Source organism: Blautia segnis (genome assembly GCF_014287535.1).
Lineage (GTDB): Bacteria > Bacillota > Clostridia > Lachnospirales > Lachnospiraceae > Blautia_A > Blautia_A acetigignens.
This window is the reverse complement of record NZ_JACOOT010000014.1, coordinates 115344-173014: the sequence shown is the minus strand read 5'-3', so window position 1 is coordinate 173014 and position 57671 is coordinate 115344. Positions and strand designations below refer to the sequence as shown.

53 protein-coding genes and 2 pseudogenes (2 of these 55 cut by a window edge) are annotated in these 57671 nt (G+C 47.4%); 5 read left to right on the top strand and 50 right to left on the bottom strand.

Translation table 11 applies throughout. From position 1 onward, the window contains the following. From H8S54_RS06690 to ruvB, 5 genes are all read right to left on the bottom strand, one after another. A protein-coding gene (locus H8S54_RS06690) for a peptidoglycan D,D-transpeptidase FtsI family protein (protein ID WP_173766598.1) crosses the window boundary here: on the bottom strand, positions 1–427 show its 5' end (the start). The gene continues 1058 nt to the left of window position 1, outside the view; 427 of the gene's 1485 nt are visible here — the first part of the coding sequence; the start codon lies at positions 425–427; its stop codon lies off the left edge, out of view. After that, positions 351–1724 carry an FtsW/RodA/SpoVE family cell cycle protein gene (locus H8S54_RS06685; RefSeq protein ID WP_117851841.1) on the bottom strand — a complete coding sequence of 458 codons (1374 nt, stop codon included), beginning with the start codon at positions 1722–1724 and terminating at the stop codon, positions 351–353. The genes H8S54_RS06690 and H8S54_RS06685 overlap by 77 nt, the downstream gene beginning before the upstream one ends. Positions 1725–1730: 6 nt before the next feature. Beyond that, positions 1731–3938 carry a peptidase U32 family protein gene (locus H8S54_RS06680; protein WP_021925517.1) on the bottom strand — a complete coding sequence of 736 codons (2208 nt, stop codon included), beginning with the start codon at positions 3936–3938 and terminating at the stop codon, positions 1731–1733. 73 nt (positions 3939–4011) lie between these two features. Continuing rightward, a complete protein-coding gene (gene zapA, locus H8S54_RS06675) occupies positions 4012–4419 on the bottom strand; it encodes a cell division protein ZapA (RefSeq protein WP_021925518.1) in 408 nt (135 codons plus the stop codon). Between the two features lie 147 nt (positions 4420–4566). After that, on the bottom strand, positions 4567–5568 hold the full coding sequence (gene ruvB / locus H8S54_RS06670; protein WP_021925519.1) for a Holliday junction branch migration DNA helicase RuvB: 1002 nt from the start codon (positions 5566–5568) through the stop codon (positions 4567–4569). A 92-nt stretch (positions 5569–5660) separates the two neighbouring features. On the opposite strand from ruvB, the pseudogene H8S54_RS19325 reads away from it, so the two are divergent. Next, a pseudogene (locus H8S54_RS19325) lies at positions 5661–5714 on the top strand (DUF6783 domain-containing protein); the annotation flags it as partial. Positions 5715–5722: 8 nt separating this feature from the next. Here H8S54_RS19325 and ruvA read toward each other — a convergent pair. The 12 genes from ruvA to H8S54_RS06615 form a co-directional block, all read right to left on the bottom strand. Then, positions 5723–6337 (bottom strand): Holliday junction branch migration protein RuvA, encoded by a 615-nt coding sequence (gene ruvA, locus H8S54_RS06665; protein WP_021925520.1) that lies wholly within the window; start codon positions 6335–6337, stop codon positions 5723–5725. A gap of 200 nt (positions 6338–6537) precedes the next feature. Continuing rightward, positions 6538–7707 (bottom strand): YibE/F family protein, encoded by a 1170-nt coding sequence (locus tag H8S54_RS06660; protein WP_243176676.1) that lies wholly within the window; start codon positions 7705–7707, stop codon positions 6538–6540. 116 nt (positions 7708–7823) lie between these two features. Beyond that, complete coding sequence (locus H8S54_RS06655) at positions 7824–8918, bottom strand: metallophosphoesterase family protein (RefSeq protein ID WP_243176674.1); 1095 nt, start codon at positions 8916–8918, stop codon at positions 7824–7826. A gap of 201 nt (positions 8919–9119) precedes the next feature. Beyond that, entirely contained in the window at positions 9120–9386 is a 267-nt protein-coding gene (locus H8S54_RS18155; protein ID WP_243176672.1) for a hypothetical protein, read from the bottom strand. 208 nt (positions 9387–9594) lie between these two features. Next, positions 9595–10881: a putative ABC transporter permease gene (locus H8S54_RS06650; RefSeq protein ID WP_186901142.1), complete on the bottom strand. Its 1287-nt coding sequence runs from the start codon at positions 10879–10881 to the stop codon at positions 9595–9597. A 266-nt stretch (positions 10882–11147) separates the two neighbouring features. Next, positions 11148–11945: an RnfABCDGE type electron transport complex subunit B gene (locus tag H8S54_RS06645; protein WP_117851856.1), complete on the bottom strand. Its 798-nt coding sequence runs from the start codon at positions 11943–11945 to the stop codon at positions 11148–11150. 12 nt (positions 11946–11957) lie between these two features. Continuing rightward, complete coding sequence (rsxA, locus tag H8S54_RS06640) at positions 11958–12533, bottom strand: electron transport complex subunit RsxA (protein WP_021925525.1); 576 nt, start codon at positions 12531–12533, stop codon at positions 11958–11960. 6 nt (positions 12534–12539) lie between these two features. Next, on the bottom strand, positions 12540–13250 hold the full coding sequence (gene rsxE, locus H8S54_RS06635; RefSeq protein WP_021925526.1) for an electron transport complex subunit RsxE: 711 nt from the start codon (positions 13248–13250) through the stop codon (positions 12540–12542). Further along, positions 13247–13861 (bottom strand): RnfABCDGE type electron transport complex subunit G, encoded by a 615-nt coding sequence (locus H8S54_RS06630; protein ID WP_021925527.1) that lies wholly within the window; start codon positions 13859–13861, stop codon positions 13247–13249. Before H8S54_RS06630 ends, rsxE begins: the two co-directional genes overlap by 4 nt. Further along, a complete protein-coding gene (locus H8S54_RS06625) occupies positions 13858–14838 on the bottom strand; it encodes an RnfABCDGE type electron transport complex subunit D (protein ID WP_186901141.1) in 981 nt (326 codons plus the stop codon). Before H8S54_RS06625 ends, H8S54_RS06630 begins: the two co-directional genes overlap by 4 nt. Positions 14839–14855: 17 nt before the next feature. Continuing rightward, complete coding sequence (gene rsxC, locus H8S54_RS06620; protein WP_021925529.1) at positions 14856–16175, bottom strand: electron transport complex subunit RsxC; 1320 nt, start codon at positions 16173–16175, stop codon at positions 14856–14858. Between the two features lie 220 nt (positions 16176–16395). Beyond that, on the bottom strand, positions 16396–17292 hold the full coding sequence (locus H8S54_RS06615) for a putative ABC transporter permease (protein ID WP_021925530.1): 897 nt from the start codon (positions 17290–17292) through the stop codon (positions 16396–16398). A 192-nt stretch (positions 17293–17484) separates the two neighbouring features. Between H8S54_RS06615 and H8S54_RS06610 the strand changes: the two genes are divergently transcribed. Continuing rightward, positions 17485–18507, top strand: coding sequence for a ribonuclease H-like domain-containing protein (locus tag H8S54_RS06610; RefSeq protein WP_117851868.1), 1023 nt, complete (start codon positions 17485–17487; stop codon positions 18505–18507). A 138-nt stretch (positions 18508–18645) separates the two neighbouring features. Here H8S54_RS06610 and rpsA read toward each other — a convergent pair whose 3' ends face one another. The 18 genes from rpsA to H8S54_RS06520 all read right to left on the bottom strand — a co-directional run bounded on the left by rpsA (position 18646) and on the right by H8S54_RS06520 (position 37504). Beyond that, positions 18646–19725 (bottom strand): 30S ribosomal protein S1, encoded by a 1080-nt coding sequence (gene rpsA, locus H8S54_RS06605; protein WP_117851872.1) that lies wholly within the window; start codon positions 19723–19725, stop codon positions 18646–18648. Beyond that, positions 19706–20575 (bottom strand): 4-hydroxy-3-methylbut-2-enyl diphosphate reductase, encoded by an 870-nt coding sequence (gene ispH, locus H8S54_RS06600; protein ID WP_117851875.1) that lies wholly within the window; start codon positions 20573–20575, stop codon positions 19706–19708. The genes rpsA and ispH overlap by 20 nt, the downstream gene beginning before the upstream one ends. A 3-nt stretch (positions 20576–20578) precedes the next feature. Beyond that, positions 20579–21247 (bottom strand): (d)CMP kinase, encoded by a 669-nt coding sequence (gene cmk / locus H8S54_RS06595; protein WP_021924436.1) that lies wholly within the window; start codon positions 21245–21247, stop codon positions 20579–20581. A gap of 197 nt (positions 21248–21444) precedes the next feature. After that, complete coding sequence (locus H8S54_RS06590; protein ID WP_186901140.1) at positions 21445–22722, bottom strand: BaiN/RdsA family NAD(P)/FAD-dependent oxidoreductase; 1278 nt, start codon at positions 22720–22722, stop codon at positions 21445–21447. 124 nt (positions 22723–22846) lie between these two features. Then, positions 22847–24259: an oxaloacetate decarboxylase subunit alpha gene (locus H8S54_RS06585; RefSeq protein ID WP_117851882.1), complete on the bottom strand. Its 1413-nt coding sequence runs from the start codon at positions 24257–24259 to the stop codon at positions 22847–22849. A gap of 111 nt (positions 24260–24370) precedes the next feature. Then, the gene (locus H8S54_RS06580) at positions 24371–25519 is read right to left on the bottom strand and encodes a sodium ion-translocating decarboxylase subunit beta (protein ID WP_173717749.1); all 1149 of its coding nucleotides are present in this window, start codon (positions 25517–25519) and stop codon (positions 24371–24373) included. 16 nt (positions 25520–25535) lie between these two features. Beyond that, positions 25536–25904 carry a biotin/lipoyl-binding carrier protein gene (locus H8S54_RS06575; RefSeq protein WP_117851891.1) on the bottom strand — a complete coding sequence of 123 codons (369 nt, stop codon included), beginning with the start codon at positions 25902–25904 and terminating at the stop codon, positions 25536–25538. 18 nt (positions 25905–25922) lie between these two features. Further along, the gene (locus H8S54_RS06570) at positions 25923–26654 is read right to left on the bottom strand and encodes an OadG family transporter subunit (RefSeq protein WP_117851896.1); all 732 of its coding nucleotides are present in this window, start codon (positions 26652–26654) and stop codon (positions 25923–25925) included. A 14-nt stretch (positions 26655–26668) separates the two neighbouring features. Beyond that, positions 26669–28105, bottom strand: coding sequence for an acyl-CoA carboxylase subunit beta (locus H8S54_RS06565; RefSeq protein ID WP_117851900.1), 1437 nt, complete (start codon positions 28103–28105; stop codon positions 26669–26671). 172 nt (positions 28106–28277) lie between these two features. Continuing rightward, positions 28278–29597, bottom strand: a complete 1320-nt coding sequence (locus H8S54_RS06560; RefSeq protein ID WP_243176669.1) for a D-alanyl-D-alanine carboxypeptidase family protein — start codon at positions 29595–29597, stop codon at positions 28278–28280. Between the two features lie 124 nt (positions 29598–29721). Further along, on the bottom strand, positions 29722–30519 hold the full coding sequence (locus H8S54_RS06555) for a zinc dependent phospholipase C family protein (protein WP_117851904.1): 798 nt from the start codon (positions 30517–30519) through the stop codon (positions 29722–29724). Positions 30520–30604: 85 nt separating this feature from the next. After that, positions 30605–31174, bottom strand: a complete 570-nt coding sequence (gene scpB / locus H8S54_RS06550; protein WP_021926263.1) for an SMC-Scp complex subunit ScpB — start codon at positions 31172–31174, stop codon at positions 30605–30607. A gap of 3 nt (positions 31175–31177) precedes the next feature. After that, positions 31178–31966, bottom strand: coding sequence for a segregation and condensation protein A (locus H8S54_RS06545; RefSeq protein ID WP_021926264.1), 789 nt, complete (start codon positions 31964–31966; stop codon positions 31178–31180). Between the two features lie 18 nt (positions 31967–31984). Then, positions 31985–32779, bottom strand: a complete 795-nt coding sequence (locus H8S54_RS06540) for a metallophosphoesterase (RefSeq protein ID WP_021926265.1) — start codon at positions 32777–32779, stop codon at positions 31985–31987. A gap of 21 nt (positions 32780–32800) precedes the next feature. After that, positions 32801–33829 (bottom strand): molybdopterin-binding protein, encoded by a 1029-nt coding sequence (locus tag H8S54_RS06535; RefSeq protein ID WP_117851908.1) that lies wholly within the window; start codon positions 33827–33829, stop codon positions 32801–32803. A gap of 24 nt (positions 33830–33853) precedes the next feature. Further along, positions 33854–35602, bottom strand: coding sequence for an ABC transporter ATP-binding protein (locus H8S54_RS06530; protein ID WP_186901139.1), 1749 nt, complete (start codon positions 35600–35602; stop codon positions 33854–33856). Positions 35603–35729: 127 nt separating this feature from the next. Next, positions 35730–37064, bottom strand: a complete 1335-nt coding sequence (locus H8S54_RS06525; protein ID WP_186901138.1) for a D-alanyl-D-alanine carboxypeptidase family protein — start codon at positions 37062–37064, stop codon at positions 35730–35732. Between the two features lie 266 nt (positions 37065–37330). Next, on the bottom strand, positions 37331–37504 hold the full coding sequence (locus H8S54_RS06520; protein ID WP_186901137.1) for a hypothetical protein: 174 nt from the start codon (positions 37502–37504) through the stop codon (positions 37331–37333). A 192-nt stretch (positions 37505–37696) separates the two neighbouring features. Between H8S54_RS06520 and H8S54_RS06515 the strand changes: the two genes are divergently transcribed. After that, positions 37697–37969, top strand: a complete 273-nt coding sequence (locus H8S54_RS06515) for a type II toxin-antitoxin system RelB/DinJ family antitoxin (protein WP_021926272.1) — start codon at positions 37697–37699, stop codon at positions 37967–37969. Beyond that, positions 37966–38247, top strand: a complete 282-nt coding sequence (locus H8S54_RS06510) for a type II toxin-antitoxin system YafQ family toxin (RefSeq protein ID WP_021926273.1) — start codon at positions 37966–37968, stop codon at positions 38245–38247. Before H8S54_RS06515 ends, H8S54_RS06510 begins: the two co-directional genes overlap by 4 nt. Before the next feature lie 108 nt (positions 38248–38355). Here the strand turns inward: H8S54_RS06510 and H8S54_RS06505 are convergent, their stop codons facing one another. The 6 genes from H8S54_RS06505 to H8S54_RS18880 form a co-directional block, all read right to left on the bottom strand. Then, a complete protein-coding gene (locus H8S54_RS06505; RefSeq protein WP_186901136.1) occupies positions 38356–39006 on the bottom strand; it encodes a hypothetical protein in 651 nt (216 codons plus the stop codon). A 225-nt stretch (positions 39007–39231) separates the two neighbouring features. Next, entirely contained in the window at positions 39232–40584 is a 1353-nt protein-coding gene (locus H8S54_RS06500) for an MATE family efflux transporter (RefSeq protein WP_186901135.1), read from the bottom strand. Positions 40585–40742: 158 nt separating this feature from the next. After that, the gene (locus H8S54_RS06495) at positions 40743–42392 is read right to left on the bottom strand and encodes a sensor histidine kinase (protein WP_186901134.1); all 1650 of its coding nucleotides are present in this window, start codon (positions 42390–42392) and stop codon (positions 40743–40745) included. Further along, positions 42364–43059 carry a response regulator transcription factor gene (locus H8S54_RS06490; RefSeq protein ID WP_021926277.1) on the bottom strand — a complete coding sequence of 232 codons (696 nt, stop codon included), beginning with the start codon at positions 43057–43059 and terminating at the stop codon, positions 42364–42366. Before H8S54_RS06490 ends, H8S54_RS06495 begins: the two co-directional genes overlap by 29 nt. 141 nt (positions 43060–43200) lie before the next feature. Further along, positions 43201–43893 (bottom strand): P-II family nitrogen regulator, encoded by a 693-nt coding sequence (locus H8S54_RS06485; RefSeq protein WP_021926278.1) that lies wholly within the window; start codon positions 43891–43893, stop codon positions 43201–43203. A 46-nt stretch (positions 43894–43939) separates the two neighbouring features. Continuing rightward, positions 43940–44062 (bottom strand): DUF6783 domain-containing protein, encoded by a 123-nt coding sequence (locus H8S54_RS18880; protein ID WP_334298043.1) that lies wholly within the window; start codon positions 44060–44062, stop codon positions 43940–43942. Between H8S54_RS18880 and H8S54_RS18875 the strand changes: the two are divergent. Next, positions 44021–44125, top strand: a pseudogene (locus tag H8S54_RS18875) (DUF6783 domain-containing protein); the annotation flags it as partial. The gene H8S54_RS18880 and the pseudogene H8S54_RS18875 sit on opposite strands and share 42 nt — an antisense overlap. Here the strand turns inward: H8S54_RS18875 and H8S54_RS06480 are convergent. The 9 genes from H8S54_RS06480 to H8S54_RS06440 all read right to left on the bottom strand — a co-directional run. Beyond that, positions 44112–45707 carry a DUF1538 domain-containing protein gene (locus H8S54_RS06480; protein ID WP_186901163.1) on the bottom strand — a complete coding sequence of 532 codons (1596 nt, stop codon included), beginning with the start codon at positions 45705–45707 and terminating at the stop codon, positions 44112–44114. The pseudogene H8S54_RS18875 and the gene H8S54_RS06480 sit on opposite strands and share 14 nt — an antisense overlap. A gap of 236 nt (positions 45708–45943) precedes the next feature. Continuing rightward, complete coding sequence (gene mnmA, locus H8S54_RS06475; RefSeq protein WP_021924682.1) at positions 45944–47029, bottom strand: tRNA 2-thiouridine(34) synthase MnmA; 1086 nt, start codon at positions 47027–47029, stop codon at positions 45944–45946. 159 nt (positions 47030–47188) lie between these two features. Next, positions 47189–48379, bottom strand: a complete 1191-nt coding sequence (locus H8S54_RS06470) for a cysteine desulfurase family protein (protein WP_117851966.1) — start codon at positions 48377–48379, stop codon at positions 47189–47191. Positions 48380–48466: 87 nt separating this feature from the next. Next, positions 48467–50017, bottom strand: a complete 1551-nt coding sequence (gene cls, locus H8S54_RS06465; protein ID WP_243176667.1) for a cardiolipin synthase — start codon at positions 50015–50017, stop codon at positions 48467–48469. A 63-nt stretch (positions 50018–50080) separates the two neighbouring features. Next, positions 50081–50257, bottom strand: a complete 177-nt coding sequence (gene rpsU / locus H8S54_RS06460; protein ID WP_004222305.1) for a 30S ribosomal protein S21 — start codon at positions 50255–50257, stop codon at positions 50081–50083. 182 nt (positions 50258–50439) lie between these two features. Further along, the gene (gene alaS, locus H8S54_RS06455; protein ID WP_117851973.1) at positions 50440–53079 is read right to left on the bottom strand and encodes an alanine--tRNA ligase; all 2640 of its coding nucleotides are present in this window, start codon (positions 53077–53079) and stop codon (positions 50440–50442) included. 122 nt (positions 53080–53201) lie between these two features. After that, positions 53202–54431, bottom strand: a complete 1230-nt coding sequence (gene tyrS / locus H8S54_RS06450; protein ID WP_117851978.1) for a tyrosine--tRNA ligase — start codon at positions 54429–54431, stop codon at positions 53202–53204. 436 nt (positions 54432–54867) lie between these two features. Next, entirely contained in the window at positions 54868–56673 is a 1806-nt protein-coding gene (locus H8S54_RS18150) for a MutS-related protein (RefSeq protein WP_021924687.1), read from the bottom strand. Between the two features lie 13 nt (positions 56674–56686). Then, a protein-coding gene (locus H8S54_RS06440; protein ID WP_186901133.1) for a cell wall hydrolase crosses the window boundary here: on the bottom strand, positions 56687–57671 show its 3' portion. Its footprint extends 377 nt past the window's final position; only the last 985 of its 1362 coding nucleotides appear in the window; its start codon lies beyond the right edge, outside the window — the gene reads right to left on this strand; the stop codon is at positions 56687–56689.

Here is a 57671-nt window from a genome sequence, read left to right as displayed (position 1 = left end):
AAAAGGAGTGAGAGGTCAGCAGCGTAAAATTCGCCTCTGACTCCAGTCCGCTTTTCCCATTGGAATCATAGCCCACAACATGAGAAAACACGTTGGAATAAGGATAATTACGTGTCTCAGTCCCGTCCTCGCTCACATTGGTCTGCGCCAGCACCTGACCGTCTGCAGACATGATCTTGCCGCGCACCACCCGGTCAGAAAAAGAATCCTGCCTGGTGTTGTAGGGGCTGTTAATAAAATCATCGCTTTTGATGCCGTCGAAATAAATCAGATACCCGATCATACTGATAAAGATGATCCCAAAGAAAATGGAAACAAAGGTATACTCTTTATTTCTGGCTTTGCGCTTTTTAGTAATCTCTTTCTGCCGCTGCTTCAGCAGCTCTCTGTCTCGCTCTCTTCGCCGCTTCTCGTCGATGTCTCTCAATTTCTTCGTCCTCGTCCTCTCTATAAATATACAGGCCCTGGATAATGGCAATCATCAGGATCATACACATAATGGAGCTTCCTCCGTAGCTTACCAGCGGAAGGGTCACACCTGTCATCGGAATGAATTTGGTAGCTCCGCCGATGGTGAGAAATACCTGGAATGCATATTCCGTGCCAAGTCCAATGGCGATCAGTTTATAAAACGGATTCTTAATCTGCAGGGCAATCTCCACAATGGTAAGGAAAAAGCTCATGCACACAAGGATCAGGCAGATTGCAAAAATACCGCCCAGCTCCTCGCAGATCGCACTGAAAATAAAGTCATTCTTTACAACCGGAATTTTCTCCGGAGATCCCTGGCAAAGTCCCATGCCAAACCATCCGCCGGTCCCGATTGCAAACAGAGACTGCACGATCTGGTATCCCTCATTCTGATATACCGCCATAGGATCCTTCCAGGCGCTGACTCGCTCCCGCACATGTCCGAACAGGTGATAGGCGATCACAGATCCCACAGCGCCTCCTGCCAGTCCGATTCCCAGATAGACCGGCTTCCTGGTAGACACATAGATCATCACCATGTAGGCAACAAAGAAGATCACCGCACTTCCCAGGTCTCTGGAAAGCACCAGGATTCCCACGTGAAGACCAGCCACCACCGTTGCCAGAACTACTTTCTTAAAGGTAACTTCCCTTGCAAGAAGGGATGCCATAAAGAACACAAAAGTAAGCTTGATCACCTCAGAGGGCTGAATGCCCATAAGGGAAAGCTTCGCACCATAGCTGGTCTGGGCCAGCACAAGAACGGCTGCCAGAAGGACAACGCCCACGCCTGCATAGATCCAGGTAAGGTCCTTCAGAAATTTCATCTTCCGGATCATAACCGGAATCACCAGTGCTACCGCACTTCCGCAGGCAACGATCAGAAGCTGCTTATTGGCAGAAGCGATGTCCAGCCTGCACAGCATAATAAAGCCTACGCTGAGCAGCATGCACATATTATTCAGAAGAAGCATGGATGCATTCTTATAAATCCTGCGGTATAAAATCAGGATCGCCGCGAAATACACCATCATCTCCGCATAAAATACTGCCACCTTAAAATCAAAGGTTTTCAGAAATACTACCAGAAACGCGGTGAAATCCAGAAAAAAGGTAAGGGAAATCTGGGTCTGCAAAAGCCCTTTCCTGTCGGATGCGTGTTTCCCCACCACCAGATAGTAGCACAAAATTGTATATATGATCATCAGTGTAAGGATCACATATTTGGATAACTCAACAACAATATTAATCATACGCCTTTACTCGGCTCCTCTTTTAAAATGACCTTTTGTAAACTCATATTCCCGGGATACCCTGCCTTCCCGATAGGCAGCTACAAAATCTTCCAGAATCTGCTGTGTCTGTCCGGCACTCTCTATGGTAAAGGACAGCCGCACGGCAGATACCCCAAGCGCCTTCACCTTGTCCGCCTCTTTTAACAGGCCGTAGGGAAGACTGTTGTAGATGATATTATAACAGGGGCCTTCCGGCTTTGTATTTCCGGTTTTCCAGGGGTGACAGTAACAGACTACAGGAAATTCCTTGTCATAGCGGTCCTTCAGAACCAGCCTGTCCTCCTGGCGATTGCAGCCTGTAGTGTTCTTGCGGACACACTGGGCGCTGTGCATCAGGGGAAGCCTGCCGTATACAATCACCTCGCTGCCAGCATTTTCCCTGTGGCGAAGCTCCTTCTCATTTAATTCCAGGGGAACGGTATTTCGAAGTATCTTCTGATTTTTCCAGAAATGAATGGCCTCATCATTCCAGGTATAAAGGGAATGATCCAGCACGCATTTCTCAGAAAATCCAAGCTCTGCCAGACGGCTGTAGGATTCCAGGTTCCGCACCAGAAGACCTGTCATGCCTTCTTTCAGCCATTTCTGGATCTGGTCCAGATAGCCCTTGGGCGGATTTCCTCTTGTAATGTGAGGAAGGGAAAGGTACATCTCTTTGCCCTGGGAAAGGCCTGCCTGAAGGTATTTCTCCATCAGCAGGTAAGGCAGGTAAATGCCCTGGATTCCTTTTTCCCGGCAGAGAATCTCTGCTGCCTCATCGGTTTCGCAGGAAGCGTAGACTGGGATTGCTCCTTCTACACCATAGGAAACGTAATTTGAAGCCGATCTTTCTGTACTGCTGGCAGATTCTTCTGGCTTCATCTCCGCTTCTATCATTTTTTCCGCTTTATCTCTTCTGTATTTCTCAAGCAGCTTCTCCTGCAATTCTTCCAGCGCCTGGTGACGGGCCTCATTCAGAGTCTTCATCGGGACAAAAATGCTCTCTCCCATCTGGATATCCAAGCCTTCCCAGACAAAAGGCGTATTTCCAAGCTTGTCCATCTGCTGGCGGATGCGTTCCTCGGTTACAGGCTGGCTCTTGGCATACTGGACTTCTCCAAGAAATGCGGCAGCACTCTCGCCCCGGCATGATACCGTAAGAAACACAGGGGATTCCGGGAAAAGACTGAGCTCGCCTTTTATGGGCTCCTTAAGAGTCTTCGGCTGCAGGGATACTTCTCCGGTCTTTTTCTCATTGGTAAATGCCATCATCTGGGGACCGTTTCCCATCTGGTAATATCCTGTGCAGGAACCGCCGCGATTAAACAGGTCCAGAAGATATTTTCTGTCTTTTTCGCTTACCTGGTAGTTCTCCTGGCCTTTTTCAAAAAGAAGGTCCAGATATTTCCGGTACATGCCTGTAACGCCAGCTGTGTAGGAAGGCTGCTTCATTCTTCCCTCAATCTTAAGGGAAGTCACGCCAGCTTCGATAATCTGGGGCAAAATCTCAATGGTACAGATGTCCTTCAGGCTTAAGGGGCAAAATTCCCCTTTGCCGTAGTCCCGGGTCTTAAAGTTCTTCACCTGGTAAGGAAGCCTGCAGGGCTGTGCGCAGCGTCCGCGGTTTCCGCTTCTGCCGCCCAGAAGGCTGCTCATCAGGCACTGGCCGGAGTAGCTGTAGCAAAGGGCGCCGTGCACAAAGGCCTCGATCTCAATAGGGCTTGCCTGATGCATCCGGGAAAGCTCCTCCAGGGAAAGCTCTCTTGCGGCAACCACGCGGGTGGCTCCCTGCGCTGCCAGAAACTTCATGCCTTCCGGACCTGTGACCGTCATCTGGGTGCTGGCGTGAAGGTGAAGTCCCGGAAATTCCTGCTTCAAAACCGCAAACACGCCCATATCCTGCACGATCACCGCATCCAGTCCAGCCTCATAGTATGGCGTCAGATAGGCAATCAATTCTCCTTTTAGTTCTCTGTTCTTCAATAATGTATTGACTGTAAGGTAAAGCTTCCTTCCATGAATGTGGGCCGTGTCAATGGCCTTCAGAAGCTCTTCCTGGGTAAAATTCTGTGCGTATGCTCTGGCCCCGAACATGGAACCGCCTACGTAGACGGCGTCTGCGCCTGCCCCAAGTGCCGCCTCAAAGCCCTCGTAGGAGCCTGCCGGCGCCAGCAACTCTATATTTCGTTTCAAAGTATTTCCTCCAATTCCAGATTGTGGTTATAAAAGAGAAAAGAGGAATCACCTAGGCAATCCCTCCTGCTTTTTACTTCAGCATTTCATCCAGTTCTTTTTCCAGTTCCTTAACCTTGCCTTCCAGAAGATTCTTCTCGTCCAGAGCTTCCTGCTCGTTCTTCTGTGCTTCCTCGATCTGCATGCGAAGGGAGATCAGCTCATGCTTCAGGTCATACATCTCCTGATCCTTCTGCTGCAAGTCCAGTTCATAGGTCTCTACCTGCTTCTTCGCCTTGAAATAGTCGTCTGTAATATTCAGGCTGAGAAGCATATGCTTGGTCTCCATAGGCTGTCTGCCGTATCCTGGCACAGTCTCCAGCTCTCCTATCTTCTTATTCATATATGATGCAACCTGCTGGAAATATTCCTCTGATTCATATCCTCCCAGGGTAATGATCTTACCCCCGATGATCACCTGTGCTGTATTCTTGACCGCCATTCGTTCAAGCCTCCTGTATCTTTTATCAAATTCCGAATCCAATTTCCGGTTATCGGACTTCGTTTTCTCATTTTCAATTATGTAAGCATCCCTATTATAATCGAAAAATGTAGAAAAGTATAGGGAATTTTTACAAAAGTTTGTTTTTTATGTTTCAGGAACAGGAAATCCCAGGTGTTCGTAGGCGAGGGCGGAGGCCATTCGGCCGCGGGGGGTGCGGTTTAAAAAGCCGTTTTTCAGCAGGTAGGGCTCGTAGACATCTTCCAGGGTGCCGGAATCTTCTCCGATGGCGGCGGCCAGGGTGTCAAGGCCTACAGGGCCGCCTTTGAAGTTCACAATCAGGGTGTTGAGGATCTGGCGGTCCAGCTTATCCAGTCCGTACTGGTCTACTTCCAGCAGATTCAGGGCAAAACAGGCCACATCGTAGGTGATCCTGCCATCGTATTTTACCTGGGCAAAATCACGGACGCGCTTTAGAAGACGGTTGGCAAGTCTTGGGGTTCCGCGGGAACGCATGGCGATCTCACCGGCGCCTTTCACGTCAATTTCCACGCCAAGAACCTGAGCGGAACGCATAATAATGGTAGTAAGTTCTTTTTTGCTGTAAAATTCCAAATGGTGGATGACACCGAAGCGGTCACGGAGAGGCGCGGACAAAAGTCCGGCTCTTGTGGTGGCTCCTACAAGGGTAAATTTGGGCAGATCCAGACGGATGGAGCGGGCGGAGGCACCTTTTCCAATCATAATGTCGATGGCGAAGTCCTCCATTGCCGGGTAGAGAACCTCCTCTACCTGACGGTTCAGGCGGTGGATCTCGTCCACAAAAAGGATATCTCCCTCCTGAAGATTGTTCAGGATTGCTGCCATTTCACCTGGTTTCTCAATAGCAGGACCGGAAGTAACCTTCATGTGTACGCCCATCTCATTGGCAATGATCCCGGAAAGCGTGGTCTTTCCAAGCCCGGGAGGGCCGTAGAAAAGGACGTGATCCAGGGAATCGTGGCGCTGCTTGGCAGCTTCTATATAGATCTTCAGGGTGTTTTTGGTCTTTTCCTGACCAATGTATTCGTCCAGGGTCTGAGGACGGAGATTTCCCTCCAGGGAAAAATCCTCTTCCATGACGTCTGTTGTTATAATGCGATTGTCCATTATTTACCTCTTATATTCATATAAACGAATTGTAACCGCTTATGTCTTCACAGTTACATACAAAATTCTGCTTAGAGCCTGTTTGAAAAAGGCTTTCTGCAAAATATACCGCAAAGTGGGGCTTGCAGATTGCGGGAATGATTTTGGGGCACGCTCAGAAATTTTTCAGTGCAGCCTTCAAAATAGATTCTACGTCTACCGCCTCGGCGTCCGTCACCTTGCGCACAGCGCGAAGGGCATCGGTGCTGCTGTAGCCAAGGGCAACCAGCGCTTCCACTGCTTCCTGCTTGGCATCCGTCATTCCGGCTCCTGTGGCAGCAGCAGCTGCTCCCGCCTGTTCGTTGGCAAGCTTTTGCTCGAAGGCCTCTTCCAGGCTTAACTTATCTTTTAATTCCAGGATCAGCTTCTGGGCTGTTTTCTTCCCGATGCCAGGAGCTTTGGAAAGGGTTTTAACATCATCGGAGAGCACTGCGAACCGAAGCTCATCCGCAGTGATTCCAGCAAGTACGCCAAGCGCAGCCTTAGGTCCCACACCGTTTACCCCCAGCAGAAGCTTGAACACCTGCAAATCATCTTTATTGAAAAATCCGTAGAGCACCATAGCGTCCTCTCTCACCTGGAAATAGGTGTGAAGCTTCACTTCCTGGCCAATGTGAAGCTGGGCAAGGGCGTTTCCTGTCATATTTATTTCAAAACCGATGTAACCGGATTCCACGATTACAGAGGTTTCCGTGAGATCAGCTACGGTTCCGCGGATGAATGAGATCATAAGTGCCTCCTGAAAATATGTTTTGCAAAATTACTTCCTCTAAAAAAGAAGAGATTAAAATTCTTTGTCATCATACCATATCCCTGAGCAAAAAGCAAACATTCATTCGATTAAAAAAGGAAAATAATAAAGAGAATTAAAAAGGGCGCATTTTACAGTAAAGCATCAACTGTAAAAGCGCCGGGTATTATAATAAAGCTTTATTCTGCCTTACACAAAACTTTCCCATGATACAGGAACGTACAGATCAAAACCGTAAGCGGCACAGACAGCACAATTCCAAAGCTTCCTGCAAGTCCTTGCATAATAGCGATTCCGATATTATTGGAGTTGATAATCTGCTGATAAGGAAGGTCATACGCATAATCCAGAAGCAGCATGCTCACACTGCTTCCTGCAAAAGCCAAAATCAACGTATTGCTGTCCGTTCCCATCATATCCCTCGCCACGTGCATTCCTGCTTTAAACAGTGCCCCACGGCTCATACTCAGATTCTGGGCGTAAATCTCATACATGGAGCTGCACACGGACATTGCCACATCCATCACTGCACCAAGGCAGGAAATCAAAAGCCCGGAGAAAAGAAGCCCTCCCACCTGAATGCCGTTTGTATTCCACAGCGTCATCAAAGTTTCAATATCCGAAACATTGTAGCCTGTGATTCCCGATGCCATGCTGAAAAGCTGGGCGGAAATTCCGGCAATCACAACGCCTGCCACAGTTCCCAGAGTCGCTGCTATGGTTTTTCTTGTTGCGCCGCCAATCATATACATGGTCACCAGCGTAGTGATGAAGCACACAAATACCGCAGCTCCAAAAGGAGAAATATTCCGGTAGATCATAGGCAGATACACGAAGATCACGCAGAAAAATGTGAACACCAGCCCAATGCATCCTTTTATACCCTGACGTCCGCCTATGACGCACAACGCCAGCAGATAAAGCGCCGCAAAAATGTAGATGACCCACTCTCTGTCCTGGGTGTAGACACTGGCGATGGTGGTCTCTCCTGCTACACTTTGCATAACGATTACTTTCATTCCAACTTTACATGCAGCACCGAACAGATAACCGGAGCTGCTGGTTATTTCAAGATCTTCCCCTTTGCGGACACCTGTGAGCATGTGCACCCGCACTCTCTGCTCTCCCACTCTGGTACCGTTTTCTTCCAGATTGTCCTGGAGAATTTCCGTTACTTCTGCTTTTTCGAAGGTCTGTCCCGTGCGGACAACCAGCTCTGTTTTGTCTACCTGATTCAAAAAGTAAACAAAAATTCCAAATATAACAATGATCAATCCTAAGATACAGCGCCAGACTGCTTTTTGGGAAAAGCGAAGTCCGGCGTTGTTTTTGTTTTGCATCTGATTCATTTTATTACTCATTTCTATTGCATATTTTTGATTTCTGTCAACTTTTCAGAGGCAAACTTTGTTCACAAAACATTTCGTAAAACATTGCCTTTGAAAAGTTACATCCAGACTGTAATTTATTTCGCAGTCTTCTCGATGGTAAAGGTATCGTCAATTGCCTCAACGCTGCCGTCATCTGTGATCTGATAAGTGTCAATGGAGAATTTCGCTGCATCCATTGTGATGATAGAATAACTTGGAAGCCAGTTCTGGCTGCGGGCTGCGATGTAATCCTGCTGTGTGGAAACCAGCTCATAGAACTTGGAACCGGAAGCGGAGTTTGCGGTCATGTAAAGGGTTCCCTGGGGATCGGTTACTGTATTTCCGTCCACCTCCTCGATGGTGTAACACTGGTTGTCTTCGTGGAATGCATCAAGTGCTGCCTGTGCTTCTGTATCTCCGTCTTCCGGATTTAAAGTAATCTGCTCGCCTGTCTCTACATTTGCAGCATGATCCCAGTCATAATCTGTTCCATCTGCATTCAGACTGAACTCATAGCTCTGATGGGTCTGTCCGTCACCGTAAAGAAGTTTGGAACGGCTGTAGGTGTGGTCATGTCCCTGAAGCACTACGTCAATATCGTTTGCGTCAAAGATTGGAGTGAGCTGTGTACGAAGGATCATTCCGTCTGTATCAGAGTGGTCAAGACCGGAACCGTAAATATCCTGATGGATGGTAACCACACGCCAGGTTGCATCCGAGTAAGCTTTTACTGCTTCCTCGATGGTATTCTGATGCTCTGCTACGTTGTAGTTGTTGGTGTTCAGAACAATGAAAAGTCCGTCGCCATAGCTGTAGTAATAGTCACCGCCAGCTGCTGTTTTTCCATTTTCTGTGTTGTTCGGGTTGTTGAAATGGTATGCATAGTCCGGATTCAGGGAATCGTGGTTTCCGATGGTAGTTGCTACCGGAAGACTTGTAAGAGCGTCTGCGCTTAAATAGGAAGCGTACTCTTCTTCCTTTGCTGCACCTGTTTTGTTTACCTGATCACCTGCGGAAATTACAAAGTTTACGTCTGGATTTTCAGCAAGTGCAGTGTTTAAAGTACGGTTCCAGGAAAATCCGTCGTTTCTTGCGGCTGTGTTTGCAGCACCGTCATCTGGAACCAGCTCTGCGCCGTCCTGGGTCTGGCCTTTGGAAGCACCTACCTGCGGGTCACCTACGTAGATCATTTTTACGGTATCAGTGCTCTTGGTTGTATATTCAACAGGCTCGGTCTGCTCACCGTTTTTCTCAACCGTATAATAATATGTGGTGTTCGGCTCAAGTCCTGTAACGGTTACGTGGTTGTATTCGTAAGCTTTATCGCCTGTGAAATCCTGGTCTACTTCTCCTGAAGTTCCTTCGAACGTATCCAGAGCATCCTTGTCTGTTCAGAAATGAACAACAGGTGTTGCAGCTGCATCTGTCTTTTCACTGTACCATACGAAATTCAGTTCGGTGTCGTCTTTTCCTGGGGTAAGGGAAACCTTGGTAAAATCAGAAGCGGTCTCATCCCAGTTTGCTACCCATTCATCCCAGCCTGTCTCAGCACCAACAATACTGCTGTCTGTGTAATGCTCGGTGGATGCAAATGCTGTGGAACAAACGGTGGTCATGGCAAAAACAGTTAAAACTGCGGCGATATATTTTCTTTTCATAATAATCAAATACTCCTTTCAGATGTGGGGGAAGGAAACTTGCGGGCCCTTATTTCCCTGTCCGAAAGGAGTATAGCATTCTAATTTTCAGAAAACAATATGGTTTTCTGTCATTTGACGCACATTTAACATTACGATCACATGCGCAGTAGGTTCTTTTTTCAGTTCTTTACACTGTTTACGTTGTTTTAACAATTCGTACCAGATTTTATCCCACCTGCTTTGCCTTTGGATAAATTCTCGCCATCCGTGCATCGTCAAAGTGTTCATCTACCCAGCTTTCAAAACTATTGGAAGCCTCTATTCCATTGCTTCTGGTATTATAACGGGCAAGAGCAGCACTGGAAACCACCCCATCAGCAAGCATGAAGATCAGAAGAAGCCAGGTGATGATCTTGCCTGGTTTTACCGGGATTTTCTCGATCAGACGGGAAACTCTGGGGTAAAGGATCTTGAACCATGCCACTGCGGCAAAGCCCCAGAAAAAGCAGTACAGAAGGTTGATCCTTCCTGCAAGGTTAAAAGGAATGTCGCTGTAATCCCAGAACACCGTTCCAAATACAGCTTCCGTAAACACGCTGCAGATATATTCGTAAGCGCCGCCAAGGAAGGTTCCCATCCAGAAAAGGAACTGCTCGGAGCGGTTTCGATAGCGGTAAAGCAGCGCAGTAACTGCCGCAATGGCAAGTCCCCACACAATGCTGAAATCTCCCCACACCACACTGCTTCGGCTCATCCAATATCCAGCTGTGATCCGGCAGAAAATGGTCTCTGTGATATCCCCCAGAAAGGCACCGATAAAAAACAAAAGCACAACCTTATAAAAACTGCATCCATAAGCAAAAATTTCCGGATGTGCCTCTTCTTTCTCTGTATGCTGCTTCTGCGGATAAGCCTTGGTAATTCGTCGGTTTACAAAATCATCAATTTTTGTTCCAAGCTTCCAGGTCACAGAATCCAGGTTTTTCTCTGTGGCGATCCATCTCTCCGGATTTTTGCTGTGTCCAAAAAGAATCGTCAGGGTAGCTCCCGCATCCACTGCCAGAACGCCCAGAACCACCAAAATCAGGATTCTGCCCAGCAGCTGAGGAAGCAGATCATACACGCTTATGCAAAGCCCGTTTCCAATCTTGATGACAAATACGCCCAGAAGACCCCAGACACAGGAAGTAGGAACACTGATATAACCATCCAGGTTCCATTTCATTTTGCGGTAATCCCACCATCTCTCGTGGTACCACATCTCGATCAAATGCCCTGCAATCCACTCCACCAGGGATGCCACAATGGCAGAGCCGATAAACAGCCAGATGCCTGTCAGTTCCCTTGTAAACGCGGTAATAAAGAATCCGCCGAAGCCATAGACCAGACAGAAAGGTCCGTTAATAATGCCTCGGTTTGCAAATTTCTTCTGTTTCAGGGATGCCAGAACTGTCTCAAGGGCCCATCCTGCAAAGGAATAGACCAGAAACAGCCAAAGTAATTTCCAGATCATATGCGTGTCTCCTCTTTTGTGTATTTTATTGAAAATCTGATTCAAACATCATATCACACCTATATCAAGAAAGAAAGCCTGACTCCTGTCCGTTCACAAAAAATATCTCTTACAATACGATCTGACAAATGTTCACCATTCCGTTCTGCCAAAACAAAAACCTGCATTTCGGGCAATACACATAAAATTTGCTTTATGCGTCATTCACCCAAAATGCAGGTCTACTCTTATAAATTCACTTTATTATTACTCAAAATACCAGGAAATCACACTTCCCGGATAACTCCTCTCGGGCAAGCTTCCTTACAAGCTCCGCATCCTGTACACTTCTCATAGTCAATATGTGCACAGAAATTCTCAACGGTAACCGCACCGTTCGGGCAGGTCTTCTCGCACTTCTTACAGCCGATACAGCCAACCTCGCAGGCTGCTGTCACCTGTTTGCCCTTGTCGTGGGAGCTGCAGTCTACCGCCACCTTCTGGGAGTATGGAATCAGCTCGATCAGGTGTCTTGGACATTTTGCCACGCACTTGCCGCAGGCTTTACATGCTTCCTTATCCACCACTGCAATGCCGTCCACAATATGGATTGCCCCAAACGGACAGACCTTCACGCAGCTTCCGAAGCCGCAGCATCCATACGTACAGGCCTTCGCACCGCCGTTTGGCACGAAGGGAAGCATTTCGCAGTCTTCCACACCTGTGTAAATATACTCTTCCTTTGCCTTCTCACAGGTTCCGGAACATTTCACATGGGCAACCTGACGGGCAGTCTCCACTGCCTCCTGGCCCATAATTCCTGCAATGATTTTTCCAACCGGCTCGCCGCCTACCGGACAGCGGTTTACAGGCGCTTCGCCTTTGGCAATGGCTGCTGCCAGACCGTCACAGCCCGGATATCCGCATCCGCCGCAGTTATTTCCAGGAAGCGCTTCTCTGATGGCAACTTCCTTCTCATCCACCTCAACAGCAAACTTTTTTCCGGCAACTCCAAGGAACACACCGATGAAAAGTCCTACTGCCGCAACCAGAATGGTCGCTCCTATAATCGCACTTATATTCATCCTTACGCCTCCTTAGATCAAACCTGAAAATCCGAAGAATGCAATTGCCATCAGTCCTGCTGTCAGAAGTACAGTTGGGAATCCCTGGAATGCCTCCGGGATATCGTTGTACGCAATTTTCTCACGGATTCCTGCCATCAGCACAATGGAGATGGAGAAACCGAAAGCAGTTGCAAAACCGTTTACAGTACCCTCCAGGATATTATAGTCCTTCTGCACGTTTGTAAGGGCCACGCCAAGAACTGCACAGTTGGTGGTGATCAGAGGCAGATACACGCCAAGTGCCTTGTAAAGAGAAGGCATGCTTTTCTTCAGGAACATTTCCACAAACTGTACCAGCGCTGCAATGATCAGAATGAACACGATGGTCTGCAGATAAGTCAGATCCAGAGGCTGCAGGATCAGCTTGTAGATCACACTGGTTACAAAGGAGGACAGGGTGATTACGAAAATAACCGCACCGCCCATACCAGCTGCTGTATCCGTAGTTTTGGAAACACCAAGGAACGGACAAAGCCCCATAAACTGGCTGAGGACTACGTTATTGACAAGCGCAGAGCTTACAATGATCAGTAATAATTCTTTCATCTTCTCCTACCCCCTTTTTCCTGAGCACATGGAATTTCCGCAGGAAGCACAGCCGCCCTTGCAGTCCGGATTGCTTGGATCAATGCCCCGTTTGGCAGCGCCAAGCTTGAATTTGTTCTGGATTGCAGATAAAAACGCAAGGACAAAGAATGCGCCAGGTGCAAGAATGAAAATGGTTACAGGCTCATAGCCCATTTTGCCAGCTGCAGCATCTGCAAGCGGAAGGATCTGTTTGCCGAAAATAGTTCCGGCACCGATCAGCTCACGTACTGCACCGATGCAGGTGATGCTTAAGGTAAAGCCAAGTCCCATTCCAATGCCGTCAAACAGGGACGGGATTGGTTTGTTCTTGGAAGCATAGGCCTCTGCTCTTCCCAGGATGATACAGTTTACAACGATCAGCGGAATATAGATTCCAAGGGAAGAATACAGGAAAGGAATAAAGCCCTGCAGAAGCATCTGTACAATTGTTACAAAGGACGCAACTACCACAATGTAGGCTGGCATACGCACGCTGTCCGGAATAAAATTGCGGAGCAGAGAGATCATCAGGTTGGATGCAGCCAGAATTACCGTTGTAGTAAGTCCCATTCCAATACCGTTGATGGCAGATGTGGTAATAGCCAGTGTAGGACACATACCAAGCATCAGCACAAAGGTAGGATTTTCTTTGATGATACCGTTAATCAGTCGTTCAGATGGTGTATTCTTTTTCATTGCTGACTGCCCCCTTTCTCATAACGAAATGCGGCAAGTCCGGCATTCACGCCATTTGTCATGGCATTTGTGGTAATCGTCGCACCGCTTAAAGCGTCAATCTCATCATCAGATGTGGCGCCAGTCTTTGTGTATGTAAATTTCTCTACGTTTTTGTCCTTGAACTGGTTCTTGAAATCGTCTGTGGTGGCACGCATGCCAAGGCCGGCAGTCTCACTGATGGACAAAATAGAAATTCCATTTAAGGTTCCGTCATCCTGGATTCCCATAGCAAACTGGATATCTCCGCCGTAACCCTCGGAAGTGGTAACCGAAAAGGCATAGCCAAGCTCATTTCCAGCGTCATCCTTTGCAAGCATCACCTCATCAATGCTCTGGGCTTTGTAGCCGTTCTCATCCAGATAGCTCTCAAGGTCTGCATCTTCCCCGCTTGTAACTACTTCAAAGGAAGCTGCCTCTGCAAATACCGCCTTGTAGGCTTCTTCTTTTTCTTTTGCCTGCTGACTGGCAATGGGACCTGCGGTAATGTCATTGACAACACCAAGAAGCAGGCCGGAAATCAGTGTGATCACAGTCAGCGCAAGGGTATCTTTCACGATCTTGTTTTTCATTTCTTTGCGCCTCCTTTTCCAAAAGCAACCGGACGTGTGAAACGTTCAATCTGAGGTACCAGAAGGTTGCAGAAAATAATCGCATAGGAAACGCCTTCTGCGGAAGCTCCGAAAATACGGAAGATTCCGGTGAGAACACCCAGACAGACACCGTATACATATTGTCCCTTCACCGTGATGGGGCTTGTCACGTAGTCAGTGGCCATAAACCATGCGCCCAGCATCAGTCCGCCGCCGAAAAGGTGGGTAAACAGATAGTTTACGTCAAAGCCTTTGCCGGAAGCCAGCATGTAAATGATCACAAATACGGCAAAGCTGCCGATGTAGGTAAGAGGAATCCTTGCGCTGATCACCTTATAGCAAAGCAGGATGGCTGCTCCGATCAGGATGGCGATTACGGAAGTCTCACCGATGGTACCCTGGATATTTCCAATGAGCAGGTTCTTAATGGGAACAGAGGAGCCTGCCACAAAACCATGGTCGCGAAGAGCTGCCAAAGGAGTTGCCCCTGTCACACCGTCAACTGCGCCCTTGAAGCTGTCAGATACGGAAAAGTCCGTCATTTTTCCCGCAAAGGAAATCATAAGGAAACAGCGGGCAGCAAGGGCCGGGTTCATAAAGTTTTGGCCAAGACCGCCGAACAGCTGTTTTACCACAATAATTGCAAAAATACTGCCAAGTGCCGGAATCCATAAAGGAATTCCTGCAGGCATGTTCATGCCGATCAGAAGACCTGTGACAACTGCACTGAAGTCTCCGATGGTGTTTGGTTTGTGCATGAAATGATCATATAACCACTCTGCAAGCACTGCACTGCCGATGGATACCACCAGAATGGCCAGTGCCTTGAATCCGAAATTATAAATTCCCACTATGGCTGCAGGCAAAAGCGCGATGGCAACCAGCTGCATGATCTTCGCAGTGGTCATCCTTGCCCGGACATGGGGATTGGATGATACATTAAGCATTTGTTCCATGAGTTTCTTCCCCCTTATTATTTCTTTTTCCTGCTTGCCAGCACCATTTTACGCATGGATTTGATGCTCTGGGTCAGCGGACGCTTGGCCGGGCAGATGTAGCTGCAGCAGCCGCACTCGCAGCATTCCATTCCATCAAATTTCTGGAAGCTTTCCATATCGCCTCTCTGAGCAAAGGTTGCCAGCCTTGCGGGAATTACGTGTCCCGGGCAGACACTGACGCAGCGTCCGCAGTTGATGCAGGCTGTCTGCTGTGCATTTGCGTCTGATACAGGGTCGCTTTGCATACACAGAAGTGAGGAAGAGGTTTTCACACAAGGTACATGAAGATCATACATGGCAAAGCCCATCATAGGACCGCCGGAGATTACCTTTCCTGCGTGGTCCTTCAGACCGCCTGCCGCGTCGATCAGCTCGGCCATATCCGTTCCTGTACAGACTTCAAAATGAGCCGGGCGGTTGATGCCTTTTCCGGTTACCGTAAAAATACGCTTCATGATAGGTCTGCCAAGGGCTACCGCATCATATATGCTGCAGATGGTCTCCACGTTGTCTACAATACAGCCTGCATCTGCAGGAAGCATGGAGGAGTTGATCTCTCTTCCAGTCACTGCGTAGATCAGGGTTCGCTCACCGCCCTGGGGGTACTTGGTCATCAGTTCCTTGACTTCGATATTGGGGATGCCCGTTACCAGCTCTTTCATTTTCGCAATACAGTCTGGCTTGTTGTCCTCAATGCAGATACAGCCCTTTGCGTTTTTGAAAAGACCTACTACGATCTTCAGGCCTTCTACCACCTTCTCGGGCTGGTCCATCATGCGCCTGTAGTCGCTTGTCAGGTAAGGCTCACATTCTGCACCGTTTACCAGTATGTACTCAATCTTGTCCGGTTCCTTGGGGGAAAGCTTCACATGTGTGGGGAAGCCTGCACCTCCAAGTCCTACGACACCGCCGTCGCGGATTCTTCCGATAATTTCCTCACGGGTCAACCCCGCCGGATCTGCGGGAGTAAACTCTGTTTCCTCATATAATCCGTCATTTTCCACAATAATGGAATCCACCATGCTTCCGGTAGCTGTGAGCCGTTTCTCGATGCCTTTCACAGTTCCGGATACAGAAGCATGAATAGGGGAAGATACGAATCCGCCTGCTTCTGCGATCATCTGTCCTGCCAGCACATGGTCACCTTTTGCAACCACAGGCTTGGCCGGAGCACCAATGTGCTGGGACAATGGATACGCCAGATCAGCCTTGGGGAGATATTTCTCCACCGGGCAGTCCTTTGACATTTCTTTTCCCTCGAAGGGATGTACGCCGCCTTTAAAAGTTAACCGCACTAATATTCACCGCCTTTATAGTATTGATCACTGACTCTTTTGTCCGCAGCAACCTGATTTCTTTGTCTGATTTATAACTCTTTGTTTCCCTTTTGTCTGATTCGGACAACTCTCCGCCTTTCCCGACGGCAGAAAGCTGTTATGGTTATCTGTATGATTCATAAGACTTCCGCATTGAAAAAACTTATTATTATCTTTCATTCCTTCTAATGCGCTTCTGTTATTTCTGATCCGCATCTTTTTTTCTTTTGCCGAAACCGTATTTTTTGTGGATCTTATATCCACGGTTCAGATTCGGGTATGCCTTTACGAAACGCTGCATATTGTGGCTGACTTTTCCTGCCATTGCCTCTTTGCGCTTCTGCAGTTCCTCGGAGATATCGGTCATCATAACAGAGCGCTTCTCTTCCAGCTCCTTGATCAGGGCGATATCGTCCAGACGGCCAAGCTTGTCACCAAGCTGCTGCTTGATCTTCTCACGGGAAAGGCCGCTGCTCTCTTCCAGATTCTCCATCTTCTCACGGGCCTGCACAAGCAGCTCCACTCGCATCTGATCCAGCGCCTGCTCCCATGCAGGAATGCGCTCGTGGATGTGGAATGCTGCTGCTGCGGAAAAAGCGAAGTCCACAATGTAGACCACCGTAATCACACAGACCGCGATTTCTCCGGTTCTCCTGGAATACAACTCCACAAAATCCGATACAACCGGATGCAGCACCCGGAAAAGTCCTACCGTAAACAATCCCCATCCAAGGGAACAGCCAAGGCAGATACGTCCCTGGAAATTAAATTTCTTATCGCTGTAATCCCACCAGGATGTATGGAAAATGTTCTCCATCAATACCGCTGTCACATATTCCAGTGCAGTGGCGACTACAATTCCTCCTACAAATAAAAGAAGCAGATTTTCGCTTACCGGAAGAAGGATCAGATAAACGGCAAGTGCTCCGCAGCCATAGATGGTACACAACGGGCCGTTAATAAAGCCTCTGTTGATCAGCTTGCCTTTCCTTACAGATACGTAGCAGGTTTCCCACAGCCAGCCAAGAAAACTGTATATGTAAAACCAGTTGGCTATGTGATAGAAATCTACTCCATTAATTGCTAAATCCCACATGTGTTTCTCCTTTTCTTTTTATTAATGCCAGGTCTTGCTCCTTACAGCTTTTTGAACTTTTGGCCCTGGTATTTTATATATTCTGACTATTCTCTATATTCTACTATACCTCATTTTGTAAAAAAATTCACTACCTAAAAAGAAAAAAATTGTGTATAATTGAATACAATCCATGAAAGGAGTATAAGCAGGATGATTGTTAAAAAAATGCCGATTTTACAAGGGTTTCCAGACTTTGAGACTGTTAAAAATTTATCTGGGAACGGGGAAAATCAGGTAGATTTTGCCCCTTTATTTTACGATATTGAAACCACCGGATTAGGACGAAATTCCTCTTTTTTATACATGATCGGAGCTGTGTGCTATGAAGGAAATGAGGGCTGGCAGCTGTATCAGTGGCTGGCACCGGATTTTCGGGAAGAAAAGCAGCTTCTGGAGGTTTTTTCCGAATTTTTGAAAAAATTCACCTGCACCGTTCAATACAATGGCGATGCGTTCGACCAGCCTTATCTTCAGGCACGGCTTGCGTTTCATGAACTGCCGGATCCATTTGAAGGGCTTCCTTCTATTGACCTTTATAAGATTCTCCGCCCCTTAAAAGGATTTCTGAAGCTTCCAGGACTGAAACAGGAGCAAATGGAAGCCTTTCTTGGAGAACACAAGCGTGTCTACTGCAACGGCGGTGACTGCATCCGCATTTACAAAAAATATATGTCACGCAGGGAACAGACAGATCTGGATATTGTGATGGGACATAATATGGAGGACCTTCTGGGTCTTGGAGATGTGTTTAAGATGATGGGATATCTTTCCCTGAAAAGCGGAGATTTCCAGGCAAACGGAGCGGATTTCGACGAGGAAAACCTGATTCTGCAGCTGAAGCTTCCCTATACTCTTCCTGCCGCCTTTTCCAACCGCACTGAGGAGTTCTACATTACCGGACAGGAAAATCTGGTGAGCGTACTTACCTGCCCTGTAAACGGACGGATTCGCCAGTATTACAGTGATTACAAGCATTACGACTATCTCCCCGGCGAAGACATGGCCGTCCCAAAATCCATCAGCAAATTTATGGAAAAAGGGTTGAAGCAGTCCGCCACAAGAGACACCTGCTATACCTGGTTCCCCTGCTCGGAAGAGTTTCTGCAGAATTCAGAAAAGCAGAGACAATATCTGGTACATACCATGGAATATTTGTTCTGGAAGCTGAAATAACATAATTTAAAAGGAGACATCTTCCATCGTGGAAAATGCCTCCTTAAATTTCTGATAAGCCAAACTTACCAGTTCTCATTCTAATACGAAAAGCAACCGCCATTCACAATAACCTGTGAATGGCGGTAATTCTTTACATTATTCCTCTACAGGTGCGTCCTCTGCCGGAGCCTCAAGAGCCTTCATGCTCAGGCTGATCTTCTTGTCTTCACCATTGAAGTCAACAACCTTAGCCTGGATCTCCTGTCCGATGGAAAGTACATCAGATGGTTTTGCAACGTGCTCTCTGGAAATCTGAGATACATGAAGAAGTGCATCTACTCCAGGAGCAAGCTCTACGAATGCACCGAAGTCTGTCATACGAGCAACTTTACCTGTTACTACATTTCCAACTGCGAAATCCTCGGCTGCTGTAAGCCATGGATTCTCCTCCGGGAATTTCATTGTAAGAGCAATCTTCTCACCCTTGATGTCTTTGATCATAACCTTAACAGTCTCACCAACTGTGAAAACCTTCTTCGGGTTCTCTACTCTGCCCCAGGACATCTCAGAGATGTGAAGCAGTCCGTCAGCGCCGCCCAGATCAATGAATGCACCGAAATCTGTAACATTCTTAACAACACCGTCTACAGTATCGCCAACATGGATGCGCTCCATAAGCTCCTGCTGTTTCTTAGCCTTCTCAGCAACAAGAAGCTGTTTGCGGTTACCAATGATGCGGCGTCTTCTTGGATTGAACTCTGTGATAACGAATTCGATCTCCTGATCAGCGTATTTGCTGAGGTCTTTCTCATAAGTATCGGAAACAAGGCTTGCAGGGATGAATACACGAGTCTCCTCAACATTTACACATAATCCGCCGTCAAGTACCTGAGTTACAGGAGCAGTTAATACTTCCTGGTTCTCGAATGCTTCCTCAAGACGTTTGTTGCCTTTCTCTGCAGCAAGTCTCTTGTAGGTTAAGATAACCTGGCCTTCGCCATCGTTTACCTTAAGCACTTTGGCTTCCATGGAGTCACCTACATGTACAGCGTCGGTAAGTACTATGGAAGGATCATTGCTATATTCACTCTTGGTGATAATACCATCAGCCTTATAGCCAATGTTCAGGATAATTTCATCTTCTTTTACATCGATGACCTTTCCCTGTACGATTTCTCCATTTCTGATTGTTTTTACGGAATCTTCCAGCATCTGTTCAAAACTTAATTCTGACATGTTCTTGAACCTCCTCAATAATTTTCTTTGGGGTTGAAGCCCCTGCTGTAATACCTACATAACTACTGCATTGGAACATATCTGAATCCAAGTCTACAGGTGTTTGTATATAGTAAGTATTTTCACATTCCTTTTTACATATTTCAAACAGCTTTTGAGTATTGGAACTATGTCTGCCGCCTACGACCAACATAGTGTCTACCTCTCCGGCTATGCTCTTTGCTTCTCTCTGCCGTTCTTCGGTAGCATTACAAATAGTGTTTAAAATATTAAGAATATTTAAAACAGTATTATCATACCTCTTTTTGCGGAGAATTTCAACTAAATCTTTAAATTTATTGTAATTAAATGTTGTCTGCGACACAATACATATGTTTTTACCCGGCGGAGGCACAAAATCCAGCGCATCCTGTTCCGTTTTTATGACGGTGCAGGGACCCATGCACCAGCCGCAGATTCCTACAACCTCCGGGTGATCCGGATCGCCGATGATCACCACATGGGAACCTGCCCTGCTCTCTTTCTCCACGATCCTGTGGATCTTCAGCACAAAGGGACAGGTCACATCCACATAGGAAAGTCCGTATTCTTCCAGACGGTCGTACACTTCCTTTCCAACGCCGTGGGAACGGATCACTATGGTGCTGCCTTCCGGGAGCGTCTTCAGATCCTCCTCAGAGGCAACCCGGACGCCTTTTTTCTCCAGGTCGTTCACCACTTCCTCATTGTGAATAATGGGGCCAAGAGTAAACAGCTTGTCCGGATGGCTGCCGATCAGCTCGTAGACCTTGTCTACCGCGCGCTGCACACCAAAGCAAAAGCCTGCTGTTTTCGCAACCTTTACTTCCATGATTTATTCCACCTTATCTCTGTAAATTCCAAGAATTGCGGCTACCACTTCCTCAATGTTCATATTGGAGGAATCCACAAGCACTGCATCCTCAGCCTGGCGAAGAGGGGAAATCTCTCTTGTCATGTCCTGATGGTCGCGGATCTCGATATCCTTCTTAATATCTTCCAGATCTGCTTTCTCACCCTTGGCAAGGTATTCCTCATAGCGTCTGTTCGCTCTGGTCTCTACGCTTGCAGTGAGGAAAATCTTCACCTGGGCATCGGGCAGAACAATGGTTCCGATATCGCGGCCGTCCATTACCACATTGTTCTTCTCTGCAAGATTTCTCTGCAGGTTGAGAAGATGTGCGCGGACTGCCGGGTTGGCAGAGGTCTTGGACGCCATATTTCCCACTTCTTCCGTGCGGATACAGGCATTAACATTCTCCCCGTTCAGGATCACCAGCTGTTCTCCATCTTCATAGCGGATAGAAACCTCTGCTTCCTGACAGTGATCTGCAACTGCCTGGGAATCCGTTCCGTCGATTCCTTTCTTCTGCAGATAAAGTGCAACTGCACGGTACATGGCACCTGTATCTACATAGATAAATGAAAGCTCCTTTGCCACTCTTTTGGCAATGGTGCTCTTGCCGGCTCCTGCCGGTCCGTCAATGGCGATATTGCATCCCATTATTGTGTTACCTCCTGGTACATTTTGTATCTGATATCAGGGGCAAAAGGTCAAAAAGCTGTTCGTGCTTGCACGATAAAGCTTTTGAACTTGGGCCCCGCAGAATTGCGGGAGCTGCCTCGCAGCAGAGCAATTCGCAGATATCAGGTTAGGGTCAATTTTGACCCTAACATTCCTTATTTGATAATACCACATTTTCAGGCATTTTTCAACGCCATGGCAGCCAGATATGCGGTGGACCATGCAATCTGAAGGTTATAGCCGCCTGTTACCGCGTCCAGATCCAGCACCTCTCCAATGAAGTAAAGGTTCTTCACTTTCCTGGACTCCATGGTGCCCGGCTGTACCTCCTTCACGGAAACACCTCCTCTAGTGATAACCGCTTCCTTGTACTCTCCCATTCCATTGATGGTAAATGGGAACGCCTTCACCAGTTCTTCAAAGTGGATCCTCTCTTCCCTGGAAATGTCATGGATCTTCTTTTCCGGCGAAATTCCTCCAAGCTCCAGCATAACCGGCGTCAGAGAAGATGGGAAAAGTACCCCAATCACATTCTTAAACTGCTTATTCTGTCCTGCCTCAAACTCCCTTAAGATCCTGGCGTCCAGCTGCTCCATGGTAAGGGCCGGCTTTAAGTCCAGATAAGCATTAAGCTCGCCGGATTTCTGCAGCTGTTTGCCAATGTGGGCACTTGCAGATAAGATCATGGGACCAGTCACGCCAAAGTGAGTGAACATCATCTCGCCGAAATCCTGGAAAAGAACTTTCTTCCCGGATTTGATGGTCAGCTCTGTGTTCTTCAGGGAAAGACCCTGGATTCTGGGAATGTAGTCTTCTTTTGTTTTAAGGGGAACCAGAGACGGGGAAAGCTCTGTCACCTTATGGCCTGTCTCCTGGGCAAAGCGGTAGCCGTCTCCTGTGGAACCGGTCGCCTGATAGGAAAGCCCTCCGGTAGCAACCAGAACGCAGTCCCCCTCCAGGAAGTTTCCGTCAGATAACTGCACGCCTGTGACTCTGCTGTGGTGTGCCTTTTTCTCATCCACATCGGGTTCCTCATAAGGGTCAGCACTTACAGTTTTCACTTCTGTGCGAAGGTGAATGTGCACGCCTGCCTTCTTCAGTTCCCGCTCCAGGCCGCGGATAATATCAGAAGAACGGTCGGATACAGGGAATACACGATTGCCTCTTTCTGTTTTCAGCGGTACGCCTGCTTCCTCAAAAAACTCCATGACGTCCTGGGGTGTAAAGGAATAGAAGGCGCTGTACAGAAATTTGGGGTTGGACATCACTGCCTTGAACAATTCTTCCGTGTCACAGTTATTTGTAACATTACAGCGTCCCTTTCCTGTAATATACACTTTCTTTCCAAGCTTCTCATTTTTTTCCAGGATGTGGACTTCATGGTCTGCTCTTGCCAGGAAAACGCCTGCCATCATTCCGGCAGCCCCGCCGCCTACGATCAGTATTTTACTCATATAAAACCTTTCACATTTCTTTTTTAAAAAGACACGTGCAAATATTTTCTGCACGTGTCTTTCGTCATTGTTACCGCAGGTACAGCCATAACGGCTGCCCCTTCGGTAAATTATTCATCACTGATTAAACCGGATATGCTCCGTTCTTAGTATCAGCAGCAGTCTCATCAACCTTTGTCTGCTGAGCCTGACGATACTTGAAGAAATCAGTAGCAACCTGCGGGAACAGTGCATAGGACAGAACATCCTCATCCTGCTCCTTGTACTGTGCCATCTCTCCCTCAAGCTTATCCAGCTCGTTGTCCAGAAGGTCTGCCGGACGGCATGTGATCGGTTTTACATCACCGATGCACTTCTTCTGTACTTCCGGATTGAATGGTTTTGCTGTTGCGCCGTATTTTCCGCTGAGAACATCCTTTGTCTCTTTGGTAACCATCTTGTATCTCTCGCCCATAAGAACATTGAATACAGCCTGTGTACCAACGATCTGGGAAGACGGAGTAACAAGCGGCGGCTCGCCAAGGTCTTTACGAACACGCGGAACTTCCTCAAGAACATCATAGAATTTGTCTTCTGCATGCTGCTCCTTCAGCTGAGAGGTAAGGTTGGATAACATACCGCCCGGTACCTGATACAGAAGAGTCTTGATGTTTACACCAAGGTTCTTCGGATTAAGAAGACCGCTCTCAAGAGCCTCGTCACGCATTGGACGGAAGTAATCTGCGATCTCAGCAAGAAGCTGCTGATCAAAGCCTGTATCATATGGTGTTCCCTTGAAGGTCTCAACCATAACCTCTGTTGCAGGCTGGGAAGTACCAAGTGCAAATGGAGACATTGCGGTATCGATAATATCAACGCCAGCTTCAACAGCCTTTAAGTAAGTCATGGAAGCTACACCTGAGGTGTAATGTGTATGAAGATCGATCGGGATCTTAACAGTCTCCTTCAGTGCAGTAACAAGCTCTGTTGCTTTATATGGAAGAAGAAGTCCGGCCATATCCTTGATACAGATGGAATCTGCTCCCATTTCCTCGATACGTTTTGCAATGCTTGTCCAGTATTCCAGAGTGTAAGCATCACCAAGTGTATAGGAAAGCGCAACCTGTGCATGACCATGCTCCTTGTTTGCGGCATGTACAGCAGTCTGAAGGTTACGAAGGTCATTCATACAGTCAAAGATACGGATGATATCAATACCATTTGCCAGAGATTTCTGTACAAAGTACTCAACAACGTCATCTGCATATGGACGATATCCAAGAATGTTCTGACCACGGAAAAGCATCTGCAGCTTGGTGTTCTTGAATCCGTCACGTAATTTACGAAGTCTTTCCCACGGATCCTCATGAAGGAAACGAAGGCTCGCATCGAAAGTAGCACCGCCCCAGCACTCTACTGCATGGTAGCCTACTTTATCAAGTTTATCAACGATTGGAAGCATCTGCTCTGTTGTCATACGGGTTGCAATCAGGGACTGATGTGCATCACGCAGAATGGTTTCCACAATTTTAACAGGTTTTTTTTCAATTTCTGCCATAATTGTTCTCCTTATATTTTTATAATGAAGTTCGTGTCAAAAATTCTTTTTGACACGAACCAATACCTACGGATTGTTCCGCCGCTTTTCGACTTTGAAAGCCTGGCATTGTCAGATTCCGTAAATTGCCATGAATGCTCCGGCAGCAACAGCTGTACCGATAACACCGGCAACGTTTGGTCCCATTGCATGCATCAGAAGGAAGTTGGTAGGATCAGCCTCAGCACCAACCTTCTGGGAAACACGGGCTGCCATAGGTACTGCAGATACACCAGCAGAACCGATAAGCGGGTTGATCTTGCCGCCTGTAAGCTTGCACATAAGCTTTCCAAGCATAACGCCTCCGAAGGTACCGCATGCAAATGCCACAAGACCTAATACAACGATTTTCAGAGTATCAACATTAAGGAATGCCTCAGCACTTGTGGATGCACCGACAGATGTTCCAAGAAGGATAACTACGATGTACATAAGTGCATTGGAAGCTGTCTCTGTAAGCTGTTTAACAACACCACACTCTCTGAACAGGTTACCAAGCATAAGCATACCAACCAGAGGAGCAGTTGTAGGAAGAATCATGCAGACAACGATTGTGATTACAATTGGGAAGAGGATCTTCTCAAGCTTGGATACAGGACGAAGCTGTTCCATTTTGATCTTACGCTCTTTCTCAGTTGTAAACAGTTTCATGATCGGAGGCTGAATGATCGGAACCAGTGACATATAGGAATATGCCGCTACAGCGATCGGTCCCATAAGAGCTGTCTGTCCAAGCTTACCGGCAAGGAAGATGGAGGTCGGGCCGTCAGCACCGCCGATGATGGAGATTGCTGCTGCTGCCTTACCATTGAATCCAAGGAAGATTGCAAGGAAATAAGCCATGTAGATACCAAGCTGTGCTGCAGCACCCATCAGGAAGCTCTTCGGGTTTGCGATCAGAGGACCGAAGTCTGTCATCGCACCTACACCCATGAAGATAAGGGATGGAAGAATACTCCACTCATCAAGGATATAGAAATAATGGAGAAGACCACCAACGCCGTTGGACATGTCTTCCGGATTAGCCATAATGTCCGGATAAATATTAACAAGGAGCATACCAAATGCAATAGGAACAAGAAGAAGCGGCTCAAATCCCTTTGCAATGGCAAGATATAAAAATACACAAGCAACCACGATCATCAGATAGTTACCCCATGTCAGGTTAAAGAACGCAGTCTGATGGATCAGGTTGGACAGAGTGTCTGCTACATAAGACATCTTATTACCTCCCGACTTAGTTCATTGTTGCCAGGGTATCTCCATTTTCTACAGAGGCACCTTCTGCAACATCAATGCTTGCAACGGTTCCGTCCTGAGGAGCTACTACCGGAATCTCCATCTTCATGGATTCCAGGATTACAATGTTGTCTCCGGCTTTTACAGCCTGTCCAACAGTTGCTGCGATTTTCAGAACTTTTCCAGGTACAGAAGCTGCAACTTTAACAGAGCCTGCTCCGGCTGCTGCTTTCGGAGCTGCCTTTGGTGCCGGTGCTGCCTTAGGAGCTGCTGCCGGTGCTGCAGCTGCTGGTGCGGATACGCTTCCTGTCTCTTCAACAGTTACTTCATATGCTGTTCCGTTAACGGTAATTGTATAACTTTTCATTTTAGGATCCTCCTGTACTTATCTTTTTTTACGATTGATTTTGCGGATGGAACGAACTACGAATCCATCAGTGGTGGTTCCCTCAGCTGCTGCAATAGCTGCTGCGATAACCGCGATCAGTTCTGTATCATCTGCCGGCTCCTCTACTACTGGTGCTGCCACCGGAGCAGGTGCAGGTGCTGCTGCAGCCTGAGCCTTTTTCTTTGCCTCCGGATTCGGAATGAATCGGAACAGGTAGATAAGGAAGCTCAGGAAAATAAGAACGATGAATACAATTGCAATACCCATGATGGTATTCATAACAGCTCTTCTTAAGGTCTCAGCCATGGAATACTGAACATCTACAGTAAGAGAGGTAGGTGCTCCTGTAGAGCCATCAAATACATAAACAAAGTTTGCATCTGCCTTTTCAAAGGAAGCCGGAACAGTAACGGTATATCCGTCATCAGAAGCCTTTACTTCCACTTCACCGCTTCTTTCCTTCAGGGCGCCAAGCTCTGCCTTGGAGCCAGCCCATGCAGACATTGCAGATGTTGTAAATGCATCGGAAGACTTGGAATAGTTCTCAATGTCCTCATCGCCAAGAGTAACGATGGTATCCGTAAGTCCCTCAGCAGTAGTGATCAGTGTCTGCTTTACAGTGTCGTCCACCTCTTCTGCCCATACTGCTGATGCGCCTGTAAGAGTGAGAACTGCCATCATAAGGAGTACTGTGCAAAGGGAGGATACTTTCTTAAAAATCTGTTTCATATGCTCCACCTCGCTTAGACCGTGCCGTGTTTCTTGGACGGACGTTCTTCCCTTTTTGTGAACAGCATTTCAAATGCTCCGATCACATATTTTCTTGTATCAGCCGGGCTGATAATGGTGTCAACATATCCTCTTGCTGCTGCGGAGGAAACGGAGTTCTGAAGCTCTCTGTACTCTCCTGCCTTCTCATTAAGAGCGGCTGCGTCATCGCCTGCATACATGATCTTCGCTGCAAGGTCTGCATCCATCATACCGATCTCTGCGTTCTCCCATGCGTATACCATGTCTGCGCCGATTGCCTTGCTGTTCATAGCTGTGTAAGCAGTTCCGAATGCTTTGCCGATGATCACGTTTACCTTCGGAACAGTCGCGTCTGCAAATGCATGAACCAGCTGTCCTACAGATTTCGCCATCATCTTCTCGCTGCATACAGTAGCCTCGAAGCCTTCTACATTGGTAAGAGTAAGTACCGGGATCTCGAAAGCGTCACAGAATTTCACGAATTCTGCTGCTTTTCTTGCGCCGCGTGCAGAAAGTCTTCCGTCAGACTCCCATGCCTTGTTGCCCTCAGCGTCATAGCTCTCGCTTCTGTTTGCAACAGCACCAACGGTAGCTCCGTTCAGTCTGATGAATCCAACCGCAACGTTCTTGCCATAGTCTGCTTTTACTTCGAAGAACTGTCCGTTGTCTGCGATTCTGGAAAGTGCAATGGCTGTGTCGCCTGTGCAGTTCTCAATGTCCTCGCATACGCGGTTTAAGTCGTCTGTGCACTCCATGTAGGAATCAGTGTCTTCGCAGTTAGATGGCAGATATGTTACGAGTTCACGGATCTTTCCAAGGATTTCATCCTCTGTGCCGATTCCGTCTACAAGACCTGTCTCTTCGCTCTGGAATTTGGCAGCAGATGTATCACATTTGGAGATATTGTTGCCGGCAAGGGCATTCGGGGTATTTACGAACAGTTTACCTTTCTTCTCTTCAACAAAGGTAAAGTCTGTCAGTGCCGGTACAAGTGCCATACCACCACCGCAGGTGCCGAAGATACCTGTGATCTGTGGGATCAGTCCGGAAGCCAGAGTCTGTTTCATATAGATCTCACCGAATGCTTCCAGCGCATCAGTTGCCTCCTGGAGACGCAGACCTGCACAGTCGATCAGGCCGATCACCGGAGCACCGGTCTTCATAGCCATATCATAAAGTCTGGTAATCTTCTTGGCATGCATTTCGCCTACGGTTCCGTTCAGTACGGAAACATCCTGGCTGTACACATACACCAGATTTCCATCAATCACACCATATCCGGTAATAACACCGTCTGAAGGTGCTTTTTTTTCAGTCATGTTGAAATCTGTATTTCTGGCTGTTACACTTTGGCCGATTTCAACAAAACTGTTCGCGTCCAGCAAAGAAGTGATTCTTGTGCCCGCTAAGCTTTGTGTTGTGTTACTCATTCTTTCTTGCCCTCCATTTTATAAAAATTTAAAAGTATAACCAAAAAATCTGCCGATTCTAATTGTACATTTTTTCACATAATTTTTCAATAGTTTTCCGTGTTTTTATGCAAAAAAATCCCTCGAAATTCGGGGGATTTTTTGATATATCATACATATTTTCTCTGGCTTTTCAGTGAAAAAAGTCATGAAACACTTTATTCACACACCAAAAATAGGTAATTTTGACGATATTGCGGTCTGCGGTTACAAAATAGTCATCCAGCACCAGTTCTCCGATGGAAAAGGTGACCTGGCCAATCTTCTGCCCTTTTTTCACAGGGGCAGCAAGTGACTTCTGGAGACGGACATTGCAGGTGACTTTTTCACTGTCCTTTAAAAGGACCTCTTTCTTTTTGTCGGAGTCTTCTGCCTGGATGACGCCTTTTATAAATGCAGCTTTCCCTAAGCCGGCTGACAGGTTTTGCTCGGACTGTGCCGGGCTCTCATCGGAAACGGTACTGTTTTCCGAAACGCCGTCCTTCACCTGGATTTCGGGAATGGCAGGCTCCTGCCAGTACACTTCTTTATGGAAGTTTTCCTTTCCATATTCCAGAAGCTTCATGGTGTCCTTCCATTTGTAGCTTTTGTTGTTGGGCCATCCGCAGCCAAGAAGAGCGATAATAAAGGTTCTGCCCTCATTTTTGCAGGCGCCCACATAACAGTAGCCTGCATTTCCTGTGAATCCGGTTTTCCCGGAAATGGCGTCCGGGGTCATGTCCAGAAAGGCGTTTGCATTGTGCACGGAAAACTGCCGGTTCCCGGAAAGGTCGTAAAAAGAATAATCTCTTGTCTGGGTAATGTGAAGAAAGGTTTTGTTTTTGATGGCGTAACTCATGATCAGGGCAAGGTCCCGGGCTGTGGTCTCATGAACACCTCCTGCATCTGCACCGTCCAGGCCGTTTGAAGTGACAAAATGGGTGCTGGTGCAGCCGATTTCCTTTGCTTTTTCGTTCATCATGTGGGCAAAGCCTTCCACAGAGCCGCCGATGTGCTCGGCAATGGCCACGGCAGTGTCGTTGTGGCTTTTCAGCATCAGGGAATAGAGAAGGTCTTCCAGGTAATACTGCTCCCCTTCTTTTAAGCCAAGCTTTACCTCGGGTTGGGCGGCGGCATTTTTGGAAACCATTACGTAGTCGTCGCCTTTTCCGTTTTCCAGGGCCAGGATGCAGGTCATCACCTTTGTGGTGCTGGCGTTCGGCCTGGCTGTGTAACCCTCTTTTTCGTAAAGCACTCTGCCAGAATCTCCGTCCATGAGAACAGCCGAAAGGGCATACAGGCTTCCGGGGCCATCTGTTTCGTTCATGTCCACCGCTGCCGGGATCATCTGTACCACGGTGCTCACTCCCTGAAGGTCTGCCGCCCCGGCGCTTGCGGATGCCTGCCCTACAGATACCGTCCCGGTGATCAGGATAAGAAGTCTGCAAAGAAATCTTTTTCCTTTTTTCTTCATATTCCACATCCCCTCATATTCAAACACGCTCTAATCTTCCATATATTCATTTTACGCAGACATGTCCGGGATATGACTCAGGGGCGGAGATTTCGAAGAATGTCCGCCCCCTGAAAAGATATTATCACCCGTTATAAGTTAAATTCCACCGATCTGATAACGGATGATCCTCCTTGGAAAGCTGATATAGCTCAAGCAGTTCCCCAGGCGCCTTTTTCACTTTCTCTTCAAACAGCCGGTTCAGTTCCTCTACAAGCTCCTTGCTGCCCCCTGCCGGATGGACCATCATGTAGTGGTCGATCAGGGCTGACTGGGCTTTATGGCCCCCCAGACTGGAAATTCTGGCCAGACGGGCACGTCTTGCGCCGCCGTCATCGCATACCAGCTGGTTGGTAATCCATTTCATAAGCTTCAGGCTCAGAAGAATATCCCCTGTTTTTACAAGGGGAAAGACCTTGTGGATTTCTTTTGCATTTCGCTCCTTTGCCGCGATGCATACGGAAGGATAATAGGTATAAGGGTCTTTCCCTGTTTCTTCCATAAGCAAGCGGTCAAACTCGATTTCCAGAAGACTGTGGGAAATCCGCCCCTTGTCGTGCATCTCGTTTACAAAAGGATGGCAGGCGGAATCCAGAAGATAATGGCAGCCAAAACCAAGAAGATAGGCAAGCAGGGCCTGATCCTTGGTCTCACGCACCTGACTCATTCCCTGGATGAAAAAGGCTCTGGCTTTTTCCTTATGCATCCGGTATCCAACGCCGCTGACATGATTTTTGAAAATAAAATAATAAAAGAAGATGTCCGGGCCGTGCAGTCCGATGCGGTACAGCTCCCCATTTTCCCTGATGACTTTTTTTACTTCTTCCGGCATCTGCCTGTATACTTTCTGTCCAAACAGATCATGTGCGTATGTTGTTGGCATTTTTATCCTCTCCTGTCTTATGCCGCAAAAGCTGCGGCTCATATGTTCCATCCTGCATCACTTAGCTTATACCGCTGGCAGCCTTTTATACGTCCAGCTTCAGCTGTATCTCTTCTTCTGCCTCCGCCTTGAAGTCTGCCATTTTCACCGGGTCCACAGAAGGAAGCTCTTCCAGGCCCTGCACGCCGAAGGTTCGAAGAAATTCCTCGGTGGTTCCAAAAAGGATGGGGCGTCCCGGTGCATCCAGTCTTCCAAGCTCTTTGACCAAATTATATTCCACCAGCTTGTTCACTGCGTGGTCGCTTTTTACCCCTCGGATCTTCTCGATCTCTGCCTTGGTCACCGGCTGCTTGTAGGCAATGATGGACAAAGTCTCCAGCATAACGTCGGTAAGTGCCGGCTTCTGGGGCTGCATGGCGATGCGGATCAGGCAGCCGTAATAGTCCCGCTTGGTGCAAAGCTGATAGGAATTTTCCAGCTCGATAATGTGGATTCCCCTGCCCTCATCCTGGTATTTGTCCATGAGATTGTGGATCAGCTTCTCTGTGGTGGCCTTGTCCTGCTGGATGGCTTTCGCGATCTGGCAAAGCTCCACCGCCTCTCCCATTGTAAACAGAATGGCCTCAATGGCTCCTTCTAATTGTCTGATTTCCATATATTATCCTTCCTCTGCAAATTCCGTGAGATTTTTCCAGGTTTCAGGATCAGTCACAACATCGATCTGGATGTCGTCAAAAATCTCCTCCTGCACCACATGGATGTGTCCCATTTTGATCAGCTCCAGCACGGAAAGGAAGGTGACGATCACCTGCACCTTGGAGCACTGCTTTTTCAAAAGGTCCTTAAAGCTGAACTTTCTGTGGGTCTTTGCAAATTCTTTCATCTCAAGCATTTTATCTGAAAGACTGACTTCTTCTTTTTCAATCCTGCCGAAACGGCTTCGGATGGGGTCCACCTTGTCTTCCTGCCTGCGGATGATGGACTGGTAAATGGCGTGGAGCTTTTCCAGGGTCAGCCCAGCCAGCAGTTCAGATGGATCCACAGGCTCCCGGTACTGAAGCACTTCCTCCGGCACGTCGGGAGCACGGTAATAGACTCCGCTGGCATCGTCCATTTTGTCCTTCAGCTCGTAAGACATGTATTTGTACATCTTATATTCCAGAAGCTTCTGGACAAGCTCGGCTCTTGGGTCTTCCTCCTCCCCTTCCTCGTTTACTTCTTTTGGAAGAAGCATCCGGCATTTGATGTCAAGAAGAGTGGCCGCCATAACCATAAACTCGCTCATCACGCCTAAGTCTTCTTTTTCCATGGCGTGAATGTATTCCATGTACTGGTCTGTGATCTCCACAATGGGGATGTCGTAAATGTCAATTTTATTTTTATCGATCAGGTGAAGGAGCAGGTCAAGCGGTCCTTCAAAAACATTTAGTTTTACGGAGATTGCCATGAGCTTTCCTTTCTTCCCTTAAGATTTCATTTCTATAAAAATCAGTTCTCTGGGGTTGTGGATCCGAAGGGGCATGGTGTGTTCCCCAAGCCCGGCGCTTACGATCATGCACTGCCCGTCCTGGTAAAAATCCCCGCAGCAGTACCTGGGAAAAGGCATGAGCTGGGGACTGATGGTGCCTATGTGCCTGGAAAAACGCAGCACGCCGCCGTGGTAGTGGCCGGACAGGATCAGGTCTGCGCCCCAGTTAAAATAGGTTCTGCCGTATTTGGGACTGTGGGCGAGGAGAATGTTTACCGCGTCCGGCTCCGGTTTTCCCATAAGCTGTTCCATTGCCTGGTCTGTAAGCTTTGGGGAGGTTGGCTTGTGATAATATTCTAAAGGAAGTTCCAGGCCGTTTATAACAAGGGAGGTGCCTTTTGCCTGGAATTCGTATTTCTCATTTGTCAGGATATGGACGCCAGCTTTCCTCAGGGACTGTTCGTATTCCAGATATTCGCTCTGGCAGGGATAGCCCTCTATTTTCATTTTGGATTCGTGATTTCCCAGACCATAGAAAACAGGAAAATCCTTTGCCAGGGAAATAAGAAGCTTCCGGGCGTTTTCCAGGGTGGATACATCTTTTCGCACAACCATGTCTCCAGCTACAAGAATGGCATCCGGCAGGTTTTCCCGGATTTTTGCCTGCAGGTCGCAGTTGTCTGTTCCAAATTCGCTGCCGTGAACATCCGCAAGGACGGCGAAACGCACGCTCTGGTTTTGTTTTATTTTGGGGTTGTGAACTTCGTAGGTTACAGTTCGGAATTCGCCCATAGGTCTCCTTTTGTGTTTTCTTTATTTTCCAAATCCGCAGTTGGGGAAGGTACAGACTTTACAGTTCAGGCAAAGGCCGCCTTCGCCATAGGCTGCCACTTCTTCGGCGAAAATTTCATCGTCTGCCATGATTCTTGGCAGAACAAGATCAAATACGGTTCGTTTCGCATACATGACGCATCCTGGCAGGCCAAGGATGGGAATGCGTTTGCCGTCTTTTTCGTAGTAAGCAATCAGAAGCATGGCGCCTGGAAGCACCGGGGCACCGTAGGTTACCACTCTGGCTCCGGTGTCGCGGATTCCTCCTGGGGTGCGGTCGTCCGGGTCAACGCTCATGCCGCCGCTGCAGATTACCATGTCTGCGCCCTGGTCTATAAAGGCCAGAATGTCGGCTGTAATCTGGGCTTTGTCATCTCCCGGGGTGGTCTGGCCGATAACTTCGGTCGGATATTCTGCCAGCTTGTCTTTCAGCACAGGGGTAAAGGTGTCCTGGATCAAGCCTTTTTTGACTTCGCTTCCGGTGGTGACGATTCCTACCTTTTTAAACTGATAGGGAAGAATGGAAAAAATGGGGTCCGGGCCTGCGGCTTCTACGGCTTTGTCCATTTTTTCTTTTTCGATCACAAGGGGGATGATGCGGGTTCCGGCCAGCTTGTCGCCTTTTTTTACAGGGAAATCACCGTGGCGGGAAGCGATCATCATCTCGCCGAGGGAGTTGACTGCCAGAAGGGCGTCACGGCGGATTTTCAGAACGCCGTCGGTGTCGGCTACCAGCTCGATTTTGCCTTCTTTTACATCAGTTCCGTGCATGGAGGGGCCGGCACAGATTTTGTAGAGGATGTCAGCGCCTTCGTTTTCATGAAGAATGCCTTCTTTCTTTTCCCAGACAAAGAGGTGCTCTTTGCCGACGGAGAGGAGGAGGGGGATGTCTTCTTCTTTTACAATGTGGCCTTTGGAGAAGAGGACGCCTTTTTTCTTATCTTTGATAATCTGGGTAATGTCGTGGCAGAGGATGTGGCCTACTGCGTCTTCGGTTCGGATTTCTTTCATTGTACGGTCTTCCTTTCGTAACTTTTACAATCCAGCTTTACAAAGCTTGGCGTATACGCCGTCTTTTTCCATCAGTTCCTGGTGGGTGCCTTCTTCTGCGATTCCGTCTTCGGTGAGGACCAGGATTCGTCTTGCGTTGCGGATGGTGGAAAGGCGGTGGGCGATGACGAAGGTGGTTCGGTTTTTGGCAAGACGTTCTAGGGACTCCTGGACTACCTTCTCGCTTTCGTTGTCAAGGGCAGAGGTTGCCTCATCGAAGATCAGGATGGGCGGATTTTTCAGGAATGCTCTTGCAATGGAAAGGCGCTGCTTCTGTCCGCCAGAAAGCTTCACGCCCCGCTGGCCGATATCCGTTGCGTAGTTATCCGGCATTTCCATAATAAAATCGTGGGCATTGGCAAGCTTGGCTGCGCGGATGACTTCCTCGTCTGTGGCATCCGGGCGGCCGTAGCGGATATTTTCCATAATGTTTCCTGCGAACAGATATACATCCTGCTGAACAATTCCAATCTGCTGGCGAAGGTCCTTCAGCTTGATCTTGCGGATGTCTTTTCCATCCAGATAAATGGCGCCCTCGGTTACATCATAAAATCTGGGGATCAGGCTGCACAGGGTGGTTTTGCCTGCGCCAGAGGTGCCCACAAGAGCAACATAATCTCCCGGCTTCACTTCCAGATTGACATTGGAAAGAACTTTGTCATCATGGTCCTCATAATGGAAGGAAACATTTTCAAAGCGAATGTCCCCGTCCACATGGTCTAACGGCACTGCATCCGGCGCGTCCTCAATATCCGGCGCAATGGACATCATTTCCAGGAAACGGTCGTAACCGCTGTAGCCGTTCTGGAACTGCTCAGTGAAGTTTACCAGTTTGGTAACAGGCTCGGTGAAGTTGTTGATATACAAAAGAAAGGTCACAAGGTCTGTGGCACTAATGCTTCCGGACGCAAGGAACATAGCACCGGAAACCAAGGCCGCAACTGTAATCAGGGTGGTAAAGGCATCCATGCCTGCGTGGTAGCCTGCCATGTAGCGGTAAGTCACTCTCTTGGCATCCACGAAGCGCTCATTTCCCTTGCGGAATTTCTCGATCTCACGCTTCTCATTTCCAAAGGATTTCACCACGCGGATTCCGGAAAGACTGTCCTCGATCTGGCTGTTGATCTCGCCCATGCGCACGCGGTTTTCCTTAAATGCGCTTTTCATTTTCTTATTGTAAACCAGCGCATAGATCAGCATAATGATTACAATGGCAAAGCAAAGCAGTGCCATCTGGGGCTTCACGTTCATCAGAATGATCAGCGCTCCGAACAGCTTGATCACGGAGATCAGAATATCTTCCGGTCCGTGATGCAGAAGCTCTGTAATATCAAATAAATCGCTTGTGATTCGGGAAAGCAGATGGCCTACTTTTTGATTATCGTAAAATGCGAAAGATAGCTTCTGATAGTGGCTGAAAATCTCGTTTCGCATATCGTGCTCAATGTAAGCGCCCATCATATGTCCGTAATAGGTGATAAAATAACGGCTTCCCAGCTGTACCAGGATCAATGCCAGCATTCCTATACCGATTTTCAGGATAATGGTTTTGGCTTCCTGGGCTGGCATTTCTCCCACTGTGCTCATAATATAGCGCACCAAAAGAGGGATCACCAGAGTTACTGCAGCTCCCAGAAATGCAAAAAACAAGTCTGCGAAAAACAGTCCCTTATATGGTTTATAGTATTGGGCCAGAAGCTTTAATTTGCCTGGCTCTTTTTTCTGCTGTTCCATGTGTTTTTCCTCCGGTTTTGCTGCTTTCATATATGGTGATGCCGCCAGCAGGCGACATGTCCTTTTTGTAAGATAGCAGCAAAAATTTTCATACAGAGTTTATTATAAACCGACAGGGACTGTTTTGTCAAAATGCTTCTGTAATTATTTTTTCCAGGCAGTTTTTGTAAGTGGCTTTTTCTATGGTTTCTGTGAAAAGCACATGGATTTCGCCTAATTTTCTGCCATTTTCGTAGTATTCCAGGGTTCCGGCAATGTCCCCTTCTTTTACAGGGGCCTGGACCTGGGGATTCAGATTCAGCTTCGTCTGGACATCGCCTATGGTTTTGCCGTCGCAGCTTAGATACTGGAAGGTTTTTTCATATTTTACTTCGGTTGTGGTTTTGGTTCCTTTTCGGACTTCGATGGAAGGGAGTTTTTCGGGGTTTTCATCGGTGTAGAGACTGCTTTTGGAAAAACCGTAGTTCAGCATGGCAGCCGCATCCTTGAAGCGGACCTTGTAGTCGGGCGCTGCCATGACTACGGAAATAAGAGTGATGCCGTTTCGGGCGGCAACTGCGGATACACAGTATTTGGCAAGGCTGGTGCTTCCGGTTTTGAGGCCGACACAACCCTCGTAGCTTCGAAGAAGCTTGTTAGTGTTGGTCAGGCCGAATTCCTTGGAGCCCTGTCTGGTGACGTGAGTGATATTTTCCATCCAGATGGAGGAATATTCCAGTATTTTGGGATATTTAGTGATCAGCTCCCGGCTCATCAGGGCGATGTCCCGGGCAGTGGTGTAATGGTCGGTAGAGTCTGTCAAGCCGCAGCAGTCCACGAAATGGGTGTTTTCCATGCCAAGACCTGCTGCCCGCTCGTTCATCTGACGGACAAATTCCTGCTCGCTGCCGCCGATGTGCTCCGCCATTGCCACACTGGCGTCGTTGCCGGATGCGATCACAATGCACTTAATCATGGTTTCCACATCCTGGGTTTCCCCTTCTTCTAAGAAAACTTGGGAGCCGCCCATGGATTTGGCGTAGGCACTGGTGGTAACGGTGTCGGTCATTTTCAGGGTGCCATTTTCCAGAGCATCAAAAATCAGGATCAGGGTCATGATTTTTGTGATGCTGGCAGGGCTGCGGCGGGTGTCCGGGTCTTTTTCGTAGATCACGGTGCCGGTGGTGGCTTCCATGAGAAGCGCGGAAGGGGCCTGGATGAGGGTGTCGTCGGTGGCTGGGATCTGGGGCGAGGCGTTTTCCTGCTGCGTATCCGTATCCGAAGTATTGTCTCCGGTATTTTCTTCCTGGCTATTGTCTTCCTGGAAAAGAACAGCCGTATCCCAGCTATTTTTCCCCGCATACTCATAAATTGCTCTCCCGGAATCCCCCACATACCCATATGTAATCCGGCAGCCCGGACCAGTTAACAGGCTGCCGATCAAAACAGGAAGAACTGCTTTTTTTATTGCCTTAAGAAACATAGATTGTCTCCTTGAAAAACAGATTCTATTCTATTTTAAATCCCGCAGGGGGATTTTATGCATGGAATGTACATAAAATAGAATGCCTTTCAAAGATAAATGCCCGGAATTGTCAAAGAAAAAGTTTTCCATTTCCATGTATCTCTTTTCCTTTCCAATTCCAGGCATTAAAATTTACGTCAATATCTTTAGATATGGTTTGTTTCCCGCTTCTCCAAATGATACAGCAGATCAAAAGCTGATAAGCAAACTACTGTATAAATCACCTAAGTTACTCTTTTTTTCTGTAATCTGGCAAGTTCCTCTTGCAAGTGCAGAATTTCCTGCTGTAAACGTAGATTCTCTTTTTCTGCTTCATCAGCTCTCTTCTTTTCTCTTTGCGTATTTCGTCTTTCAGCCTGAATGTCCATTTTCTCCATATTTTCAAACAGATATCCCATTCCACGACCTCCAATCTCGCCCACCATCTCTTTTGCATCCTTATATTATCATGGTACACTTTATAAGACAAGAATAATTATCACTCCGTCAAGGACGTTCCGTAAACTTTCAGCATTGTTGCTATAATAATGACATTGTATTGACAGCAAACGAACGCTTGAGTATACTATACTTGAATGGAGGTGTTCTATATGGCAACAACTAATTTAAATATTCGCATAGACAAAACAATCAAAGATCAGGCAGAGGAAATTTTCAATGAGCTTGGCCTGAATATGACAACTGCTGTAAATATGTTCCTGAGAACCGCTATCCGTGAACATGGTATTCCTTTTGAATTAAAACTGGAAGTACCGAATGATACTACAGCTGCTGCCATTGAGGAAGGCAGAAAACTACTGAATGACCCTTCTGCCCCTAGATATTCCAGTATGGATGCTCTTAAGGCGGCACTTGATGTATGAAATATGATGTTCAGTTTACCACGCAGTTTAAAAAAGATCTGAAACTTGCTAAAAAGCAAAACAAGAATCTTGATAAGCTGTTTGAGGTAATCAATGTTCTGGCGAATGGCGGTACGCTGGAAGCAAAATACAGGGACCATGATCTTACAGGCAACTATAAAGGCACGCGTGAATGTCACATTGAACCAGATTGGCTGCTCATTTATGAAATTCAGAACAATATTTTAGTACTAATGCTTTACAGGCTCGGTACACACTCAGAGCTATTCAAGAAGTAGTTTAAGAAAACGGCATAGCATAAGAAAAGCATCTATCAGAAATGGTAGGTGCTTTTCTTACAGGTAATAAACAGGCTCCTTGGAACTTCTATAAAACAAGAATCGTAATCACTCCGCCAAGGATGTTCCGTAGGCTTTCTTCAGCTCTTCTTTCGTCATCTCCTGGACCTTAAATGTGGCGGTTCCATCGCTGCTTTCCCAGGTGATATGCAGACAGTTTTTGCCTTCTGCTTTTACGTCTCCGTATATGGTCAGTCCTGTATTTGCGAACCAGATCGCATAAACTGGTTTTCCTTTCCACATCCAGGCTTTCTGCTCTTCATTGTATTCCAAACCTAACGCCTTATATAGATAGCTATCGACTTCGGCCCAACATTCAATCTGGCCTGCAACCGAATTTTCCGCTGCCTCTGTATCCGCTTTTTTTTCGGGATTTTGTCCATCCTGTACAGTCGTGATCGTAAAATCCTCTGCTGCTGATTCTATGGCATTTCCCTGCTCGGCTGCTGTCACTTCATCAGACTCATCTGTCACAGTATCCGTGTCCCCATTTTTATAAATTTTAATCACAAGTTTTCCGTCTGCATCCATATAGCTCTCTGTATATGCCCATGCTGCCTGAGATGCTCCTGCCACACCGGCTGTTCCCAGAATTGCGGCACAGATTCCAAGTGCCAGCCCTTTTCTTCTGCATCTTTTTCCTGATTTGCCAGCGGTTAAGCCGTAAGCGTTCTTTCCTGTAAATACTGTTTTCTTCATAAAAAATGCTCCTTTCTTCTTTTGGGAATGTGTTCCCTTGACTACAATAAGAAGAATAGAACATTTCCTTGTGTTCCATATGTAAGTTTTATGTGGTTTGTGTGGAGCCGCAAAACGGACATGTCGCCTATTGGCGACATCACCATATATGAAAGTCAGCTACTTGGCTCCTATGGGCGCTCCCACAGCTGCCGACCGCATTCGTAATCCGGGCTATCGCCCTACTTACTCATACGCTCCAGCCATAATGGACTTCGTTGCTTTCTTAATACAGAAAACGCAGGTTGGCGCAATATAAAGGCAGGCAGTGATCCAGGCGGTCTGGTCTGCGTAGCAGATGGCGGTAAATCCGAAGGTTCCCACAAATCCCAGGCTGACAATAGTTCTCGCCAGCATCTCCGTAACACCGGAAAAGACAGCTCTTGTGGAATATCCAAGTCCCTGCGTCACCATACGGGTAATATTGAGAATGCCAAGGCTCCAGTAAAAATATCCCATGCAGCGCAGATATTTGGCAGATGCGTCCAGCACATCTGCAGAGCTTTTGCTGACAAAAATCATGGAAAGAGGTCTTCCTGCAAAAATAAGCACAAGGCCGGCCAAAAGTCCATATCCTACCGCAACTGCCATGCCCTGCTTCAGTCCCTTGCGGATACGGTCCGGCTGCTTTGCCCCAAGATTCTGGCTGCAGAATACGGAGACAGCTGTTCCAATAGCATCGAAAGGACACATAGTAAACTGCTTGATCTTCATTCCCGCTGTAAATCCGGATACATACACGCTTCCAAGACCATTGTTTGCAGACTGCATCACCATACTGCCGATAGCGGTAATGGAGAACTGAAGTCCTGTGGGAATTCCCATCATAAGAAGCTCGCTTACCGCATCCTTATTTGCCGCACGGTGAGCCTTAGACAGCCAGAGAAGATTCATTTTCTTCGCAATAAAAACAAGACACAAAATTCCGCTGATTGCCTGCGCTGTGATCGTAGCAATGGCGGCGCCCGCACAGCCCCATTTCAATACCACAATGCAAAACAGATCCAGGAAAATATTCAGAATTGCGGACAAAGCCAGAAACATAAAGGGCGTCCGGCTGTCTCCAACGGATCTCAAAATGCTGGACAGGTAATTATACAGCAGCGTAAACGGCATGCCCAGAAAAATAATCAGCAGATATGCATAGGCATTGTCATAAATATCTTCCGGTACAGAAAGCATATGCAGGATCTGCGGGCAAAAAACAGAGCACAGCGCAGTAAGGATCACCGCGATCCCGGCTGTGAGAAGCGCTCCGTTAAAAACATAGTTTCTCATCTGATCCAGCTTGCCTGCACCAAAATACTTTGCAATGGGCACACCGAATCCGGTACAGCTTCCCATGCAAAAGCCCAGTACCAGAAACTGGATACTGCTGCTGGCTCCAACGCTTGCCAGGGCCTTCGCCCCCAAAATCTGGCCTACAATAGCTGCATCAATAATGTTATAAGTCTGCTGAAGAAGATTTCCTATCAGCAGCGGAAAGGCAAACTGGAGCATCAGCTTCAGCGGATTTCCCTTGGTCATGGATGTTGACATTTTCTTTCACCTTCTGCTAAAAATTAACGTATGAGACAAAACCCTGATCCGCATGCAGATTCCTGTCTCCACTACAAAATTCTCAGCAATTATATCACCACTTTTCAAACTTTTCCATATAAATTCATGAAAAATCCAAAGAAATGCTATTTTAAATATCACCCTGTAAAGGTCATATTTTCTAGGGGCAGTTTCATTCGAAACAAAACCCCATTATCCGTATTTCGCAGTTCATATCCAGCGCCGTGCTGTTCCAGAATCTGCCGCACAATATAAAGTCCCAGGCCGCTGCCGCCGCTTTTCCGGTTTCTGGAGGAATCCACCCGGTAAAAGGCATCAAACACTCTTGAAAGCTCCGCATCCTCGATGTGTACCCCTGTATTTTCCACTTCCAGCCTCACAGTCTTATGCCCTTGGGTTTTCTCTTTGGCATCCACAGGATTGCCAGAACCCCTCAGGCAGCCTTCACAGGAAATTTCCTGTATTTCTTTATAAAGATTCACGCGAATCCGCTCTTTTTCCGGCGAATATCGCACCGCATTTACAAGAACATTCCGAAGTACCGTCTCCATCAGCGCCGGATCCACCCTGCACAGGCATTGATCCGGCAGCGTGATTTCCAGCTTCATGTTTTTCTGCTCAAAAAGCTCCGTCAGGTCAGCCAGCTGCCGCCTTACCAGTTCCGCCAGATCCAGTTCTTTTTTCTTCAGGGAAAAACCCCAGGACTCCATTTTGGAAATCATCAGAATCTCCTGGACCATATTCTGCAGGGTCACCGTCACTTCCCTTGCCCTGGCAAGATATTTGTCCCGGTCTTTGTACACGCCAACATTCTGCTCCATGCCCTCGATCTGCCCTTTCAGGATCGTAACCGGGGTTTTCAGTTCGTGGGAAGCCGCGGCGAAAAACTCCATCCGTCTTCGCTCCAGTTCCCGTTCCTGTTCCATCTCATCCTTTAATTTCGCATTGGCACTTCTAAGACTTTTCAACGCCTGATCCAGATTCTGTGCCATTGTATCCAGACTCCGGGAAAGTGTCCCAAGCTCATCTGTCCGTTTCATTTCCGTTCGCACAGAAAAATCCAGGCCCGCCATTTTATCAGACGCAGCTCCAAGCTTTCGGATAGGCTTTGACAAATATCTGGAATAAAAAAGGGAGATCACCAGAGAGATCCCAAACACGGTAAAAAGCATCCAGGGCAGAATTTGTCCAAGCGCTTCCACTGCCTGGTTCACAAGCTGAGTGGAACCAAACACAAACAGTGTATACCTGTTTTCACTGTCTTTAAAGGCAACCTCATAATGCCCCATTGCCTGCTGTTCCATCTCCTCCACCACGGACCCCTCACCTTCCACTACGGTTCCAATAGTATCCCCATAGCTCACTTCCTGATCCGTCTGACCTTCCCAGTCACCCGACTCCGCCGTAGTGCTTTCTTCAGCAAATCCTTCTGTTACCGGTTGTTCTTCTTCAGATACAGAAGATGAAATTGTAACCTCACTGACAAGGCTTCCGTTCCCAAGCCACTCCCGGACAATCTCTCCTTTTTCATTTAAAAGGACAACCCGCGACTGGTTGGCATCGCTGAATTCCCCTATAATAGAAGCCGCATTCTCAAGGGAATAGCCAGACAGGGATTCCGCCAGATCCTTTGCCTTTGCCGCCAGGGTCCGGTTCAGGGAATCCGAATAACTCTGCGGCATAAATGCAGCTACAAAGCCATAGGAAATTCCGGAAACCGCCATCAGGATGATCATGGTGAGAAGAAATATTTTTATGCTAATTCTGCTTTTTATGTATTTTATCAATGCGGTATCCCACTCCTCTGATGGTATCAATATAATCAGCTTCCAGTTTCTTTCGAAGATTCTTAATGTGCGTATCTACAATTCGGTCCTCACCGAAATAATCCGCGCCCCACACAGCATCCAGAAGCTGGTTTCTTGTAAGCACACGCCCCTGGTTTTCCAGAAATTCCCGCAAAAGTTCAAATTCCTTCTGGGTAAGCTCCAGCTTCTTTGGCCCTTCCCATGCCTGGTAGCCTGCCAGATCCAGGCGCAGATTGCCATAGCACAGAAGATCTTCTGTATTTTCTTCTTTTGAAATTTTCCCGCTTCTTCGCAGCACTGCCCCGATTTTCCGCAAAAGGATCTGCATGGAAAAAGGCTTGGTCACATATTCGTCTGCCTGAAGGTCATAGCCTTTGATCTGATAGGCCTCATCGTCAAGTGCGGTAAGCATGATCACCGGAACCAGGGAAGACTGGCGTATCACCTCCAGTACGCCAAAGCCGTCAATCTTCGGCAGCATCACGTCCAGAAGCACAAGGTCGATCCGATCCTTTTCCTTTTCAAACAGGTTGATGGCTTCCACTCCATCGGAAGCTGCTAGCACCTGATAGCTTGCCTCTGCAAGATAATTCCCCAGAAGCTCCTGTATATCAAATTCATCCTCTACCACAAAAATACAGTTCATTTTCTCTCCTTCACGCCCATTCTTATAATCGGTATTATACTACACTAATATGGAGTTTGTGTGGAGATTTCGTTTTCGGAACGGTTGCCTTTGCAGCAGAGCGTATTTGAAAAAAGGCTTTCTGCAGGATATACGTCACAATTACTGATTTTCTTCCGTATCTTCCAGAATCCGAAGCCCCGCCGTGTCCGTTACGGGAAGGGAAAATACAATGGTTCCGGCCTTGGATGTGATTCCGGCTTTTTCCATGATTGCCTGCATGATCGCATTTTTCTGCTCAGATCTGGCAACGATCAGAACCAGTTCTTTCTCGGAGACAAGGGAAACGCCCAGAAACTGCTCTGCCCGCTTCATTCCCACTCCTTTTCCGTGAAGCACGGTACCTCCTGTGGCGCCGCCCTCTTCTGCTGCCTTCATCACTTGTGTGTTGTATCCGTAATTGGCAATTGCCACGATCAGTTCATGTCTGGTTTCCTTCAATGTGCTCTCCTCCTCTCTTACAAACTCCTGTCCCTGAACAAGAAATCCCAGTTCCCGCTTGCCGCCAATGCTGCTCATGGGAATCACAAATACAATTCCAGTTCCCGGCACATCAATGCGCAGCTGGTTCTGAAGGCTTTTTTTCACCTTTTTCCAGGTCGCTGCTGTTACAAAATGGAAACAGATGCTTTTCTCATCATCTTCCAGTCCCATATAATCCAGGATGGAACTGGATGCGGTTCCCATTCCAAGGGAAACGGTTCCAACCTCCACCTGGTTTTCCCGGTAAATTTTTTTAAACGCAGGCATATGCTTCCTGCTGGTGATGGTCACCATCATATATAATCCGCTCATGTCTCATTCCTCTCTGAATGCTTTCTTGGCTGTCGCCTCGGGCTTCCTAAAAAATGCTAAAGCGTGTTTGAAAAAGGCTTTCTGCAAGATGTGCGTCACAATTTGTGGGAGATTTTGCCCGGATGAGGACGTCGTAGCGGGCTACGTAGGCCGAATTCGGGTGAAATATACCGCAAAGTGGGGCGTGCAGATTGCGGGAATGATTTTTCAAACAGACTCTAGAGCTCAATAATCTCCTCATCCCCAAGCTCGCCATACAGTTCCGCCACAGACTTCGGTACAGCCATGCCATCCGGCAGTGCCACTCTTTTCTCTTCTTTGCGCTTTTCCCCAAGCTCGCCGCCACGGATTCGGTAAACCAGACCAAGCACCTGCAGCGTGATCAGCGGAGTCATGGCTACCATAGCCACCACGCCAAACGCGTCTGTCACAATATTTCCGCCTACTGCCTGGCAGGCTCCCTGAGCCAGGGGAAGCAAAAAGGTAGCGGTCATAGGACCGGAAGCAACTCCACCGGAGTCAAAGGCAATAGCTGTAAAAATTTTCGGAACAAACAGACTGAGAATTAAGGCCACTGCATATCCCGGCACCAGAAAATAAAACACGGAAATCCCTGTAAGTACGCGGAGCATGGAGATTCCCACAGAAACCGCTACGCTCACAGACAGGCTGATCTGAATGGATTTGCCGGAAATAGCCCCGTCTGTCAGCTCTTCCACCTGCTTCATCAGCACATAAACCGCAGGCTCCGCTTTTACAATGAAATATCCGATCACCATTCCAAGCGGCACTAGAATCCAGTTCCATGGCAGGTTTCCAAGCACAGTTCCAAGATAATTTCCGGCAGGAATGAAGCCTACATTTGCTCCTGTGAGAAACAGCACAAGCCCTATATATGTATAGAACAAACCAAAAATAATCTTAAACAGCACATCCTTATTCAGTTTCAGGGACACCACCTGGAAAATCCCGAAAAATACAGTAATCGGGAAAAGAGACACTGCAATCTCCTTAAAATATTTCGGAAGAGCTGACGCAAACAGTCGTCCCAGTTCCACAGAATTCTCCACCTCAGTGACCGCCTCTGAGGTAAAAATCCCCTCAGTATGATACACAAGCCCCAGGATCAAAACTGCCAGAATGGGACCTATGGAACACAGCGCTACAAGTCCGAAGCTGTCATCCCCGGCATGCTTATCGTTACGGATGGCTGCGATACCAACACCCAGCGCCATAATAAAGGGAACGGTCATAGGTCCAGTGGTCACCCCGCCGGAATCAAAGGCCACTGCCAGAAAATTTTCCGGAACGAACATTGCAATGACAAAAACCAGAATATAAAAACAGAATAACAACGGCGGCAGCGCGATTCCAAACAGAATACGAAGCAATGCCACAACAAGAAATGCGCCAACTCCTAATGCCACTGATAAGATCAGCACCATATTCGGCACAGAGGAAACCTGTTCTGCAAGAACCTGCAGATCGGGTTCAGAAATCGTAATAATAAAACCAAGAACAAAACCAAGAATTACAATAAAGCCTAATTTCTTCGTGCGAAGCATACTGCCTCCCACATGCTCTCCCATAGGGGTCATGGACATTTCCGCGCCCATGGAGAAAAAGATCATGCCGATGATCACCAGCACCGATCCAATGAGAAATTCCACCAGAATACTGGGCGAGAGGGCCGCTATGGTAAACCCAAGCGCCAGAACGATCAGTACAATGGGCAGTACTGCGCTGATGGATTCCTTTGCCTTTTCTTTTGCATTTTCCTTTAGTACGGACGGATGCGTCCCGAATCTTCCAATTAATTTTCTTTTTTCCACATATACCTCCAATTCTTTATGCTCTGCTGCGGCTGATATGGATTATAGTACCATTTTTCCATAGGGTTCGTCATCTATAAATTAAAGATATATTCTTAACTTTTTATAAACAAAAACAGCCAGGGAAAAAATATAGTTTTATTCTATACTTCCCTGACTGTTATAATATTTCAATTCAGAACTGTTCCGTACTTTCACAGTTACTTTCGTTCTATTTTTCAGCCCACAATCACACCGCCGCCGATGACAACGTCTCCATCATACAAAACGGCAGCCTGTCCTTTGGTGATGGCTCTCTGGGATTCGTCAAAAATGATGTGCACTGTTTTTTCTCCGGTGACTTTTACGGTTGCCCACTGCTCCTTCTGACGGTAGCGCACCTTGGCTTTGGCACGGAACTCTGCCGGGGGATTGTCAAAAGCGATGAAATTAAAGTCCTCCACATCCAGTTCCCGATGGAACAGATCCTCATTGTCACCAAGAATTACCCGGTTCTCTGCCGGGCAGATCTTTGTCACATAAACCGGCTTGCCAGCTGCAATGCCAAGACCTTTCCGCTGTCCCACGGTGTAGCCGATGATTCCTTTATGTTTGCCAAGAACGTTGCCGTCCTTGTCTGTAAAATCTCCTGCTGGATAGTCCTTACCTGTAAATCTGCGGATAAATCCTGCATAATCCCCATCTGGAACAAAGCAGATATCCTGGCTGTCCGGCTTATCTGCATTGAAGAAATTCTGCTCATCTGCAATCATACGGGTCTGGTGCTTGTTCATATCCCCAAGCGGGAACATGGTATGTGCCAGCTGCTCCTGGGTCAGGGAATAGAGCACATAGCTCTGGTCCTTGGCCGGGTCTGCTGCTTTTTTCAGAAGGTATCTGCCATCCTCACGCTGCTCGATTCTTGCATAATGGCCAGTCACAACATAGTGGCAGCCAAGCTCCTCTGCACGGTGATACAGGCTGTCGAATTTCAGATAGCGGTTGCAGTCAATACAGGGGTTTGGAGTTGCACCATTTTCATAAGCAGCTACAAACCGGTCCATGACCTGTTTCTTGAAATCTGCAGTAAAGTTAAAAACATAATAAGGGATTCCCAGATTGTGGGCTACGCTTCTTGCATCCTCCACATCATCTAAGGAACAGCAGCTTTTTTTGCGGCTGACGCCTGCATCCTCATTCTGGAAAAGCTTCATGGTCACGCCAATGCAGTCGTATCCATGCTCTTTCATCAGGTAAGCGGCTACGGAAGAATCCACGCCGCCGCTCATAGCGATCAGTGCCTTTTTCATGTTGTCTGACTCCATATATTTATACCTCGCGAATATTATTCTAAACGGGCGATTGCCCTGCTTGCTCCTACGTTTTAGTCTGAACCATATCCATGAATTCGCCTATACAAGCATAGTTCGTCTCCAGTTGCTGGCCAGGACTTTTACAGTTTACGTTTTGTATCATACACGTTTTTACAGCTCAAATTCCCGACTGCCTTTTACTTTCTCCTGCCAGTCAGCAGACATTCTCCGCAGATGCTCTACCACCTGTGGAATCACCTCCAGCATGTAATCCACTTCTTCTTCTGTATTAGATGCATCCAGGCTCAGCCTTAAGGATCCCTGGGCAATTTCCGGGGATCTTCCCAGTGCCAGCAGCACATGGCTCGGGTCCAACGCCCCCGAAGCGCACGCAGAGCCCGAGGAAGCACAAATACCCTTACTATCCAGAAGAAGGAGAAGACTTTCTCCGGAAACTCCCTCAAAACAGAAATTCACATTCCCCGGAAGCCGGTTTCCTGCCGGACCGTTTAAAATACAGTGCGGAATCTTGGAAAGCCCCTGGATCAGCCGATCCCGCATAGCAGAAATCTTCCGCGCATTTTCCTCCATCAGAACGCATTCTTCTTTCAGCGCAGCTGCCATTCCCATGATTGCCGGAACGTTCTCCGTACCCGGACGTTTTCCCCGTTCCTGACCGCCGCCCTCCATAAGACTGCAAAGCTCCATTCCTCTTCTGGCATACAATACGCCAATTCCCCTGGGGCCATGAAACTTATGTGCCGAAAGAGACAAAAGATCAATATTTTGTTTTTTCACATTCACAGGTATATGTCCAACAGCCTGCACAGCATCTGTATGAAAAAGTACTCCATGGGCACGGCACACTTCACCGATTTTAGCAATAGGAAGAATAGATCCAATCTCATTATTGGCAAACATTGTAGTAACAAGGCATGTATCCGGACGAATTGCCGCCTGTACCTGTTCTGCCGTAATATTTCCTTCCTCACCTGCATCCAGAAGCTCAACCTCAAATCCCTGCTCTTTCAGCTTTCTTAATGTGTAAAGCACTGCATGATGCTCAAACGCAGTAGAAATAATATGCTTCTTATTCTGCTTCTCACCAAGCATAGCCGCAGATATAATTGCCTGATTGTCAGATTCCGTTCCGCCTGATGTAAAATAAATCTCTTTTGGCGTACATCCAAGACAGCGTGCAATCTGCTCTCTTGCAGTCTGCAGTGCATCATTTGCTTCCATACCGATCTGGTGAAGACTGGATGGATTCCCGTAAGTATTTTCCATTGAGGAAACCATAGCCTCCATAGCCTTATGGCTTATTTTAGTTGTTGCCGCATTGTCTGCATATATTCTGTCCATATCTCAAAATCCTCTATTAATTAGAAACCCATTTTTTCTTATAAAATGGACATGTTGGCTGCCATCTGGGACTTTCACAGTAATCATTTACAACATAGGCGCAAACAATCTCAGTATGCTCTGCATTGCCCGCACTGCAATATTTCTGCCTCTGCAGAATTCCAGTGTCACTGGATTGCAGTAATCCAGGGTATCTGTAAAGTCTTTTTTAATGTCCCCGATCACCTTGTTGCGGTAAATCCACACTCCATCCTCAAAGTGAAGATAAAGGCTGCGGTAATCCAGGTTAATCGTTCCCACCACGCCAATCTCATCATCGCACACAAAGGACTTTGCATGAAGAAATCCCGGCTGATACTCATAAATCTTTACCCCAGCCTCAAGCAGCTGCTCATAGTAAGACTGGGTAAGAAGAAATACCAGCTTCTTGTCCGGAATTCCCGGTGTCATCAGACGCACATCCACACCGCTCTTCGCCGCAAGGCAAAGGGCAGTCATCATCTCATTGTCGATAACCAGATAGGGCGTACAGATGTACACATAATCTCTGGCACGATTGATGATGTTCAGATAAACATTCTCACCCACTGTCTCATTGTCCAAAGGGGAATCGCAGAAAGGCTGGATAAATCCATCCCCCTCAAAAACCTCCGGGTGCCATACATGGGGCAGATATTCCTCCAGGCTGCTGTCCTGGCGATTATTGGTTACCACATTCCACATGTGAAGGAACATGGCGGTCATATTCCAGACTGCCTCGCCTTTCAGCATGACAGCTGTATCTTTCCAGTGGCCGAAGCGCTCCTTCTGGTTAATGTACTCATCTGCCAGGTTCACCCCGCCTGTAAATCCCACGTAACCGTCAATGATACAGAATTTCCTGTGGTCACGGTTGTTCTGGATAATGTTCAGGATCGGACGGAAAGGATTGAACACCTGACACTTGATGCCCTTCGCCCGCATGGTTTCATAATATTTATGAGGAAGTGTGGTAAGACAGCCCATGTCATCATAGATCAGACGGACGTCCAGCCCTTCCTTAACTTTCTTCTCCAGAATATCCAGAATGGTTCTCCACATGACCCCATCATGGATAATAAAATATTCAATAAAAATGTAATGCTGCGCCTGCTCCAGTTCCTTCACAAGAACCGGGAACATATCGTCTCCCACCTGGAAATATTCCGCTGTGGTGTTTCCATGGGCAGGATAGCCGGAATTCCGATATATATAGTCCGACTGATTGCAGGCAGAGGCATCTTCCATTCTTAGCTGTTCATGAAGGTCAGGATCTGTCTGCAAAAGATTGCTGGATTTCGCCAGCATATCATTAAACCGCTCCTGCATATAAGCCGCAATTCTGGAACGTCCAAATACCAGATAAAGAACAAGGCCAAATACAGGCAGGCACAAAATCAGCATGGTCCAGGCCAGTTTATACGAGGGATTGATCTTTCGGTTTACAATCACCAGAACCACAAGAATACTGATTGCATCCAACGCGATAGACATATATCTGGAATAGCCTGCAAGGCGGAGAAAGATGGTCAGCAGCCAGCCAAGCTGTACTGCCATCGCAAATACCACATAAAAAATCCGGTTAAACAGAAGCTTGGCAATTTTCTTCAGAATCATCATAAGTCTTTCTTTCCCTCATTTAAAAATCCCTGACTGAATGCAGCCAGGGATTTTTGCGCACAATTAATTATATTTACGTTTTCTTGCGGCTTCAGATTTTTTCTTACGACGAACGCTTGGTTTCTCGTAATGCTCTCTTTTGCGGATTTCCTGCTGGATACCTGCTTTTGCGCAGCTTCTCTTGAATCTGCGAAGAGCGCTATCTAAAGTCTCGTTTTCTTTTACGATAACGTTTGACATAGACTCACACCTAACCTCCCTCCAGTTGTAGATTGTGCTAAAATACAACTGTCTGGGTATTTTTCTTGCACGAACATTATTATATATCATACAGTCGGGGTTCGTCAACAACTTTTGGTTTAATTTTACAAAAAATTTTGACGAATTTCCCGCAGGCCAGGGTGCAGTTATGAACAGATCTTCTAGTGAAGCTGTCCTTCCAGGATTCCGGCAACTGCTGCAATGGCTTCATCTGCTTTTTCCGGATTCTTTCCGCCGGCCTGAGCCATGTTCGGACGGCCGCCGCCGCCACCGCCAACGATAGCTGCCACTGCCTTGATCAGGTTGCCCGCATGTGCTCCTGCTTTCTGTGCGGAATCCGTAGCCATTGCAAGAAGGCTTACCTTGCCCTCGTTCACTGCTGCAAGAACTACAACGCCCTCACCAAGCTTCTCTTTAAGCTGGTCACCAAGATCACGAAGTCCGTTCATGTCAACGCCCTCTACCTTGGCAGCAAGAAGCTTCACGCCTTTTACTTCCACAACCTGGTTCATAACATCCCCAAGAGATCCCTGAGCCAGCTTGCTCTTCAGAGACTCGTTCTCGCTTGCAAGAGCTTTCATCTCACCCTGAAGGTGTGCGATCTTCTCAACCATCTCAGAAGGAGTGGTCTTCAGAGCCTTAGCAGCCTCGTGAAGAAGTGCTTCCTGTTTCTTATAGTATTCCAGAACGCCGTTGCCAGTCAGTGCCTCAATACGGCGCACGCCTGCAGCGATACCGGACTCAGATACGATCTTGAACAGCATAATGGAGCTTGTGTTTGCAACGTGGGTACCGCCGCAAAGTTCTTTGGAGAAATCGCCCATGGATACCACACGTACCTTCTGGGAATACTTCTCGCCGAACAGTGCCATAGCGCCGGATTTCTTTGCTTCCTCAACGCCCATGATGTCTGTGTGGACCTCAAGGCCAGCCTGGATCTGCTCATTTACGATTTTCTCTGTTTTCTCAATCTCCTCAGGTGTCATAGCTGTAAAGTGAGCGAAGTCAAAACGAAGTCTGTCCGCAGTTACCAGGGAACCTTTCTGCTCTACATGGGAACCAAGAACCTCTTTCAGGGCTTTCTGAAGAAGGTGTGTTGCACTGTGGTTCTTCTCGATGTCTTTTCTTGCGGCAACGTTTACTTTCAGGGAAACAGTCTCACCCTTGGAGATCATGCCGGATTCCATATGTCCTACATGGCCGAATTTGCCGCCGCGAAGCTTGATGGTATCTTCCACAACAAATTTGCCGTTTGCAGTCTCGATCACGCCGGTATCTCCAACCTGTCCGCCCATGGTAGCGTAGAAAGGTGTTTTCTCTACGAAAATGGTGCCTTTCTGGCCTTCCATCAGGGAATCCACGATCTCATCCTCTGTTGTGAGAACAGTAACCGGGGACTCAAAGGAAAGGTGGTCATATCCAACAAACTCTGTGGTTACAGAGGTGTCGATCTGGTCATATACAGTTGCGTCAGCACCCATATAGTTGGTTACCTCACGGGAGGAACGTGCTTTCTCTCTCTGCTCATCCATAGCAGCCTTGAAGCCTTCCTCGTCGATCTCATAGCCTTTTTCCTCAAGGATCTCCTTGGTCAGGTCAAGAGGGAATCCGTAGGTGTCATATAATTTGAATGCGTTCTCGCCGGAAAGAGTCTTCTCTCCTGCTGCATTCATAGCTTCTTCCATATCTGCCAGGATGCGAAGTCCCTGGTCGATGGTCTTGCCAAACTGATTCTCCTCGTTGGTGAGAACGTTGAAGATGAACTCTTTTTTCTCTTCCAGTTCCGGATATCCGTCCTTAGAACCGCTGATCACTTCTGCACTTAAGGTTGCAAGGAAGTTGCCCTCGATTCCAAGAAGTCTTCCGTGTCTTGCTGCACGGCGGATCAGACGGCGAAGTACGTATCCTCTTCCCTCATTGGTCGGCATGATTCCATCGGAAATCATGAATGTAGCGGAACGGATATGGTCTGTGATCAGACGGATGGAAACGTCATCCTCATGGTGTACGCCGTATTCCTTGCCGGAAATCTTGCTTACCAGGTTACGAAGGGAACAGATGGTGTCTACATCGAAAATAGAATCTACGTCCTGGACAACAACTGCCAGACGCTCAAGTCCCATACCGGTATCAATGTTCTTCTGCTTCAGGGTTGTGTAGTTGCCGTTTCCGTCATTCTCAAACTGGGTAAATACGTTGTTCCATACTTCCATGTAACGGTCGCAGTCGCATCCTACTGTACATCCTGGCTTGCCGCAGCCGTATTTCTCTCCGCGGTCATAGTAGATCTCTGAACATGGACCGCATGGACCTGCGCCATGCTCCCAGAAGTTGTCCTCTTTGCCGAATTTGAAAATACGCTCTGCCGGAATTCCGATTTCTTTGTTCCAGATATCGAAAGCCTCGTCATCCTCAAGGTATACAGACGGGTAAAGACGGTTCGGATCCAGTCCAACTACCTCTGTTAAAAATTCCCAGGACCAGTGGATAGCTTCTCTCTTAAAGTAATCTCCAAAAGAGAAGTTTCCAAGCATCTCGAAGAAGGTACCGTGACGTGCTGTCTTACCTACATTCTCGATATCGCCTGTACGGATACATTTCTGACAGGTACTTACTCTTGTACGCGGTGGTTTCTCTGCTCCTGTGAAATATGGTTTCAGTGGTGTCATTCCTGCGTTGATCAGCAGGATGCTTTTATCGCCCTGTGGAACCAATGGAAAGCTTTTCAGTACAAGATGTCCCTTGCTCTCCATGAAATCCAGAAACATTTTTCGAAGTTCGTTTACTCCGTATTTCTTCATTTCAAATCTCCTCCTACGCAATAAAGAAGTGCATTTCCTCTTTGGGTGCAGAAGCCGCAGCTGCTGCACCGGAAATGCTTGCATAGTCTATATGATATCATAGATCTTTATTACGGTCAAAATTATTTTGTAAATACTTTATTGAATTTCTTCTTTCCTCTCTTGAGGACAACGCCGTCACCTGTAAGGGCATCCTTGGAAAGTACATGCTTGATGTCCATTACTTTCTCGCCGTCTACAGAAACGCCGCCCTGCTCGATGGCTCTTCTTCCCTCGGAACGGGTGGTTACCAGTGCGGATTTTACAAGAAGGCTGATCAGGTCGATGTTTCCTTCCTCATCAAAATCCTCTGCTGCAAGCTCAGTAGTTGGCATATGCTCTGTGTCTGCTCCGCCTGCGAAAAGGGCCTTTGCCCCTGCTTCTGCTTTCTTTGCTTCCTCAGTTCCGTGAACAAGCTCGGTCAGCTGGAATGCAAGGATCTCTTTTGCCTTATTCAGCTGGCTGCCTTCCCATTTCTCCATCTCCTGGATTTCTTCTAACGGAAGGAAAGTAAGAAGCTTCATGCATTTGATCACGTCTGCGTCATCTACATTTCTCCAGTACTGATAGAAATCAAATGGAGAGGTCTTATTCGGATCAAGCCATACAGCGCCGGACTGTGTTTTGCCCATCTTCTTGCCCTCAGAGTTCAGAAGAAGGGTGATGGTCATAGCGTATGCATCTTTGCCAAGCTTACGGCGGATCAGCTCTGTACCGCCGAGCATGTTGCTCCACTGGTCATCGCCTCCAAACTGCATGTTGCAGCCGTATTTCTGGTACAGCATGTAGAAATCGTAGCTCTGCATGATCATGTAATTGAATTCCAGGAAGCTTAAGCCTCTTTCCATACGCTGCTTGTAGCACTCAGCAGTCAGCATACGGTTGACGGAAAAGTGGGCGCCAACCTCGCGAAGAAGCTCTACATAGTTCAAATTCATCAGCCACTCTGCATTGTTTACCATGAGTGCCTTGCCATCGGAAAAATCAATAAAACGCTCCATCTGTTTCTTGAAGCAGTCGATATTGTGCTGGATGGTTTCCTTGGTCAGCATCTGACGCATATCGGTTCTTCCGGATGGGTCACCGATCATACCGGTTCCGCCTCCAAGAAGGGCGATTGGTCTGTTTCCTGCCATCTGAAGACGCTTCATCAGGCAAAGTGCCATGAAATGTCCTACATGAAGGCTGTCTGCGGTAGGGTCAAATCCAATATAGAAGGTGGCCTTACCGTTGTTTACCATTTCCTTGATCTCATCTTCGTCTGTTACCTGGGCGATGAGCCCTCTGGCTTTCAGTTCTTCCCAAACTGTCATGTTATTTTCCTCCTGAATAAAAAAATACCCGGTTCCTTTTGTCCCTTTAGGACGAGAACCGGGTCCCGCGTTACCACCTAAATTCACAGAAAGCTCGCACTTCCTGCCTCGATAAGTGACTGTATCAATCACCCCGGCATGATAACGTATGCCACTCCGTTGCAGCCTACTTGGTACGTTCCTGCATTCCTTTATCACAGGAAAACCGTTCGGTGCAAAGCTCCGGGATGTATTCGCCTGTATTCTTCTCTGGGGTTCTGCATGCGCCTCTCACCATCCGGCAGCTCTCTGTAAGCTCTTCCCACGGCTACTTGTTCCCTTCAAAGCCTTTGTCTTTTAATACTTGCAAGTATACAAAGGCTGTCTGTTTTTGTCAAGGAATTTACCAGGATGCTTTCACAACTTAACGTATTACAGCAATTATAAAGATACTTTTTCAAACAGGCTTCAAGGACTCCCACACGCCTTTTTCTTCGAAATCTCTGGCTGCTTTCGCCGCACCTTCCACGATTCCCAGATCATACTCCAGCATATCCAGAAGCCGGATGGCATTTCTCGAGGTCGCCCGTCCTTTTTTCAGGATATAGGAAAATACCACTTCTTTTTCCTTTACTTCTTCCTCGAAATGATAGTTGTCATACAAGTCCTCTAAAATGTACGACAGCTCAATATCATGGGTTGCCGCAAAAGGAATCACCCAGTTCTGGTGCAGCGCTGCCAGAATCCGGGAGGAGGCCGCAATCCGCTCGATGGTGTTGGTTCCTCTTAGTACCTCATCAATGATACAAAGAAGCGGCTCTGGCTTTTTGCTCTCATCCAAGATTCTTTTCAGGGATTTGATCTCCACAATGAAATAACTCTCTCCGCTTTCTATATCATCCCGAAGAGCCATGGATGTCATCACCTTCAAAAAAGGTGCCCGGTAAGAAGAGCAGGTGCAGGTTCCAAGAGTCTGGGCCAGAATGCTGTTCATGGCCACATTTTTCAGGAAGGTGGACTTGCCGGATGCGTTGGAGCCAGTCACAAGGGTTCCGCCGGATACCTGGAAGCTGTTGGCAACCGCCTCTGTAAGTAAAGGATGGTAAAGGTCCTCCACCTGCATCTGGATCCGGGAAGCAGTCCAGGTATGTTCATCCGCCCTATTCTCCAAAATCCCGGTAGCTTTCCAGGTATCATGTGCTTTCTCTTGGAGCCTGGAACTTTCCTTTTTCTGATGTCCATCCACAAACTCCGGCCGACACCACAGAGAAAGCATTTCCCGGAAAGAGGCAATGGAAATACAGGCGTCCAGTTCCCCAATATTGTCAATCAGCTTCATAATCGCTTCCGTTTTTCCCTGTACTTCTTTCAGCAGACTGTTGTACACCAGAATATCCACATGCGTCAGAAGCCGGACATACTCCATCACGATCTGGGAGGGATCCCCTCCGTCCGTATTTTTGCTGGTCAGGAAAAAGGACTTGCGGCTAAGTCCTGCAAAGGCTGCTTTCGCCTCCGCAATGGCTTCCATCTGCTCTTTTACCTCTGGCCATTTTACATTCTTCATCTCTTCCGCCACGGAAAGCATGCGAAGCAGATGGGTAAAACAGTCCAGATAGGCTTCAATCAGGCTTCTGTCATTTCCCGTATAATAAATGGTAATGTTCGCCACCATAAGCACCAGAAATATGAAAAATCCCACCAGCGGATTCAAAGGGAGAAGCACAGCCAGATCCAGCAGGATCAATGTCAGCATGAATACATGGATCCCTGTTTTCACCTTAGGAGAACTGTTTAAGGCCAGCACCGTATCGGACAGGGAACCCAGCCTTGTTTTTCCCACCTTGGAAAGATGCAGCTGCATTTCCTCCCGTTCCTTTGTATGAGAGGAAAAAAACTCCACCAGCTTTTCCCGTTCCTCCAGTTCTTCCCTGGAAAATACAGGACGCCGCATCATATCATAAAGCACATCCTCTCCCGGTGAGGAAACAGTCTGGTTCACCATTTTATACAGGCGGTCCATATCCAGATCATTCCAGGTAATGTCGTCTATAACAAAACCCTCTTTTTCTTTTCTGCGAAAATAATGGGAAATCTGCTCCAGGTCTCCTGCTTCATACTGTCTTTTGGAGGGCTTTCCCCAGTTTCTGCGGATCCGCTCCAGGGTGTTGTTTTTGATCTTTCGATTCTCATAAAAGATCCATAAAACAAATAGCAGGACTAAGCCTGCTATTGTCAGGATCGCGGATAAATAGGGATTCATCCTTTCTCCTCTCTTATACCCAGTCTACAAAGAATGTGTGATCCTTGTAAACTTCATATACAACCTTATCGAAATTTAAGGGCTGTTTCGCGAAAGCAGAATTCATCATGAAATACTTGTAGTTGAAATCCTTGGCCTTCATGCCGCTTACCTTGCGGGCGGTTCCTTTGAGCACGTAAGCATTGAAGCTGTTAAGAGCCTCTTGTGCTGCCTTGTAGGCACTTGCGCGGTCCTCAAACTGTCCGTTGAGACGTTTCTGAAGGGAACCGTTTGTGACTACGGAGTACTGTCCTTTCTGATAAACCACATAGCGAACGTCAGACGGGAAACCTGCATCCAGGGTTCTGTTCAGAACGGTAAGGGCAACTGCCTTCATGCCTGCAAGTCCCTGATCTCCTGCTTCTGTCTCGCACACAGCTGCCAGAATGTCAAGATTGGATTTTGCTCCATTTGCAATTCCGGTATGTGTATTAAACTGACTCAGAATGGTATAATTGCGTTTGTGCTTCTGGTCATACCATGTGAAAGTGCTGCCTGTGGTCGTACTGCTCTGTTTCTCTGTTGCCACTCCATTACTGTCAAAGACGTAGGTCTTGCCGCTGATGGCAGCAGTGGTATTCATGTACATAACAGCGGAAGAAGTATTGAAATAATATTTCTTTCCGTTCAGGGTCAGCCAGCCGGTCTGAGCCTTACCGTTGCTTGGGTTAAAGTAATAATGTCTGGAACCTACATGTCCAAAGCCCTTCTCATAGCGCACGCCGCTTTTCTTGGAAAAATAATAGTAGCTTCCGCTTATTTTCTTCAGTCCGGTGTAGGCAATTCCGTTGCTTGTATTAAAATAATAGCTGTATTTGGTTTTGGAATCTTTATACCAGCCTGTTTTCATGGTACCATTGCTGTTAAAATAACGTTTCTGGCCTTTGGAATCTGTAAGCCAGCGACCTTTTATCATTGCGCCAGAACCACTGGTGAAATAATACTTCTTTTTGTTCAGG

Bases quoted from the DNA above. Each gene is read 5' to 3' on its own strand.
- zapA (WP_021925518.1), bottom strand. From the start codon at position 4,419: ATGGCGGTCAAGAATACAGCACAGGTGATCATCGGGGGTAAGATCATT.
- H8S54_RS06470 (WP_117851966.1), bottom strand. From the start codon at position 48,379: ATGGACAGAATATATGCAGACAATGCGGCAACAACTAAAATAAGCCAT.
- H8S54_RS06645 (WP_117851856.1), bottom strand. From the start codon at position 11,945: ATGAATATAAGTGCGATTATAGGAGCGACCATTCTGGTTGCGGCAGTA.
- tyrS (WP_117851978.1), bottom strand. From the start codon at position 54,431: ATGACAGTTTGGGAAGAACTGAAAGCCAGAGGGCTCATCGCCCAGGTA.
- H8S54_RS06520 (WP_186901137.1), bottom strand. From the start codon at position 37,504: ATGGGATATCTGTTTGAAAATATGGAGAAAATGGACATTCAGGCTGAA.
- H8S54_RS06540 (WP_021926265.1), bottom strand. From the start codon at position 32,779: ATGGGCGAATTCCGAACTGTAACCTACGAAGTTCACAACCCCAAAATA.
- H8S54_RS06555 (WP_117851904.1), bottom strand. From the start codon at position 30,519: ATGCCAACAACATACGCACATGATCTGTTTGGACAGAAAGTATACAGG.
- H8S54_RS06570 (WP_117851896.1), bottom strand. From the start codon at position 26,654: ATGAAACAGATTTTTAAGAAAGTATCCTCCCTTTGCACAGTACTCCTT.
- H8S54_RS06490 (WP_021926277.1), bottom strand. From the start codon at position 43,059: ATGAACTGTATTTTTGTGGTAGAGGATGAATTTGATATACAGGAGCTT.
- H8S54_RS06655 (WP_243176674.1), bottom strand. From the start codon at position 8,918: ATGATCTACGTAGGTGACCCGCAGGTAGGTGCTTCCAAAGGCCAGACC.
- scpB (WP_021926263.1), bottom strand. From the start codon at position 31,174: ATGGAAATCAGACAATTAGAAGGAGCCATTGAGGCCATTCTGTTTACA.
- cls (WP_243176667.1), bottom strand. From the start codon at position 50,017: ATGATGATTCTGAAGAAAATTGCCAAGCTTCTGTTTAACCGGATTTTT.
- cmk (WP_021924436.1), bottom strand. From the start codon at position 21,247: ATGGGATGCAATATCGCCATTGACGGACCGGCAGGAGCCGGCAAGAGC.
- alaS (WP_117851973.1), bottom strand. From the start codon at position 53,079: ATGAAGAAATACGGAGTAAACGAACTTCGAAAAATGTTTCTGGATTTC.
- H8S54_RS06525 (WP_186901138.1), bottom strand. From the start codon at position 37,064: ATGTTTCTTAAGGCAATAAAAAAAGCAGTTCTTCCTGTTTTGATCGGC.
- rsxE (WP_021925526.1), bottom strand. From the start codon at position 13,250: ATGAAAAAGAATACACCATCTGAACGACTGATTAACGGTATCATCAAA.
- H8S54_RS06625 (WP_186901141.1), bottom strand. From the start codon at position 14,838: ATGGAACAAATGCTTAATGTATCATCCAATCCCCATGTCCGGGCAAGG.
- H8S54_RS18150 (WP_021924687.1), bottom strand. From the start codon at position 56,673: ATGAATCCCTATTTATCCGCGATCCTGACAATAGCAGGCTTAGTCCTG.
- H8S54_RS06630 (WP_021925527.1), bottom strand. From the start codon at position 13,861: ATGAAAAACAAGATCGTGAAAGATACCCTTGCGCTGACTGTGATCACA.
- H8S54_RS06535 (WP_117851908.1), bottom strand. From the start codon at position 33,829: ATGAAAGAAATCCGAACCGAAGACGCAGTAGGCCACATCCTCTGCCAC.
- ruvB (WP_021925519.1), bottom strand. From the start codon at position 5,568: ATGGACAATCGCATTATAACAACAGACGTCATGGAAGAGGATTTTTCC.
- H8S54_RS18155 (WP_243176672.1), bottom strand. From the start codon at position 9,386: ATGAAAAGAAAATATATCGCCGCAGTTTTAACTGTTTTTGCCATGACC.
- H8S54_RS06590 (WP_186901140.1), bottom strand. From the start codon at position 22,722: ATGAGTAAAATACTGATCGTAGGCGGCGGGGCTGCCGGAATGATGGCA.
- H8S54_RS06545 (WP_021926264.1), bottom strand. From the start codon at position 31,966: ATGGCAATCTCCGTAAAACTAAATGTTTTTGAAGGACCGCTTGACCTG.
- rpsU (WP_004222305.1), bottom strand. From the start codon at position 50,257: ATGTCAAACGTTATCGTAAAAGAAAACGAGACTTTAGATAGCGCTCTT.
- H8S54_RS06515 (WP_021926272.1), top strand. From the start codon at position 37,697: ATGGCAACAACTAATTTAAATATTCGCATAGACAAAACAATCAAAGAT.
- H8S54_RS06565 (WP_117851900.1), bottom strand. From the start codon at position 28,105: ATGAGTAACACAACACAAAGCTTAGCGGGCACAAGAATCACTTCTTTG.
- H8S54_RS06610 (WP_117851868.1), top strand. From the start codon at position 17,485: ATGATTGTTAAAAAAATGCCGATTTTACAAGGGTTTCCAGACTTTGAG.
- rpsA (WP_117851872.1), bottom strand. From the start codon at position 19,725: ATGTCAGAATTAAGTTTTGAACAGATGCTGGAAGATTCCGTAAAAACA.
- rsxA (WP_021925525.1), bottom strand. From the start codon at position 12,533: ATGAAAGAATTATTACTGATCATTGTAAGCTCTGCGCTTGTCAATAAC.
- H8S54_RS06660 (WP_243176676.1), bottom strand. From the start codon at position 7,707: ATGAATCAGATGCAAAACAAAAACAACGCCGGACTTCGCTTTTCCCAA.
- ispH (WP_117851875.1), bottom strand. From the start codon at position 20,575: ATGGAAGTAAAGGTTGCGAAAACAGCAGGCTTTTGCTTTGGTGTGCAG.
- H8S54_RS06575 (WP_117851891.1), bottom strand. From the start codon at position 25,904: ATGAAAAGTTATACAATTACCGTTAACGGAACAGCATATGAAGTAACT.
- H8S54_RS06485 (WP_021926278.1), bottom strand. From the start codon at position 43,893: ATGAGCGGATTATATATGATGGTGACCATCACCAGCAGGAAGCATATG.
- H8S54_RS06510 (WP_021926273.1), top strand. From the start codon at position 37,966: ATGAAATATGATGTTCAGTTTACCACGCAGTTTAAAAAAGATCTGAAA.
- H8S54_RS06500 (WP_186901135.1), bottom strand. From the start codon at position 40,584: ATGTCAACATCCATGACCAAGGGAAATCCGCTGAAGCTGATGCTCCAG.
- H8S54_RS06585 (WP_117851882.1), bottom strand. From the start codon at position 24,259: ATGGCAGAAATTGAAAAAAAACCTGTTAAAATTGTGGAAACCATTCTG.
- H8S54_RS06560 (WP_243176669.1), bottom strand. From the start codon at position 29,597: ATGAAGAAAAAAGGAAAAAGATTTCTTTGCAGACTTCTTATCCTGATC.
- H8S54_RS06650 (WP_186901142.1), bottom strand. From the start codon at position 10,881: ATGATCTGGAAATTACTTTGGCTGTTTCTGGTCTATTCCTTTGCAGGA.
- ruvA (WP_021925520.1), bottom strand. From the start codon at position 6,337: ATGATCTCATTCATCCGCGGAACCGTAGCTGATCTCACGGAAACCTCT.
- mnmA (WP_021924682.1), bottom strand. From the start codon at position 47,029: ATGGAGTCAGACAACATGAAAAAGGCACTGATCGCTATGAGCGGCGGC.
- H8S54_RS06615 (WP_021925530.1), bottom strand. From the start codon at position 17,292: ATGTGGGATTTAGCAATTAATGGAGTAGATTTCTATCACATAGCCAAC.
- H8S54_RS06530 (WP_186901139.1), bottom strand. From the start codon at position 35,602: ATGGAACAGCAGAAAAAAGAGCCAGGCAAATTAAAGCTTCTGGCCCAA.
- H8S54_RS06580 (WP_173717749.1), bottom strand. From the start codon at position 25,519: ATGTCTTATGTAGCAGACACTCTGTCCAACCTGATCCATCAGACTGCG.
- H8S54_RS06685 (WP_117851841.1), bottom strand. From the start codon at position 1,724: ATGATTAATATTGTTGTTGAGTTATCCAAATATGTGATCCTTACACTG.
- H8S54_RS06505 (WP_186901136.1), bottom strand. From the start codon at position 39,006: ATGAAGAAAACAGTATTTACAGGAAAGAACGCTTACGGCTTAACCGCT.